This is a genomic window from Streptomyces corynorhini (genome assembly GCF_003346515.1).
Taxonomy (GTDB): Bacteria; Actinomycetota; Actinomycetes; order Streptomycetales; family Streptomycetaceae; genus Streptomyces; species Streptomyces corynorhini.
On sequence record NZ_QQNA01000246.1, the window covers coordinates 1 to 56,553 of the forward strand.

Below are 56,553 nucleotides of genomic sequence, written 5' to 3' on the forward strand. Positions count from 1 at the left end.
GGCGGCGTGGGCCGCGGCGGCGGGCTCGGTGGCGGCGGTGGAGGCGGCGGTGTCGGTGGTGGCGGGGGAGGGGGTGGCGGAGGCGGCGGTGTGGGCGGCGGCTTCGGGGGCTCGGGCGGCGGGGGAGGCGTCGGGGGCGGCGAGCAGCGCCCGACGCCCGCCGACGCCCACGCGGAACCGCCCGCTCCGCCGGAGGCGTGGGCACAGCTGTCCGCGGTGGCGGGGGTGGCCGACAGAGATATGAGTGCGGCGACTGCGAGGAGCCGTCCGACGAGCGATCCGTACACGGGCGGGAGCTTGTTCCTCTTTCGGCCTCGGCACGCCGGAAGTCGTTCGGATTCCCCCGAATAGGTGCTATTTGGCGAGGGCTTCACGAGGTTCCACAAGTTTTTTTCGGCCGCGTTGAACGCGGGCCCGCCCCCGCCGCGTACTCAAGGCCAGGAAGCGGCGCAGATCGGCGCGGCAACTGGCTTACTGACAACAGGAGTTGACATGAACACCTGGCGGAACGCCTCGCTCGCGGTCACCGCGGCGGCCGTACTGGCCCTGACGACGGCGTGCGGTCAGGACCAGGGCACCAACACCAACGGGCAGTCCGTCGGGGCGGCCAAGCCTGCCGACGCCGGATACGGGGCCGACGGCGACTACGGATCGGACGCGGGTACGGCGAACACCGCCGCCACCAAGCCGGCCGGACAGCTCGCCGTCGCCACCAACGCGAAGCTCGGCAAGGTCCTCACCGACGGTGAGGGATTCACCCTCTACCGCTTCGACAAGGACACCGCCAGTCCGCCGAAGTCCAACTGCGAGGGAGACTGCGAGAAGGCGTGGCCGGTGGTCACCGCCGACAACGCCAAGGCCGCGGCCGGTACGGACGCCCAACTCCTCGGCGAGGTCACCCGCGCCGACGGGACCAAGCAGCTCACCGTCGACGGCTGGCCGATGTACCGCTACGCCAAGGACGCGGCAGCCGGTGACGCCAACGGCGAGGGAGTGGGCGGCACCTGGTTCGCCTCCGCACCCGACGGCAAGAAGGCCGCGGCCGCCGGCGGCGGCGCCGCGGGCGGCGACACGGCGGGCGGCACCGCCCCGGCCGACCTCAAGGGCCTGTCGGTGCGCAAGGACGCCAAGCTCGGCGACATCGTGGTGGACGCGAAGGGCATGACCGTCTACCGGTTCACCAAGGACTCCGCCTGGCCGATGAAGACCGCCTGCACCGGCGAGTGCCTCGACAAGTGGCCGGTTGTCGCCCCCGTCGACAAGAACGACGCCGACGCGGCGATCATCAAGAAGGGCTTCGTGACCTTCGACCGGCCCGACGGAATCAAGCAGCAGACCATCGACTGCTGGCCGATCTACACCTTCGCCGACGACAAGAAGCCGGGCGACACCAATGGCCAGGGCGTTGGCGGCACCTGGTACGCGGTTTCGCCGGACTCCAAGCTGGTCGGGGCGTCCAAGTAGTCCCCACGCCGACCGCCCCGGCCTGCCGGGCCGTCGACACGCCTCGTGCGCGTCGGCGGCCCGGTCGCCGTTCCGCCACCGTGTGACCAAGAACGGATCGCTAATTTCCGTTTGGGCTCGCTCTCTTGGCGGTCGATCAGTAGCCTCGGCTCGAACAACCGGCCATGTACATGGCCGTGTCCCGTGGCGACTTGTTGGAGATCTCGATGGAGCGTCCCGCCTGGGCCCCGCAGAGCATCGATATATCGATGCCGAGCGTTTCCCGCATTTATGACTACTATCTGGGCGGTTCGCACAACTTCGAAGTGGACAGGGAAGCGGCGCGCAAGGCCATGGGATTCATGCCCGGCCTTCCGACGATCATGAAGTCGAACCGCGCGTTCATGCGCCGCGCGGTGCGCTTCGCCCTGGACGAAGGCGTCACGCAGTTCCTCGACATCGGTTCCGGCATTCCCACCTTCGGCAATGTCCACGAAGTCGCGCAGCGCGCGAATCCCGACGCCAAGGTGGTCTACGTCGACCACGACCCGGTCGCCGTCGCCCACAGCAGGGCCGTCCTCGAAGACAATCCCCGCGCCACCGTCGTCAACGCCGACCTGCGCCGCCCCGCCCAGCTCCTCAAGAGCCCCGAGATGGACCTGCTCGACCTGGACCGGCCCGTGGCGCTGCTGCTCAACTTCGTCCTGCACTTCCTGCAGGACAGGGACGATCCGTACGGCGCGGTGGCCGAGCTGCGGGACGCGCTCGCCCCGGGCAGCCTCCTCGTCCTCACCCACGCCTCGCACCACGGCGTCCCGCTCCCCGAGGAGACGGCGGACCGCGCGGTCGCCGTGTACGAGGAGATCCGCAACCCGCTGGTGATGCGCACCCGCGAGCAGACGAACCGATTCTTCGACGGCTTCGAGACGGTCCGCCCCGGCCTGGTGTCCATGCCCCACTGGCGCCCCGACTCCCCCGCCGAGGAGGAGGACCCCTACGCGTTCTCCGGCTTCGCCGGCGTGGGACGCAAGGCGTGATGGTGCCGGAGGCGACGGGCCCGGAGGCGGACCCCGACGGCCTGGAGGACAGAGTCAGGCGTTTCGCGACGATCTGGAGCCGGGCGATCTTCCCGGCCACCGCCACGTCCTTGACGCGCCCCGAATTCGAAACGCTGCTCCTGCCGCTGGCCCGCACGTTGCGGGAGGCGCTGCACGCGCACCCCTTCGACACCGCACCGGCCGCCCGTGTCGGCACCGCCCTGATCGCAGGACACTGCACCGACCCCGAGGCCCTCGGCCGGACCCTCGGCGTGATCGAGTCGTATCTGGTCCTCTACTGCGGTACGGACGAACTCCCCACCGAGGACAACCGGGCCCGCTGCGCCCGCCTCCAGCACGCCCTGGCCGCCGGTTACGCCCAGGCGCTGCGCGAGCGCACCCGCGCCGAGCAGGAGGCGATCGCCCGCTCCGCGCTCACCGCCCGCAGCGAGGCCGAGGACGCCCTGCACGCCACCCAGGCCCGCTTCCACGCCGTCTTCGAGGGCGCGGCCATCGGCATCGGCATCGCCGACCTGGACGGCAAGGTCCTGGAGGTCAACGACACCCTCACCCAGATGTTCGGCGGCCTCGAACACCATGTCCGCAGCCGCAACGTGAGCGAGTGGGTCCATCCCGAGGACTCCCCCCACGTCTGGCGCATGTACGGCGAACTGGTGCGCGGCGAGCGCGAGCACTTCCAGGTCGAGAAGGCGTTCTACCGCAACGACGGCACCGTGCTGTGGACCAACCTCACGCTCTCGCTCCTGCGCGACGCCGAGGGCGACCCGCAGTACCAGCTGGCGCTGATGGAGGACACCACCGAGCGGCGGCTGCTCCATCTGCGGCTGCGCTACGAGGCCACCCACGACGCCCTGACAGGACTGCCCAACCGGACGCTGTTCTTCGAACGCCTGGAGAAGACGCTCGCCGCGGGCGGCGACGCGCGCTTCGGCCTGTGCTACCTCGACCTGGACGGCTTCAAGGCCATCAACGACAGCCTCGGCCACTCCTCGGGCGACCGGCTGCTGGTCGAGGTCGCCGACCGGCTGCAGAGCTGCGCCACCGCCTCGGGCGAGATGGTCGCCAGGATCGGCGGCGACGAGTTCGTGGCCCTGACCACCGGGCCCGACACCCGCGGCGGAGTCTCCGAACTGGCCTCCCGGATCCTGGCCGTGCTCGCCTCGCCGATCCGGATCGAAGGCCGCGAGTTCACCGTCCGGGGCAGCATCGGCATCGTGGAGGGCCCGGCCGCCGGACGCAGCCCCGCCGAGGTGCTGCGCAGCGCGGACATCACCATGTACCGGGCCAAGGCGGCGGGCGGCAACCGCTTCGAGCTGGCCGACCCGGAGGCCGACGCCCGCGCCATCACCCGCCACGGGCTGACCACGGCGCTCCCGGCGGCCCTGGAGCGCGGCGAGTTCTTCATCGAGTACCAGCCGCTGGTGCGGCTCGACGACGGTACGGTGCACGGCGCCGAGGCGCTGGTGCGCTGGTCCCATCCGCAGCACGGCGTGCTCGGCCCCGACCGGTTCATCCCGCTCGCGGAGCACACCGGACTGATCGTCCCGCTCGGCCGCTGGGTGCTCGAACAGTCCGTACGGCAGGCCAGGTTCTGGCAGCAGCAGCTGCCCGAGGGCGCGCTCGGGATGCCGCTGCGCGTCAATGTGAACCTGTCGCCCGCCCAGCTCCACCACCCCGGTCTGGTCGCCGACACCGTCGAGGTGCTGGAGCGGATCGGCCTGCCGCCCGGCGGCCTGTGCCTGGAGGTCACCGAGTCGGCGCTGATCGGCGCGGACGAGGACCTGCTCAAGCCGCTGCGCCAACTCGCCGAGATGGGCGTGGACATCGCGCTGGACGACTTCGGCACGGGCTACTCCAACCTCGCCAATCTGCGCCGGCTGCCGGTGAGCGTGCTCAAGCTGGACCGTTCCTTCACCCAGGGCATGCAGCAGCACCCGGCCGACCCGGTCGATCTGAAGATCGTCGAGGGGATCGTCTCGCTCGCGCACAGCCTGGAACTGGCCGTGACGGTCGAGGGCGTGGAGACCGGGGCGCAGGCCGACCATCTGCGCCGGCTCGGCTGCGACACCGCACAGGGCTGGTACTACGCCCGGCCGGGGCCGCCCGAGCGGCTGCACACGCTGCTGCTGGCCGACGCCGTCTGAGCGCGGGCCGTCCGACCGGCTCTCAGCGTCCCTCCGGTCCCTGCGGAGCCCGGACCGCCGCCGCGGTGGTCCGGGCGGTCCTGGTGGCTCGCTCCGAGTCCAGCAGGACCTTCTGCAGCTCGCGGGCGGCGCGCGGCGGTGCGACGTCGCTGCGGTGGGCGAGCGCGATGGTACGGCGCAGCCCCGGCCGGGCCAGGGCGGTGACGCGCAGTTCGGGGGTGCGCGCCGCGACCATGCTCGGTACGACGGCGAGGCCGAGACCGGCCCGTACGAAGCCGAGGACGGCGTCCATCTCGCCGCCCTCCACGGTGAAGGACGGCTCGAAGCCCGCGGCGCGGCAGGCGGCCACCGTCAGGTCCCGCAGGTCGTAGCCGTGCCGGAACATCACCAGCGGCTGGCCCTCCAGACCGGCCACGGCGACCGGGTCCTGGGGCGCGGGCGCGGTGACCGAGGAGACCACCACCAGATCCTCGTGGAGCAGCTCGACCGTGGTCAGCGCGGGGGACCCGGCGGGCAGCGGCATCACCACCAGCGCCAGATCGAGCGCCCCGCGCGCCAGCTCCCTGACGAGATCGTGCGAGCCGCTCTCTTCGATCAGCAGCTCGATGCCCGGGTGCAGATCGTGGAAGGTGCGCAGCACGTCGGGCAGCAGCCCGGTGCACAGGCTGGGCGGCGCCCCCAGCCTGACCCGGCCGCGCCGCAGCTGCACCAGCTCCTGCACCTCGACCCGGGCCGTCTCGGTGTCGGCCAGGATGCGCCGGGCGAGCGGGAGCAGCGCCTCGCCCGCGTCGGTGAGCGAGACATTGCCCCGGGCGCGGCTCAGCAGCTCGGCGCCCAGCTCCTTCTCCAGCGCCCGGATCTGCTGGGAGAGCGAGGGCTGCGAGACATGGACCCGTTCGGCGGCGCGGGTGAAGTGCCGGGTCTCGGCGACGGCCACGAAGTACAGGAGCTGCTGGAGCTGCATACCTCCGAGGATACGCGCACGATAGGCGCTGCCTATGGAGATGAGCCGGAGCATGTCTTGGACCTCTTGGCCGAGGCGGCCTAACGTGCTGCTCATGGCTCTGGCGACGCGGACGGACCGAAAACAGCGGACGGACCGAAAACGGGCGGACGGACGACCGTCCGCGGTCCGCACCCTGTGGGGATCGACGATCGGCAAGAAGGCGGTCATGGCCGTCAGCGGCCTGATCATGCTCGGCTATCTGGTCGCGCACATGTTCGGCAATCTGAAGATCTTCTTCGGTGCGGCGGAGTTCAACGGCTACGCGCACTGGCTGCGGACCATGGGCGAACCGATCCTGCACTACGAGTGGGCGCTGTGGATCGTCCGGCTGGTCCTGGTCGCCGCCGTCGTCCTGCACGCGGTCTGCGCCTACCAGTTGAGCCGCCGCGACCTCGCCGCCCGCCCGACCGGATACGCGCACAGGCGCCGCCGCGCGAGCTACGCGACCCGCACCATGCGCTGGGGCGGCATCATCCTCGCCCTGTTCATCGTCTGGCACATCCTCGACCTGACGACCGGCACCGTGCACTCCGGCGGCTTCCAGCCGGGCCATCCGTACCAGAACGTGATCGACACCTTCTCCACCTGGTACGGCAACACCGTCTACCTCGTCGCGATGCTCGCCCTCGGCCTCCACGTCCAGCACGGCTTCTGGAGCGCCGCCCAGACCCTCGGCGTGGGCAGCGCCACCCGCGAGCGCATGCTGAAGGCCACGGCCAACGCGCTGGCGCTGGTGCTGACAGCGGGCTTCGTCGCCGTACCCGTCGCCGTCATGACCGGAGTGGTGAGCTGACATGACCGAACCCACCCGCTACGCCGAATACACCACCGGCGAGCCGATCACCGACAGCAAGGCGCCGGACGGCCCCGTCGCCGAACGCTGGAACCGGCGCCGCTTCGAGGCGAAGCTCGTCAACCCCGCCAACCGCCGCAAACACACCGTCATCGTCGTCGGTACGGGGCTGGCCGGGGGCGCCGCCGGAGCCACCCTGGCCGAACAGGGCTACCACGTCGTCCAGTTCTGCTACCAGGACTCCCCGCGCCGCGCCCACTCCATCGCCGCCCAGGGCGGCATCAACGCGGCGAAGAACTACCGCAACGACGGCGACTCCGTACAGCGCCTCTTCTACGACACGGTCAAGGGCGGCGACTTCCGCGCCCGCGAGTCCAACGTGCACCGCCTCGCCGAGGTCTCCGTCGAGATCATCGACCAGTGCGTCGCCCAGGGTGTGCCCTTCGCCCGCGAGTACGGCGGCCTGCTCGACACCCGTTCCTTCGGCGGCGTACAGGTCTCCCGCACCTTCTACGCGCGCGGCCAGACGGGGCAGCAACTCCTCCTCGGCGCCTACCAGGCGCTGTCCCGGCAGATCGCCGCGGGCGCTGTCGAGATGCACCCGCGCACCGAGATGCTCGACCTGCTCGTCGTCGACGGCCGGGCGCGCGGCATCGTCGCCCGCGACCTGATCACCGGCGAGATCACCCCGTACTTCGCCGACGCGGTCGTCCTCGCCTCCGGCGGCTACGGCAATGTCTTCTACCTCTCCACCAACGCGAAGAACAGCAACGCCACCGCCGTCTGGCGGGCCCACCGGCGCGGCGCCCACTTCGCCAACCCCTGCTTCACCCAGATCCACCCCACCTGCATCCCGCGCTCCGGCGAGCACCAGTCCAAGCTGACGCTGATGAGCGAGTCCCTGCGCAACGACGGCCGGATCTGGGTGCCGACCGCGCCCGGCGACCAGCGGCCGCCCGGCGAGATCCCCGAGGACGAACGCGACTACTACCTGGAGCGGATCTACCCGGCCTTCGGCAACCTCGTCCCGCGCGACATCGCCTCCCGGGCCGCGAAGAACGTCTGCGACCAGGGACGCGGCGTCGGCCCCGGCGGGCAGGGCGTCTACCTGGACTTCGCCGATGCCATCGCCCGGCTCGGCCGCACGGCGGTCGAGGAGAAGTACGGCAACCTCTTCGAGATGTACGAGCGGATCACCGCCGAGAACCCGTACGAGGTCCCGATGCGGATCTATCCGGCGATCCACTACACGATGGGCGGGCTGTGGGTCGACTACGACCTCCAGACCACCGTCCCCGGGCTCTTCGCCATCGGCGAGGCCAACTTCTCCGACCACGGGGCCAACCGGCTCGGCGCCTCCGCCCTCATGCAGGGCCTGGCCGACGGCTACTTCGTCCTGCCGTCCACCATCAACGACTACCTCGCCCGCCACCCGCGCCACGACGCCCTCGACGCCTCCCATCCCGCCGTCGCGGAGACCCTCGCGGACACCGAGGACCGGCTGCGGCTGCTGCTCGCCGTGGACGGCGACCGCACGCCCGACTCCTTCCACAAGGAGATCGGCGAACTCCTCTGGGAACACTGCGGCATGGCCCGCACCGAGGCCGGTCTGCGCAAGGCCCTCGACCGGATCCCGCAGATCCGCGAGGAGTTCTGGCGCCGGATCAAGGTGCCGGGCAGCGGCGAGCAGCTCAACCAGTCGCTGGAGAAGGCCAACCGCCTGGTCGACTACCTCGAACTGGCGGAGCTGATGTGCCTCGACGCGCTGCACCGCGCCGAGTCCTGCGGCGGCCACTTCCGCGAGGAGTCGCAGACCGAGGGCGGTGAGGCCGAGCGGCGCGACGAGGAGTTCTCCTACGCGGCCGCCTGGGAGTTCGCCGGCACCGGCCGTGCGCCCGTCCTGCACAAGGAAGACCTCGTCTTCGAGTACGTCCACCCCACCCAGCGGAGCTACGCATGAGGCTCACCCTGCGCGTCTGGCGCCAGCCCGGCGCCGACGCACCCGGCGCCATGGTCACCTACCCCCTCGACGGCATCTCCGAGGACATGTCCTTCCTGGAGATGCTCGACACCCTCAACGAGGAGCTGATCCTCAAGGGCGACGAGCCCGTCGCCTTCGACCACGACTGCCGCGAGGGCATCTGCGGCGCCTGCGGCGTCGTCATCAACGGCGACGCCCACGGCCCCGAGCGCACCACCACCTGCCAGCTCCACATGCGGCACTTCGCCGACGGCGACACCATCGACGTGGAGCCCTGGCGCGCCGGGGCCTTCCCGGTGGTCAGGGACCTCGTCGTGGACCGCTCCGCCTTCGACCGGATCATCGGCTCCGGCGGCTACATCACCGCGCCCACCGGCGCCGCCCCCGAGGCGCACGCCACCCCGGTGCCCAAACCCGACGCCGACTTCGCCTTCGAACACGCCGAGTGCATCGGCTGCGGCGCCTGCGTCGCGGCCTGCCCCAACGGCTCGGCGATGCTCTTCACCTCGGCCAAGGTCAACCACCTCAACGTGCTGCCGCAGGGCGCGCCGGAGCGCGAGACCCGGGTGCTGGACATGGTCGCGACCATGGACGAGGAGGGCTTCGGCGGCTGCACACTCGCGGGGGAGTGCGCCACGGCCTGCCCGAAGGGGATCCCGCTGCCGTCGATCGCCGCGATGAACAAGGAGTGGCTGCGGGCCGCGCGCCGGGGCGCGCGGTAGGCCGTCACACGGCTCCCGGCCCACGCCGCCCCAGCAGGGCCGCCAGCCGACGGTAGGAGTCGAGCAGCGCGGCGCGGTCGTACGTGCTCGTCGTGACCAGGAACTCGTCCGCCCCGGTGCGCCCGAGCAGCTTCTCCAGGCCCGCCGCGACCTCGTCCGCCGTGCCGTGCGTCCGCCCGCGCGCCGCCTCCTCGAACAGGGCGCGCTCGCGCTCCGTCATGACGGTCTCCCGCACCGTCCGGGCGGAGACGAGGGGCGGGAACTCGCCGCGCGTACGGGAGTACGCGGTGGCCCACGCCTCCGGCAACAGCAGGTCGCGCGCCTCCTCGGTACCGGCCGCGACCGCGACCGTACCGGAGACGACGACATGGGGCCGCTCGCCCCACGCGGAGGGCCGGAACCCCGCGCGGTACTCCTCGATCGCCCGCAGCATCGCCTCCTCGCCCCGCACCGGGGCGATCACCAGCGGCAGCCCCGCCCCGGCCGCGACCCGCGCGCCCTTCCCGGTGGCGAGCACGAACGCGGGCACCCGCAGCCCCTCGGCGGGGCGGGCCCGCACTCGGGGACCCGGCTCCTGGCCGCCGGTGAAGTAGCCCAGCAGCTCGGCGAGTTGACCGGCGAAGTCGTCGGCGTCCCGCTTCTCCCGGCCCAGCGCCGCCCGTACTCCGTCGGTGAAGCCGACCGAACGCCCGAGACCCATGTCGATCCGGCCGGGAAAGAGCGACTCCAGCACCCCGAACTGCTCGGCCACCACGAAGGGCCGGTGGTTGGGCAGCATCACCCCGCCGGTGCCGACCCGGATCGTCGAGGTCGCGGCGGCGACCGCCGCGGCCAGCACCGTGGGCGCGGAACCGGCGATGCCCGGCACGCCGTGGTGTTCCGCGACCCAGAAGCGGTGGTAACCGAGCGCCTCGATCCGCCGGGCCAGCTCCACGGTGCCGCGCAGCGCCGCCGGGCCCGCCTCGCCCCGGCGGACGTGGGAGCGGTCGAGTACGGAGAACGGGACGGTCGACAGGAGGCTCACGCACTGTTCAACAACGCGGCGCCGCGAGGATTCCCCGGCCCGCCCGCCGCGTTCACACCTCGTCGTCCAGCCGGAAGCCGACCTTCAGCCCCACCTGGTAGTGCTCGATGTCGCCGTCCACGATCTGACCGCGTACCTCGGTCACCTGGAACCAGTCCAGACCGCGCAGCGTCCTGGCCGCGCGGCCCACGCCGTTGCGGATGGCGTCGTCGACGCCCTCGTGGGAGGTGCCGACGATCTCGGTGACCCGGTAGGTGTGCTGGGACATGGGGCCTCTCCTCTGTGTCTGCCACCGACACGTCCGTCTCCGCCCTCGGCGGCTCCGTCGCGTGGCCGCGGGGCGCGCTGTCACTCCACCGTGCCCCACGGGACGGCGCTCCGCGAGATGTACGCCGCCGACGTGGCCGACGCCGGTACGCCGTGGTCAGCGCCGTGCCGCGCCCGCCGGGGCCGCCGCCGGGCGTGTCGCGGCCCGCGGCAGCCCGCCTGTGGGGGTTGACCCGACCTTTGGTCCGTACCAAAATTCCCCAACACCCGTGCGAATTCTTTTCGTATCCCCCACGTCGGGCTCTCTCCTCGTGCCATCACGCTCTCGTGCCACCACGCAAGAAGGTTGACCTACGTGAAGAATCGCCGTCGCGTCTGCTCCGTGGCTCTGCTCTCCCTCGCGCTCGCAGGCTGCGGCATGCTGCCGGGCAGCGGGGCCGATTCCGCCACGGTCACCGTCTGGCTGATGAAGGACAGCGTCTCCGACGACTTCCTCCAGCGCTTCGTGAGCGAGTACGAGAAGGAGAACCCCTCCGTCACCCTGGATGTGAAGATCCAGGAGTGGACCGGCATCGGCGAGAAGGTGCTGACCGCGCTGGACGGCGACAATCCACCCGATGTCATCGAGGTCGGCAACACCCAGGTCGCGCAGTACGCGCAGAGCCGCAATCTGCGCGATCTCACCCTGGAGTCCGTACGCGACCTGGGCGGCGAGGACTGGCTGCCCGGACTCGCCCAGCCGGGCAGCATCAGCGGCGCCCAGTTCGGCATTCCCTGGTACGCCGCCAACCGGGTCGTCATCTACAACAAGGACCTCTTCGCGCAGGCGGGGATCGAGGAGCCGCCCAAGACCCGGGCGCGCTGGCTCGCCGACACCGCCGACCTCAACACCGGCGGCAACCAGGGCATCTACCTCGCGGGTCAGGACTGGTACACCCTGGCCGGGTTCATCTGGGACGAGGGCGGCGAACTGGCCGTCGAGTCCGGCGGCCAGTTCCAGGGGACCGTCGACTCGCCCGCCGCGCTCAAGGGCATGGCCTTCTACAAGGACCTCCAGGCGCTGGGCAAGGGCCCGAAGGACTCCGACGAGGCGACGCCGCCGCAGCCGGAGGTCTTCGCCAAGGGCGATGTCGCGCAGATCATCGCCACCCCCAGCGCCGCCCGGATCATCGAGGAGAAGAACCCCGCGCTCAAGGGCGTCCTCGGCTTCTTCCCCATCCCGGGCAAGACCGCCGGCAAACCGGGCGCCGTGTTCACCGGCGGATCCGATCTGATCGTGCCGCAGAACGCCGGCCACCGGTCCGCCGCCGTCGACGTGGTCAAGGCCCTGGCGGGCGAGAAGTGGCAGAGCGAGCTGGCCAGGGCCATGAGCTACGTGCCGAACAAGACGACGCTGGCCGGAGTGATCGAGGGCGACGAGAGCACCGCCGCGATGGCCGTGGGCGCGGCGCGTGGGCGGGCCACCCCGAACTCACCGCAGTGGGCGAACGTCGAGTCCGACAACCCCATCAAGCCGTACATGACGGCCGTTCTCCAGGGCCGGAACCCGAAGGAGGCCGCGAAGACGGCCTCCGAGGCCATCACCGCGGCGCTCCTGGACTGACCGCGGCGCTCCTGGACTGACCCCGGCGGGACAGGGCACTTCCGGGATTCAGTTTTCCCACATCCGTACTCCGCCGTCCGGTCATATCGAATCCAGCCGGTCACGGAAGAAACGAGGTGCCGGGCCGTCGCGTCAGCGGCGGGCCCCGGCGACCGCTTCTCCCCACCGGCACAGGAGTCCGCCATGACCGCCGTCGCCCCCGCCCCGCTTCCCCTGCCCGCCCCGCGCCCGACCGGTCCCGCCGGGGCCGAGCCGCGCTACGTCGTCTCACTCGCCCGCACCGAGCAGGACGTACGGGACGCGCAGCGCCTGCGCCACCTGGTCTTCGCCGGGGAGATGGGCGCCCGCCTCGACGGGCCGGAGCCCGGCCTGGACAGCGACGCGTTCGACGCCTACTGCGACCACCTGCTGGTCCGCGAGGAGTCGAGCGGCGAGGTCGTGGGCACCTACCGGCTGCTGCCGCCCGAGGGCGCGCGGGCCGCCGGGCGGATCTACTCCGACGGCGAGTTCGACCTCGCCCGGCTCGCCCCCATCCGGCACGACCTGGTCGAGGTCGGCCGCTCCTGTGTCCACCCGCTGCACCGCACCGGCGCGGTCATCGCCCTGATCTGGGCCGGACTCGCCCGCTACATGACCACCAGCGGCCACAACTGGCTGGCCGGCTGCTGCTCGGTACCGCTCGCCGACGGCGGCGCGCTCGCCGCCGCCACCTGGAACACCGTGAAGGACAGACACCTCGCGCCCGAGGAGTACGGGGTCACCCCGCACCGGCTGTGGACCCCCGGCGCCGCCGCGACCACCGCCGCGACCGGCGCCGCGACCGCCACCGCGACCGCCACCGCGACCGGCGCCGCGCGCGCCGAACTGCCCGCGCTGCTGCGCGGCTATCTGCGGCTCGGCGCCTGGGTGTGCGGGGCGCCCGCCCACGACCCCGAGTTCGGCGTCGCCGACCTGTACGTCCTGCTCTCGATGCGCCGGACCAACCCCCACTATCTGCGCCACTTCCTCTCGCTGGCGCCCGCGGCATGAGCGTCTGGCTGCCCACCGCCCCCTGCACCCCCGGCGACTGCGCCGTCCACCGGGGCCCCGCGACCGGCCCGGTGACCGCCGTCGGCCGGCTGCTGGCCGGGTGCCTGCTGGTGCTCGCCGGGGCCCTGCTCACCCCGCTGCTCGCCCCGCTGCCCGGCGGGACGCGCGACCGGCTGACCCGGCGCTGGTGCCGTACGGTGCTGCGGCTCTTCGGCCTGCGCGTCCACGTGCGGGGTGCCGGGGCCGCGCCCGCGCGCGGCACGGGCGTCCTGGTCGTCGCCAACCACATCTCCTGGCTGGACATACCGCTGCTGGCCGCCGTGTTTCCCGCCCGGATGCTGGCCAAGAGCGAGATAGGGCGCTGGCCCGTCCTCGGCGCGCTGGCCGCCAGGGGCGGCACCCTCTTCGTGGAACGGGAACGGCTGCGGGCGCTGCCCGCCACCGTCGGGGCCCTGGCCGCCGCGCTCACCGCGGGCTCACGGGTGGCCGTCTTCCCCGAGGGGTGCACCTGGTGCGGCCAGGACCAGGGCCCGTTCACCCGGGCGGTCTTCCAGGCCGCGCTGGACGCGGGCGCCGCCGTCAGACCCGTACGGATCACCTACCGCACGGAGCGCGGAACCCCGTCCGGCGCACCGGCCTACATCGGCGACGACAGCCTGCCGGCCTCGCTGTGGCGGGTGGTGACGGCCGGCGGGCTCACGGCGGAGATCACGGTCCTGCCGCTCATCCCCGCCGGGCGCCACACCGACCGCCGCTCCCTCGCGGAAGCGGCGCGCTCAGCCGTGACCGGCAGCGCCGCGGGGCGGCCGGGCCCCGCTCACACCGCCGTGGCCAGCGACAGCGCGAACCGCTCCGCCCCGTCCGTCCACCAATACCTCAACTCCATCCCCGCACCGCGCAGTTCGTCCCGCACCCGGTCCTGACGGAACTTCGCCGACACCTCCGTACGCACCTCCTCGCCCGCCGCGAAGTGCACCACCAGATCCAGTTCCGGGATCTTCACGCTCAGAGCGCGCCGCGCCCGCAGCCGCATCTCGATCCACTCCCGCTCCGGGTCCCAGCGCGCCAGATGGGAGAAGTCGGCGGGGGAGAAGTCCGCGCCCAACTCCCGGTTGATGACGGTCAGCACGTTCTTGTTGAACGCCGCCGTCACCCCGGCCGCGTCGTCGTACGCCCTGACCAGTACGGATTCGTCCTTGACGAGATCCGTGCCGAGCAGCAGCGCGTCCCCGGGCTCCAGCAGCGTCCGTACGAGTGCCAGGAACTCCGCGCGCTCCGCCGGCAGCAGATTGCCGATCGTGCCGCCGAGGAACGCGACCAGCCGGGGGCCCGGGGTGGCGGGCAGCGTCAGCGCGTGCGTGAAGTCGGCGATCAGCGCGTGCACCCGCAGCCCCGGCCGCTCGGCGAGCAGCGCCGCCGCCGCGCCGTTCAGCGCGCTCTCGCTCACGTCGACCGGCACATAGCTCACCAGACCGGTCAGCTCGTCCAGCAGGTGCCGGGTCTTGTCGGACGAGCCCGAACCCAGCTCGATCAGGGTGCGCGCCCCGGTCGCCGCCGCGATCTCCGGGGCCCGGTCGAGGAGGATCTCCCGCTCGGCGCGGGTCGGATAGTACTCGGGCAGCGTGGTGATCTCGTCGAACAGCTCGCTGCCCCGGGCGTCGTAGAACCACTTCGGAGGCAGTGTCTTGGGGGTGCGGGTCAGCCCCTGGAGCACGTCGGCGCGCAGCGCGGCGTCCGTGGCGTCCTCGGGGAGCGTGCGGGTCAGCTGGAACGGGCTCACGCGGAGGGCTCCTTGAGAGGGGTCAGCAGGACGTCGTCGCGGGTCGCCGTCACCAGGGTGCGGTCGGGGACCTCGCGCCAGCGCGGATCGTCGTCGTACGGCTCGGAGGCCACCGCCACCGAACGCGGGCCCGGATCGGCGCGATACCACAGGGAGTCGCCCCACGCGGTCGCCGCGATCCGCGCGCCGTCGGTGACCAGCAGATTCAGCCGGGAGGCCGGGGCCTCGCGCGCCACCTCCGCCACCGTGTCGGCCAGCGCCTGCCCCAGCTCGTCCCCGGCCCGCAGCCGGTGCAGCAGCAGCGCCCACACCAGCGCGGAGTCGCTGCGGGCCGCCAGCGACAGCAGCTCCTCGGCGGGCAGGGTCCCGGCCGGGGCCGCGAGCGAGCCCGGCCAGCCGCTCACCGAGCCGTTGTGGCTGAACAGCCACGGCCCGGCGGCGAACGGCGCGGCGGCGGCCTCCCCGTCGGCGCTCGGCAGCGTCGCGTCCCGTACCGCCGCGAGCAGCGCCCCGCTGCGGACCACCCGCGCCAGATCGGTCAGCCCGGGATCGGCCCAGATCGGCCCGGCGCGCCGGTAGCGGGCCGGCACCGGATCGTCCTCGGCGTACCAGCCCACCCCGAACCCGTCGGCGTTGACCGTCCCGTGCCGCTGCCTGCGCGGCGCCCACGACTGCCGGTACAGCCCGTGCGCGGGCTCGACGACCAGCTCCCCGAGCGCCACCGCCGGGCCCGTATAGGCGAGATGACGGCACATCAGGCGCCCTCGCCGGGCGCGGCGGTACGCGCGGTGCGGAACCCGGAGAAGATCTGCCGGCGCACCGGCAGGTCCCAGTTGCGGAACGTGCCCCGGCAGGCCACCTCACCGACCGCGAACGAGCCGCCCCTCAGCACCTTGTGCGCGCTGCCGAAGAAGACGTCCGAGTACTCGCGGTAGGGGAACGCCACGAACCCCGGATACGGCAGGAAGTCGCTCGACGTCCACTCCCAGACGTCCCCGATCAGCTGCCGCACCCCGAGCGGCGACGCCCCGCGCGGATAGCTGCCCGCCGGGGCCGGCCGCAGATGGCGCTGGCCGAGGTTGGCGTGGTCGGGGCCCGGGTCCTCGTCGCCCCACGGATGGCGCAGCGAGCGGCCGGAGACGGGATCGTGCCGGGCGGCCTTCTCCCACTCCTCCTCGGTCGGCAGCCGCCGCCCCGCCCAGCGGGCGTACGCGTCGGCCTCGTACCAGCTCACGTGCAGCACCGGCTCGTCGGCCGGGACCGGCTCCACCGTGCCGAAGCGGCGGCGCAGCCACCGACCGCCCTCGCGCCGCCAGAACAGCGGCGCGCCGATGGAGTGCTCCCGGATCTGCGCCCAGCCCTCGGGGGCCCACCAGCGCTCGTCCGTGTAGCCGCCGTCCTCGACGAAGCGCTGGTAGGCGCCGTTGGTCACCGGGACGGTGTCGAGGTGGAACGCGGGCACCAGCCGCTGGTGCGCCGGGCGTTCGTTGTCCAGCGCCCACGGCTCCGTGGACGTGCCCATGGTGAAGGGACCGGCCGGTACGAGCACCTCGTCCGGCAGCCCCGCCGTGTCCCCGGCGGGCGGCGGCGGAGCGCTCAGCGCGGCGGGCCCCCGGCGCAGCTGGTGGGTGATGAGCATCGTCTCGTCGTGCTGCTGCTCGTGCTGGGCGATCATCCCGAACGCGAACCCCGCGTCCAGCAGCGGCCCGCCGCGCAGCGGGGAGCGCTCGATGACGTCGAGCACCCGCCCCCGTACGTCGGCGGCGTAGGCGCGCGCCTCGGCGGGCGGCAGCAGCGGCAGCGTGGGCCGCGCCGCACGCGGATGCTCGAACGCGTCGTAGACGGAGTCGATCTCGGGGCGTATCGCGTCACGTCCCGCGACGGCCCGCAGCAGCCACTGCTCCTCCTGGTTGCCGATGTGCGCCAGGTCCCAGACCAGCGGCGACATCAGCGGCGAGTGCTGCGCCGTCAGGTCGTGGTCGTCCACGCAGGAGGTCAGCAGGGCCGTCCGGTCCCTGGCGGCCGTCAGCGTGGTGACGGCCCGCCCGCGCAGCAGCTCGGTGGAGACGTCGACCGCCTCGGCGGACGGGGCGTGGCCGGTGGTGTCGGTCATGTGCGGAGGTCCTTCCCGGTCACGGAGGCGGGCTGATCGTCGGCCGGACAGCGGCCCGGTACCACATAGCGCTCGGTGAACGCGGCGACCGCCTCCTGAACGGCCGGGGACGCCCCGACGCGCGGCAGCGCCTCCCGGGCGGTGGCGAAACAGACCAGCGCCGCGGCGTGCAGCTCCGGGTCCGCCAGCCCGTAGCGCGCCGCGTTGACCCACAGGGGGTTGTGCGGCGCGGGCAGCCCGCCCGCCGTCTCGGCGAGCGGCTTGACGGTGCGGTAGACGGTCTCGGACGCCTCCGGATCGTCGAAGAGCGCCGTGGTCACGGCGAGCGGCACCATCCAGCCGTCCTCGCCCGGCTGGGCGTCGATCATCCGCAGCTCCAGATGGCCGCGCGGACGCACCGGAGGGAAGAGCGTCGTCAGGTGGTAGTCGAGATCGGCGCGGACCGGCGGACGCGGCGCGCCCGACCGTATCCACTGCCGGAACGTCAGCCCCTCCGGCACCGTCCAGGGCCCCTGCTGCGCCCGGATGCACATCACCGGCGCGTCCAGGGCGTGCGCGGTCCAGCTCGCGCGCGGGTCGTGGCGCGCGGCGGGCGCCCTCGTACGGGCCGGGTCCAGCGCGGACCAGAGCGCCTGACGGGTGGAGCGCCAGCCGGTCGGGCCGCCGCCGCGCATGGAGGAGTGCGCGAACGCGGCGACCAGCACCGCGCCCAGCAGATGGGCGAGTTGCCAGCGTCTCGCGTAACCGAGCGGCCCCGGCTCCTCGTGGCCCGCGTCCAGACACACCTGGATGGAGGCGGTGGTGCGCATCATGGCGCGCCCGGCCGGACCGATCCGGTCGAGGTAGGTCTCCATGGCGTCGTAGCGCGGCTCGCGCAGCATGCGGTGCGGGGAGAGCCAGGGGTCCTGCCCGATGCCCGCGAGCGCGAGTCCCGCCGCGCGGAGCACGGGGCGTACCGCGTCGAGGTCCGCGGCGGTGGTGGTGAGGCACTCCGTCAGCGATCCGGCGGGGGCCGAGCTGAGTTCCAGCTGGCCGCCGGGTTCGAAGGTGAGTGCGGAGTTCAGGCGCAGGGTACGCAGCGTGTCGAACGCCTCGGTGAGGCGGTGGGCCGGTACCGCTCTTTCAGGGGCGCGCAGATCGTGTACGAGCCATTCCAGTTCCACCCCCACGGTGCGGGGCGGGCCCGTCTTGAAACAGATGCCGTGGAGCAGATCCTCGGCGTCGCTCTCGCCGAGGGGCGGTCCCTCGTCGGTGAAACAATCGGATGACATGGGCCGGATCCTTCTGTCGAAGACCATGACCGGACTCCGTCCCGGATGGCGGGAGCGGAGCGCTTCGTCCAACCTAAAGCCACTCTCGCCGCTTCGCACAAGAGTGCCCCATGGTCACTGTTCTGTCAGAAATCCGGTTGCCCCGAGGGAGATCGTTCACTCAGGATCCGTCTTATGAGCGCACGGCTGCGGGGGATCGCGAAGGAAACCGAGGAGATCGTCCGAACGGGGGGATACCGGACGGCCGACGGCCGCGACATCGACCTGCGCCGGGCCGTGGACGCGGCCGTGGCGGGCACGAGGATGTACGGCCCGGGACCGGTCGCCCCGCCCCCTCGGGAACGGGGTACGCACCCGCGGGCGGCGCGGGCCGAGGCCACCGTCGAGGTCACCGGCGAGTCCAGCCTCGACGCCGCCCGGCGGCTGACGGAAACGGGCCCCGGCGCGGTCGCCGTCCTCAACTTCGCCTCGGCGCGCAACCCGGGCGGCGGCTACCTCAACGGCGCGCAGGCGCAGGAGGAGGCCCTGTGCCGGGGCTCCGCCCTGTACGCCACCTTGCGGCGGGCGCCCGAGTTCTACGCGCACCACCGCGCCGAACCCAGCCCGTTCTACAGCGACCGGGTCATCCACTCGCCCGGCGTCCCGGTCTTCCGCGACGACCGGGGCCGACTGCTCGACACGCCGTACGAGGCCGGGTTCCTGACCGCCGCCGCGCCCAACGCGGGCGTGATCGCGCGGAACCTCCCCGGCGAGGTGCCGCTGATCGCCTCCGCGCTCGCCGCCCGCGCGGAGCGGGTGCTGGAGACGGCGGCCGGGCGCGGCTACCGGCGGCTGGTGCTCGGCGCCTGGGGGTGCGGGGTCTTCCGCAACGACCCGGCGACGGTCGCCGGGTCGTTCGCGGCGCTCCTGACCGGCGGCGGCCGGTTCGCGGACCGCTTCGACGAGGCGGTCTTCGCGGTCCTGGACCGCACACCGGAGCAGGCCACTCTCATGGCGTTCCGGCGGGTGCTGGAGAGCTGACGCCCGGCGGGGGCGGTCAGCTCCAGCCGTAGCGCTCCCGCAGCCGGTTCACCACCAGGCCGAACCGTCCCCGGTCCAGGGCACACGCCTCGCGCCGCATGCCCGCGTCGTGCAGCCGCAGCACCCGGTCGATGTCCACCCAGGACTCGCGGCCCTCCCGGTCCCACGGCCCGACGCCGATCGGCACCCACTCGTGGTCCGCGTCGTGGCGCTTGCTGGAGAGCTGTACGGCGAGCACCGTACCGGCCGCCTCACGGGCCACCACCAGCACCGGACGGTCCTTGCCGCGTCCGTCGTTCTCCTCGAACGGCACCCAGGTCCACACGATCTCGCCGGGGTCGGGGTCGCCGTCGTGCTCCGGGGCGTACGAGGTGCGGACGTGGCCCACGTCGCGGGGGTCGGCCTCGGTGGTCGCGCTCGGGCCCCGGCGGCCGGGAAGGTCGGGCTCATGGTCACTGTCGCGGCTGCCGCTGCCGGCAGAGGAAAGGAAGGTCATCCGCAAGAGGGTAGATCCCGCACCGCGCGGCCGGGATGGCGGGGCGTGTCCCGCGGCCGGAGCCTCCCGGCGCCGCTCGGGCCACGGCTCGCGGCCGGGGCTTCCGCCGGGCTTCCGCCGGGCTTCCGCCGGGCTTCCGCCTGGCCTCCGCCTCGCTTTCGGCACCGCGACATGCGGGGCCACCGGCCGGTGGCTAGCGTCGGGGCATGACTACCGTTCCGCGACGCTTCGAGATCCTGCTGGTGGCCGGATTCACCGAGTCCGACGAGACCCCGCCCACCTCGGCGCACGCGCTGCGCTCCGCCGTGGTCGAGGCCACGGGCGAGACGGGGGAGTCCGGCTACCCGCGCTACGCGGGCAACGGCATGGAGGCGGACATCGACCCCGCGACCCGCACGGTCGAAGCGCTGCTGGTCGACGGCGCGGAGATCGACTACGGCCTGTCGGTCCGCGTCGTCGCCGCGCCCGCCACCTGATCCGCGGCGGCGCTCAGGCCGGACTCCCGGCGTCCCCGGCCGCCTGGTTCTTCGCGTCGGCCTCCGCCACCGACGTGCGCACCTCGTCCATGTCGAGCGCGCGGGCCTGCCCGATCACGTCCTCCAGAGCGCTCTCCGGCAACGCGCCGGGCTGGGCGAACACCGCGACGTTGTCCCGCACGATCATCAGCGTCGGGATCGAGCGGATGTCGAAGGCGGCGGCCAGCTCCTGCTGCGCCTCCGTGTCCACCTTCGCGAAGACCAGATCGCCGTGCCGCTCCGACGCCTTCTCGTAGACCGGGGCGAACTGGCGGCAGGGGCCGCACCAGGAAGCCCAGAAGTCGATCAGGATGAAGTCGTTCTCCGACACCGTCCGGTCGAAGTTCTCCTTGGTGAGTTCCACCGTTGCCATGGTCCGCTACCTCTTCCTGCTCTTCGGGCTCTGCTCGGGCTCTTCGGGGGTGAACCGCCTGCGACAACGGCCGTCGCCGCCGACGTATTCCACCCGCACGTCCGGAGGCGTGTCCTGAGCCCCTGCCCGAAGATCGTGTGGCCATGCGGGGTGCCGCCCAGCAGACTGACCCCATGACAGATGTGACGGGACCCCTTGAGTACGACGTCGTGGTGCTGGGCGCGGGACCGGTCGGCGAGAACGTCGCCGACCGGGTCAGGGCGGCCGGTCTGAGCGCGGCCGTCGTGGAGAGCGAACTGATCGGCGGCGAATGCTCGTACTGGGCCTGCATGCCCAGCAAGGCCCTGCTGCGCCCGGCCATCGCCCGCGCCGAGGCGCGCAGGGTGCCGGGGCTGAGCGGCGCCGTACAGGGACCGCTCGACACGAAGGCCGTACTCGGCAACCGCGACGCGTTCACCTCGCACTGGAAGGACGACGGCCAGGTCGCCTGGCTGGACGGCATCGGCGCCGCGATCCACCGGGGGCACGGGCGGCTGGAGGGGCCCCGGCGTGTCAGCGTCACGGGGCCCGACGGCGAACAGCTGCTGCTGACCGCCCGGCACGCGGTCGCCGTGTGCACCGGCAGCCGGGCCGTGCTGCCGGGACTCCCGGGGCTCGCCGACGCCGCGCCGTGGACCAGCCGCGAGGCGACCAGCGCCCAGCGGGTGCCCGGCCGGCTCGTCGTGGTCGGCGGGGGAGTGGTCGGCGTGGAGATGGCCACGGCGTGGCGCGCTCTGGGAGCCGAGGTCACCCTGCTGGTGCGCGGCGAGGGCCTGCTCCCCCGGATGGAGCCCTTCGCGGGTGAGCTGGTCGCCCGGTCGCTGACCGAGGCGGGCGCCACCGTCCGTACGGGCGTCTCCGTCACCGCCGTCGAGCGGGACGGCTCCACCGGGCCGGTGACCGTGGTGCTCGGCGACGGCGAGCGCGTCGAGGCCGACGAGGTCCTCTTCGCCACCGGCCGCGCCCCGCGCACGGACGACCTCGGCCTTGAGACCGTCGGTCTCGAGCCGGGCTCCTGGCTCACCGTCGACGACAGCTGCCGGGTCGAGGGCAGCGACTGGCTCTACGCGGTCGGGGACGTCAACCACCGCGCCCTCCTCACCCATCAGGGCAAGTACCAGGCCCGGGTGGCGGGCGCCTCCATCGCCGCCCGCGCCCGGGGCGTCAAGGCGCTCGGCACGGCCCCGTGGACCGCCCACGCGGCCACCGCCGACCACCGGGCCGTCACCCAGGTCGTCTTCACCGAACCCGAGATCGCCGCGGTCGGCCTCACCCTCGCCGAGGCCGAGGCGGCGGGCCACCGGGTGCGCGCCGTCGACTACGACCTCTCGGGAGTCGCGGGCGCCGCCCTCTACGCCGACGGCTACCGGGGCCACGCCCGCATGATCGTCGACCTGGACGCCGAAACCCTCCTCGGCGTCACCTTCGCGGGCCCGGCCGTCGGCGAGATGCTCCACTCCGCCACCGTCGCGGTGGTCGGCGAGGTGCCGATCGACCGCCTCTGGCACGCGGTGCCCGCCTACCCGACGATCAGCGAGGTGTGGCTGCGGCTGCTGGAGACGTACCGGGGCTGACGCGCGGGCGCGCTCGGGCGGGCCGCCCGGGGCAGGGGCGGGCGGCCCGCGGTGCCCGAGGCCCCGGGCGCGCTGCCGGGACCGGCGCGGGCGCTCGCGCTCGCCCCGCAGGACACCCCGGAGAGCCCCATGCGGCCGGTGGCCCTCACCGGCCGGGGGCTCGGGTCGGTGAGGGCCACCGGCCGCATGGTCCTGCCCGACGCCCGTACCGTCGCACCCCCGCCGGTCCGGACGATCGGTGCTCCACCACCGTACGGACGCGGGCGGGAGCCCGGCGCGGGCCCGGCGCGACGGCTGAGGCCCCCCGGGGAGTGTCCGTGCGGCTCAGCGGGCCCTGTCGGCCACCCGTACCCGCCCGCTCTCGCCGTCGGAGAGGAACGACGCGAGCGCCCGCCCCTGCTCGGCCACGGCGTCGTCCTCGGCCCGCGAGAACCGGCGCAGCGGTGTGACCCGCACGGTGCCGTCCTCGACGGTCCAGGTCGCGGCCACCCGGCCGTCGACCAGGGCGACGCGCGCGCCCGCGACCGACAGGCCCCGGTGCTCGTCGTCGATGATCCGGCGCCGGTCCTGGTAGCCGAGGATCGCGTTGTCGAACGCGGGCAGGAACCGTACCGGGGCGGGCGTGTCCGGATCGGGGCGGGGCGCGTCCGGGAGGTCCAGCAGCTCCCGGCCCCGCTCGTCCCGGAAGGCCACCAGCTCAGGACGGAGCGCGGCCACGGCGGCCGGCAGCCCGGCCAGCCCGCACCAGGCGCGCAGATCGGCCGAGGCCGCCGGGCCGAACGCGGCCAGATAGCGCCGTACCAGCGCCCGGCCCACCGGATCGGAGCCGTCCGGGGACGGCGGGGCGACCTCGCGCCCCAGCCAGGACGCGAGCGGGACGTTGCGCACCCCGGCCTTCCGCCGCCACAGCCCGCGCGGCGGCAGCTGCGCCATCGGGACGAGCGCGGCGACCAGCATCTCGCCCAGCGCCCGCCGCCCCGGCGCGGGCCAGCGTCCCTCGACCGTCCGGGCCAGCTCGGACATCGAGCGCGGTTCGCCGTCGGCCATCACCGCCCGGCCCGCCGCGGCGAGTTCGTCGAGGTCCACCCCGGCCAGTTCGGCGCGGTAGGTGCCGAGCACCCGTTGGCGCAGCATGGCGTCATGGCGGGAGCGCCAGGCCAGCGCGTCGTCGGCGGTGACGAGATGGACCGTGCGGCGCATCAGATGGGTCCGCACCACGCGCCGCCCGGACAGCAGCTCCGAGAGCGCCGCCGGATCGAACGCGGTCAGCCGCGACCAGAGCCCGACGAACGGTTCCTGCGGCTCCTGAGCCTGGAGACCGCCGAGGTGCGCGACGGCGTCCAGGACCGGCAGGACGGAGCGGTCGAGCAGCAGCTGCCGGGCGAGCGCGGCGCGGCCCAGCGCCCGGTTGCCGAGAACGGTCATCGCGGCAGCACCGCCCCGCGCTCGCCGGCCCGCCGTGGCTCGGGCCTCCCCCTCCCGCCGGTCCGCCCCGGCTCGCGTGTCTTCACGGCGCTGTCGCTCCCCATCTCTTCATCTCTTCGCGGACCCCTCTGCTCGCGGACCCCTCTGCTCGCGGACCCCTCTGCTCGCGGACCGCTCTGTTCGCGGATCACCGGCCCCGGCCGGGGCCGGTGATCAGGACGCCTGGTGACCGTCCAGCGTCTCGCGCAGGATGTCCGCGTGCCCGGCGTGCTGGGCGGTCTCCGCGATGACGTGCGTGAGCACACGGCGCACGCTGCGCACCTCTCCCGGCCGCAACCAGGGCGCCTCCGGCAGCGGGTGCGTCACCGACAGGTCGGGTACGGAGACGATGATCTCCGTGCTCCTGGCGGCGACCTCCTCGTAGCGCGCGACGATCCCGGCCAGCGTCTCGCCGGGCAGCATCCGCAGGTTGTTCTGGTGGTCGATGGCCCACTGGGGGAACTCCCGAGCGGTACCGCCGCCGAGGTCGGCCCAGGTGACGCCCTCGGGCAGGTCGAAGCGCATCGCCGAGGGGCCGTCGACCACGAAGCGCAGCCAGCCCTCCTCGACGGCGGCGACATGCTTGATCACTCCGCCCAGGCTCAGCGCGCTGACCGTCGGGTGCTCGCCGCCCTGCTCGTCGCTGAGCCCCTTGACGGTGTCGGTGAGGGCGGTCCTGGCCGCCGCGAGCGCGTCGATCAGATCGGCCCGCTCGGGGTCGAGGGCGGGCCCGGCGGTGGTGGGGGCGGGTGTGGTGGTCACAGGGATCGGTCCTTCCAATGGTGTGCGCCAGGTCCGGTGCGAGGCGCCGTACGGAAGAACAGTCGCAGCAGAAGCGGTCAGGTTGTGGCCTCTTCCCGGGGCAGTATGGAGGCATGCCGAAAACCTCCGCGCGACTGCTCTCGCTGCTCTCGCTGCTCCAGGCCCGCCGGGACTGGCCCGGAGCGCTGCTGGCCGAGCGGCTGGACGTCAGCCCGCGTACGGTGCGCCGCGACGTCGACCGGCTGCGCGAGCTTGGCTACCCCGTGGTGGCCGTCAAGGGCCCGGACGGCGGGTACCGCCTCGACGCAGGAGCTGAGCTGCCCCCGCTGCTCTTCGACGACGAGCAGGCCGTCGCGCTCGCCGTGGCCCTGCGGATCGCCACCACCACCGGCGGTATCGGGGAGGCGGCGGCCCGCGCGCTGAACACCGTCCGGCAGGTCATGCCCGCCCGGCTGCGCCATCGCATCGACACCGTCCAGGTCACCGCCGTCGAGCAGCGGGACACCCGGCTGGACAACGGGGTGCTCATGGCGCTCAGCGCCGCCGTCCACGCCCGCGAGGTGCTGCGGTTCGACTACCCGCCTGCCTCCCCGCTGACGGCGTCCGGTGACGGCGCGGCGCGACTGCCCTGGCGCCGGGCGCAACCGCACCATCTCGTCACCTGGAGCGGGCGGTGGTACCTGGTCGCCTGGGACCTCGACCGGGAGGACTGGCGCATCTTCCGCGCGGACCGCATCACCCCGCGCACCCCCACCGGGCCGCGCTTCTCCCCGCGCGAGGTGCCGGGCGGCGACGTGGCCGCCTTCGTCGCGGGGAGGTTCCGGGGGGCGACGGGTCCGGGCGGCTGGCCCTGCCGGGGCGAGGTGATCCTCGCTCTGCCCGCCGCCGTCGTCTCCCGTTACACCCACGGCGAGGTCATCGAGGAACTCGGCCCTGACCGCTGCCGGCTCGTGATGGGCTCGTGGTCCTGGCATGGCCTGGCCGTCGCCGTCGGTGGCCTGCACGCCGACGTCGAGGTGGTCGGCCCGGCCGAACTCAAGGACGCCTTCGCCGACTTGGCCCGTCGCTACACTCGCGCGGCGAGCGGTGAGCGACTCCCGCCGAACGAGCATTGAGGGCGCGGGCGCGGGCGCGGCCGTCGGCGGGACGGCCCCGGCTGCCGAAGGTCACTGCCGGAGCGACCAAGTCCCCTGCGCCGCAAGGGGATTGACTACTCGTCAGTAAGTACTTCAGTGTGGTGTACATGGCGAAAGTGGCGGCGGTGCGCGGTGCGCGACGGCGGTTACGGATACGGCGACCGGCCGGGCCGCGGGCCCGGGGCCGACGGGGCGTACGGTGCGCCGCCGCCCTCGCGCTGCTGGCGGCGGGCGCCGTCGGCGGCCCGCCCGCCGAGGCGGCCGACGGCGCGCCGCTGTGGTTCGACGGCGCGACGGCCACCGGGGTCACCGCCGACGGCAGCCGCTTCACCGACGGCCACGGGCGCGAGGTCGTCCTGCGCGGCTTCAACGTCTCCGGCGAGACCAAGCTGGCGGAGAACGGCGGTCTGCCCTTCGCCGACACGGCGGACGCCCGCGCCTCGGCCGCCGCACTGCGCTCCCTGACCGGCGGGAACGCGGTGCGCTTCCTGCTGTCCTGGGCCCACGCCGAACCCGAACCGGGGAAGGTCGACACCGGCTATCTGGACCGTGCCACCGACCAGATCGAGGCGCTCCTCGACGCCGGACTGCGGGTGTTCCCCGACTTCCACCAGGACCTCTTCTCCCGGCACCTGTTCCACCGGGACAGCTGGTACACGGGGGACGGCGCGCCCCGGTGGGCCGTCGAGGCGGGCGGGTACCCCGTCGAATCCTGTGGCGTCTGCGTCCTGTGGGGCCAGAACATCACCCAGAACCAGGCCGTCAAGAACGCCACCCGGGACTTCTGGCACAACCGCGTCCTCACCGTCACCACGGACACCGGCGTCCGCTCCGTGGCCGTCCAGGACGCCTTTCTCGACACCGCGCAGCGGACCATGGCCCATCTCGCGGGGCGCCTCACCGCCGACCGGTTCGCCGGGATCGTCGGCTTCGACCCGTACAACGAACCGTACGCGGGCGAGTACACCGCGGGACAGAACAGCCGCGGCTGGGAACGGGACGTGCTGCTGCCGTTCTACGCCCGGTTCCGGGCCCGGATGGACCTGGCGGGCTGGCGCGACAAGCCGCTGTTCGCCGAACCCAACATGTTCTGGAACGCCAATCTCGACCTCGCGCGGCAGGAGGGCGGCCTCCTCGACGCGGGCACCCTCGGCGGGCGCCACGTCTTCAACACCCACTTCTACGACCAGAAGGCCATCTCCGGGATCTTCATGTGGGGCAAGGCCGAGGACGGCCGGTACAGCGCGGACTTCGGTACGGTCCGCGACCGCGCCACGGCGCTCGGCACCCCGGCGATCGTCAGCGAGTTCGGCCACCCGCTGAGCGGATACACCTCGGACAAGGCGCCCACCGTCGACAAGGCGATGTACCAGGCGCTCGACAGCCGGCTGCCGGGAGCGGCCTGGTGGGGCGCACCGGCCCGCTCGGGGCCCGTGCTCTCGGCCACGCAGTGGCAGTGGGACCTCTACAGCGGTCGCCACCGCGAGGCGATGAACGGCAACACCGGCAAGATCCGCACGGCGGGCGACGCCTGGAACGACGAGGACCTGTCCGCCGTCGCGCTCGACTCCTCGGGCCGGGCCGTGCTGCGCCAGGACGCCCGGCTGCTCGACCGGCTCTACCCGGGCGCCGTGGCGGGCCGTACCCTCGCCTTCTCCTACGAGGACCGCTCCCGGGACGGTGGCACCACCCTGAGCTGGAACCGGATCCCCGGCACCATGCCCAGCACCGCCCGCCTGGTGGGCGGTGGGCGGTACGGCGTGCTGGTGTGGCGCTCCGAGGGCGCCACCCGCGCGCCGACGCAGCTGCATCTGCCGAGCGGGTTCACCGCGTCATCGGTCACGGTCGTCTCCGACCTCGGCGCCGTCACCGGGCCGCCCGAGTACACCGCGCGCGGTGAGACGGCGGACCATCCCGTCGCCACCGCCGTCGAGCCCGGCACCACCGACGCGCGGCGCCTGCTGCTCTCCGCCCCGGCGGCCTCGGACGCGGCGGGCACCCGGCACTACGCGCTGGTCGCGGACGGCACGGCCGCTCCCTCGGCGGAGCTGCGCGAGGCCGCGCGGCGCGAACTCGCCGCGTGGGTGGCGGGGGCGGGCTTTCCCGCCTCCCCGTGACGTGATCCCGTACCTCGGCGCGGTCGTCGGCTGTCGGTCGTCGGGCGGGCGCGGCTCCGCCGACGGGGCGCTGTCCTCAAGCGGCACCGACGTGCCCGTCGGTGGTGGCCCCCGCCGGACATGAAAGGTTTCAACAGGCCACACGTCCAGGGACGTTAAGCCCGCGCCGACGGCCGCGTCAATGCCGCGTACTCGGAAAAAATCCGGCGCCGTCCCGTGCGTCCCGGACCCTTGACACACCTCAGGCGCCTCCCTACTTTCACCGAAGTGAAACGATTCACTGTCGAGTCGTATCGGAGCCGCATTGTGATCAGCAGAAGACGACTGCTCGGTACCACCGCCACGGCTGTGGGCGCGGCCGTGGTCGCAGGACCCGGCCCGGCCGCCGCGCTGGCCCGGGAGCCGGGAGGCGGAGCCCACGACGGCGGCCGGGCGGCCGGGTCCGCCGTACGGGTCACCTCGCCGACGGTCGAGTACGTCAGCCGGCCACTCGGCCTCGACACACCGCGCCCCAGGATGAGTTGGCCCGTCGTGTCCGCCCACCCCGGCCAGACGCAGAGCGCCTACCGGATCAGGGTCGCCACCGACCCGGGGCGGCTCGGCAAGCCGGACGTCTGGGACAGCGGCAAGGTGGTGTCGCCCGACTCGACCCTGGTCCCGTACGGCGGACCCGCGCTCACGTCCCGTACCCGCTACCACTGGTCCGTGCGCGTCTGGGGCGCCGACGGCGAGGTCTCCGACTGGAGCGCGCCGTCCTGGTGGGAGACCGGGCTCACCGGCGCCGCGGACTGGACCGCGCGCTGGATCGCCGCACCCGCCTCCCTCGTCGGAACGCCCGCGCTCGACAGCGCCGCCTGGATCTGGTTCCCCGAGGGGGACCCCGCGGTCGAGGCGCCCGCGGCCACCCGCTGGTTCCGCGGCCGGGTCGACGTGGAGCCGGATGTCAGCCGGGCCCGGCTGGTGATGACCGCCGACGACGGCTACACCGCCTACGTCAACGGGGTCCGCGTCGCGCACGCCGACGCCGACGGCCCCGCCGAGAACTGGCGCCACCCCGCCCTCGTGGACGTGACCGCGCTGCTGCGCCCCGGCGCCAACGTGATCGCCGTCGCGGCCACCAACGCCACCGTCAGCCCGGCCGGACTGCTGGGCCTGCTGGAGCTGACGACTCCCGGCGGGATCCGCACCTCCGCCACCGGCGACGGCTGGGTGACGGCCGATCAGGAACCGTCCGGCGACTGGAAGTCCACCGGATTCGACGACGCCGCGTGGTCCGCCGCCAAGACGCTCGCGCGGTGGGGCGCCGGTCCCTGGGGCAAGGTGGCGGTCTCGTCCGCGCCCGCCGCGCAGCTGCGCCGGGAGTTCCGGCTGCCGCGCAAGACCGTGGCACGGGCCCGGCTCTACGCCACGGCCCTCGGTGTGTACGACGCGCACCTCAACGGGCAGCGCGTCGGCGAGGACCGGCTGGCCCCCGGCTGGACCGACTACCGCAAGCGGGCGCAGCACCAGACGTACGACGTCACCGGCCTGCTCGCCCCCGGCGCCAACGCCCTCGGTGTCACCCTCGCCGCCGGCTGGTACGCCGGCAGCGTCGGCATGTTCGGTCCGCACCAGTACGGAGAACGGCCCGCGCTGCTGGCCCAGTTGGAGGTCACCTACACCGACGGCACGACGCAGCGGATCGTCTCGGACGGCGACTGGCGCGCCGGGGCGTCCCCGGTCACCGACGCCGACCTGCTGATGGGGGAGGCGTACGACGCCCGGCTGGAGACCGCCGGATGGACGCGCGCCGGATACGACGCGACCGGCTGGAGCGCGGCCGAGCCGCGGCCCCCGGTGGACATCGCCCTGGTCGCGGCGGTCGACGGGCCCTCGCGCGTGGAGAGCGAACTCACCGTCGAGAAGATCACCGAGCCGAAGCCCGGGGTCTTCGTCCTCGACCTCGGCCAGAACATGGTCGGCACGGTCCGGCTCAAGGTCACCGGCGCCGCCGGTACCACCGTACGGCTGCGCCACGCCGAGGTGCTCAACCCCGACGGCACCCTCTACACCGCCAACCTGCGCTCCGCCCGCGCCACCGACACCTACACCCTCAAGGGCGGCGGCCAGGAGACGTACGAGCCCCGCTTCACCTTCCACGGCTTCCGCTACGTCGAGGTGACGGGCTATCCGGGGCGTCCTTCGCGCGACGCGGTCGTGGGGCGGGTCATCCACACCTCGGCGCCGTTCACCATGGACTTCAAAACGAACGTCCCGATGCTCAACCAGCTGCACGGCAACATCACATGGGGCCAGCGGGGCAACTTCCTCTCGGTGCCCACCGACACCCCCGCCCGCGACGAACGGCTGGGCTGGACCGGGGACATCAACGTCTTCGCCCCGACCGCCGCCTACACCATGGAGTCGGCGCGCTTCCTCACCAAGTGGCTGTGGGACCTGCGCGACGGCCAGTCGTCCGACGGCGCCTTCCCCCACGTGGCGCCGGAGGTCGGCGCGATGGGCGGCGGCGCGGCGGGCTGGGGCGACGCCGGGGTCACCGTCCCCTGGGCGCTGTACCGGGCGTACGGGGACACCCGGGTGCTGGAGGACGCCTGGGAGTCGATGGTGAAGTGGCTCGGCTACCTGGAACGCCACAGCGACGGCCTGCTCCGCCCGGACGAGGGCTTCGGCGACTGGCTCAACATCCAGGACGAGACGCCCAAGGACCTGATCGGCACCGCCTACTTCGCGCACAGCGCCGATCTCGTCGCCCGGACCGCCGAGGTGCTGGGCAAGGACCCGGCGCCGTACCGGACCCTGTTCGGGCGGGTCCGCGACGCCTTCCGCGCCGCGTACGTCTCACCGGGCGCCCGGATCAAGGGGGACACCCAGACCGGCTACGTACTGGCCCTGTCGATGGATCTGCTGGCCGACGCCGACCGCGCGCCCGCCGCCGGCCGTCTGGTGGAGCTGATCAAGGCCAAGGACTGGCATCTGTCGACGGGTTTCCTCGGCACGCCCCGGCTGCTGCCCGTCCTCACCGACACCGGCCACACCGATGTCGCCTACCGGCTGCTGCTCCAGCGCACCTTCCCCAGCTGGGGCTACCAGATCGACCGGGGCGCCACGACGATGTGGGAGCGCTGGGACTCCATCACCCCCGACGGCGGCTTCCAGGACGCCGGGATGAACTCGTTCAACCACTACGCGTACGGCTCGGTCGGGGAGTGGATGTACGCGAACATCGCCGGCATCGCGCCGCGCGGGCCGGGCTTCCGCGAGATCACCGTACGGCCCCGGCCCGGCGGCGGGGTGACCCGGGCCGAGGGCCGCTTCGACTCGGTCCACGGGCCGGTCACCACCCGGTGGCAGACCGGGGCGAAGGGATTCGATCTCACGGTGTCCCTCCCCGCCAACACCACGGCCGAGGTGTGGATAGCGGCGACGGACGTCAGGAAGGTCGGCCACGGCCGTACGAAATTCCTGCGGATGGAGGACGGTTGCGCGGTTTTCGCCGCGGGCGCGGGAAGGCATCATTTCACCGCGTGATTCCGCCGACGTGTGATTCCGCCACGGGGTGTGGCGCGCCCGCTCCGTAAGCGGGGAAATACCGGGTGGCCCGGCCGGACGTACCAGTCCTGCCGGGCCACCCGATCGTTTTCAGGGACGTATCGTGCACAGGGCCAGCAGACAGAAATTGATCCCCTGGGTATTGCTGGGACCCGTGCCGGGACCGGAGTCGCCGACCGTGCAGCGGGCCAGCAGACAGAAATTCGCCCCCTGAATGCCCCGGTAGGAACCGGCGAGCGGGGAAGCGGTCGTGGTCCGTGTCTGCTGGGTCGCCGAGGCCGTGGTCCGGCCGTCGGCGGCCGACGCGCTCGCGGCGCCCGATATCAGCACGATCCCCGCGGTGACGGTCGCGGCGCCCCAGCGCTTGAGGGAAACAGGCATGTTCAAGGGCTCTCCAAGTGTCGTGGACACGGCGGAATGGTGTCTGCCCCTGCCTTCGGAGCGGACTGACGGATCGTTTGGTCCTGAGCACGATGTGTGACGCACGTCTCTTTTCGCATATTCGCTCCCGTGTGAATTGAGGGAATGTCAGCTCCATTTCTGTGTCCTGGGTCACATGGCCAATCCGCTGGGGCCGTGCCTCCGAACTGTTTCCCGTGAGCGCAATTGAGGCGATGTCGATTGCGCCCCGAGCCGCATTGAGGTGGATACGCGTGACCGACGACGTAGAGCACGACAGGACCCCGACGAAGGAACTCCCGCTGACCGCGGCCCAAAGGGGCCTGTGGTTCGCCAGGAAACTCGACCCGGAGAATCCCGCGTACAACGTTGCCGAGTACGCCGACGTCCGGGGCCCGCTGGATCCCGCTCTGCTGGAGAAGGCGTTCCTCCTGGTCGCCGGTGAGACCGAGGCCATGCGGCTCACGTTCGGCGAACGCGACGGCGTTCCTTTCCAGACGGTCCACGCCGACGGCGCCGTCGCGCTGCCGCTGGTCGACCTCTCCGGCCACGCGGACCCGCACGGCGAGGCGCTGACCCGGATGGAGGCGGTCCTCGCCGAACCCGCCGACACGTCCACCGGTCCTCTCGTCCTGACCACGCTGTACCGGCTGGCCGACGACCGGCACCTCTTCCACCAGCAGGTGCACCATCTCGCGCTGGACGGCTACGGAGCGGCCCTCGCGCTGACCCGCATCGCCGAGGTCTACACCCGGCTGGCCGAGGCGCCGCACGAGCCGATCGCCGCCGCCCCGGCGCCCCTCGGGCCCCTCGTCGCCGAGGACCTGGCCTACCAGGACTCCGAACAGCGGCTGGCGGACCGCCGGTTCTGGAGCGGGACGAGCGCGGGCGCCCCCGCCCCGGCCGGACTGGCCGACGGCACGGCCGCGCCCGGCCACGCCTGCCACCTCGCGCGGGGCGCGATGGACGCCGACGGCGCCGACCGGCTGCGCGCCGCCGCCAAGACGGCCGGTGTCGCCTGGCCCACCCTCTTCATGGCGGCCATGGCCGTCTACCTGCACCGCGACCGGGGCCTCGGCCGGGTCGTCCTCGGACTCCCCGTGACCGGCCGCCGTACCCCCCTCGCCCGCGCCACCCCGAGCATGCTCTCCACCATCCTCCCGCTGGACCTGGAGATATCGCCGTCCGACCGGGTGCGCGACGTCGCCAAGCGCGCCTCGGCGCGCGCCCGGCAGGTGCTGCGCCACCAGCGCTACCCGGCCGAGAGCCTCCGCCGCGACCAGGGGCTCGCCGGAGTACGCGACCGGCTGACCGGACCGGCCGTCAACGTCCTGGCCTTCGACGACACGCTGCGCTTCGGCGCCGCCTCCGCCACCGTGCGCAACCTGTCCGTCGGCCCCGTGGACGACCTGGTGCTCGCCGTCCACGCCTCGTACTCCGACGGCGCGCTGCGCGTCGACCTCCTCGGCAACCCCGCCCTGTACACGCCCGAACAGCTGGCCCGCCACCACACCCGGCTGCGCCGGCTGATCGACGCGTTCGTCGACGACCCCGAGAGCCCCGTCGGTTCGCTGCGGATCATCGGCGACGACGAGCGGCACCACGTCATCGGCCTCGGCGCGGGCGGCGCACCCCGCGACACGCCCGGCGCCGAACCGGCCGAACCCTCCGCGCCCCTGCCCACCCAGCTCGCCCGGCAGGCCGCCCTGACCCCCGACGCGACCGCCGTGGTCTCCGGCGACTCCCGGCTGACCTTCGCGCGGATGGACGAGCGGGTGACCGCGCTCGCCGCCGTACTCGCCGCGCGCGGCGCCCGCCCCGGCACCCGCGTCGCCGTCGGACTCCCGCGCTCCACGGACCTGATCGTCGCGATGCTCGCCGTCATGCGGACCGGAGCCGCCTACCTCCCGGTCGACCCCGCGTACCCCGCCGACCGGATCGCGTACATGATCGAGGACTCCCGGCCGGTCGCCCTGGTCGCCACCGACGCCACCGCGCCGCTGCTGGACCCGGCCGGGCGCCTGCCGCTGATCGACCCGGCGGACACACCGTCGGCGCCCGCCGCCGCGACCGGCTCCCCGGCCCTGCCGGGCGCCCACGACGCCGCGTACGTCATCTACACCTCCGGCTCCACCGGCCGCCCCAAGGGCGTGGTCGTGGAGCACCGTTCGCTCAGCAACCTCCTCGACCACCACCGCCAGGAGGCCCACGCGCAGGCCCAGCACGCGCTCGGACGCAGGCTGCGGGTCGCCCTGACCGCCCCCACCTCCTTCGACGCCTCCTGGGACCCGGTCCTGTGGATGGCCGAGGGCCACGAACTGCACATCGTCGACGACACCACGAGAAGAGACCCCGAGGCGCTCGTGGCCTTCCTCGCCGAACAGCGCGTCGACGCCGTCGAGACCACCCCCACCCATCTGCGCCAACTCCTCACGGCGGGGCTGCTCACCGGCACCGGGCACCGCCCCCGGGTGATCGCCCTCGGCGGCGAGGCCGTCGACGACGCGCTCTGGCACGAGCTGGCCGACCGCCCCGAACTGCTCGTCTACAACTTCTACGGCCCCACCGAGACCACGGTCGACGCGGTCACCACCCGCGTCACCGGCCCCTTCCCCGCCATCGGACGGCCCGTCAGCGGCGCCGGGGCCTATGTGCTCGACCCCGCGCTGCACCCGCTGCCCCAGGGCACCGCCGGCGAGCTGTACCTGTCAGGCGAGGGCGTGGCGCGCGGCTACTCGGGACGGCCGGGACTGACCGCCGAACGCTTCCTGCCCGACCCGTTCGGCCCGCCCGGCGCCCGGATGTACCGCACCGGCGACCTGGCGCGCTGGAGCGGGAGCGGCACGCTGGAGTTCCTCGGCCGCGTCGACCGGCAGATCAAGGTCAGGGGCCACCGGGTGGAGACCGGCGAGATCGAGGCCGCGCTGCGCACCCTGCCCGGCGTCAGCGAGGCCGCCGTGGCGCTGACCACCCCGGCGGAGGGCGTCGAACGGCTCGCCGCCTACCTCGTGACGCGGGAGCCGCACGAGCCCGCCGACCCGGCACGGATACGGGACGCGCTCGCCGCGCTGCTCCCCGAACACATGGTGCCCACCGCCTACGCCACCGTCGAGCGCCTCCCGCTCACCGCGCACGGCAAACTCGACACCGACCGGCTCCCCGAGGCGCTGCCCTTCGCCGCCTCCGGCGCCGAGGCGCGCACCCCGCGCGAGGAGCGCATGTGCGCGCTGTTCGCCGAATGCCTGGGCCTGGAGCGGGTCGGCCGGGACGACAGCTTCTTCGCGCTCGGCGGCCACTCCCTGCTGGCGACGCGGCTGGTCAGCCTGATCCGCGCCGCCTTCGGCGCCGAGGTGCCGATCCGGGCGCTGTTCGAGACCCCCACCCCGGCGGCCCTGACCGCCCTCCTGGACACCGCGTCACCCGCCAGGGCGCCGGTCGCCGCGGTCGAGCCGCGCCCCGCCCGCGTACCGCTCTCCTTCGGCCAGCAGCGGCTGTGGCTGCTGGAACGGATGGGCGAGGCGGGCCCCGCCTACCACCTGCCCATCGCGCTGCGCCTGACGGGACGGCTCGACCGCACCGCCCTGGCCGCCGCCCTGGAGGACCTGGTACGGCGGCACGAGAGCCTGCGTACCGTCTTCGCCGAGGACGAGGACGGCCCCCACCAGCGCGTCCTGCCACCGGAGGACGCCCGGCTCACGCTGCGGATGGCGGTCGCCACGGCAGGCACCCCGGTGCGCCCCGACGACCGGCCCTTCGCCCTCGACCGCGACATACCCGTGCGCGCCCAGCTGTTCTCCGTGGACCACGGTGAGTGGATCCTGATCCTGACGATCCATCACATAGCCGCCGACGGCTGGTCGATGGGCCCGCTGATGCGCGACCTGTCCGACGCGTACGCCGCCCGCCGCCGGGGCGCCGCCCCGGACCGCGAGCCGCTCACCGTCCAGTACGCCGACTTCGCGATCTGGCAGCGCGCCCTGCTGGGCGACCCGGACGCCCCGGACAGCCTCGCCCGGCGCCGGCTCACCCACTGGGCCGCCGTACTCGACGGCCTCCCGCCCGAGATCACCTTCCCCGCCGACCGGCCCCGCCCCGCCCGGCCCTCGGGACAGGGCGGCACCGTCCCCGTACGCCTCGACGCGGCCACCCACCGGGCGCTCGCCGCCCTGGCGGGCGACAGCGGCGCCAGCTCCTTCATGGTGCTGCACGCCGCCCTCGCCGCCCTCATGACCAGGCTCGGCGCCGGGGACGACCTCGCGATCGGCACCCCGGTCGCCGGCCGCACCGACGAGAGCCTCACCGAAATGGTCGGCTTCTTCGTCAACACCCTCGTCCTGCGCGCCGACACCTCAGGCGCCCCCGACTTCGCCGAATTGGTACGGCGGATCCGCGACGCCGACCTGGCGGCCTACGCCCACCAGGAACTGCCCTTCGAGCGGCTCGTGGAGGAGCTTCAGCCCACCAGGTCCCTCGCCCGCCACCCGCTCTTCCAGGTGATGCTGACCCTCAACAACAACCGGGCGCCCCGGCTCGACCTGCCGGGCCTGCACGCCGAACTCGGCGGGGTGGAGACCGGGGGAGCCAAGTTCGACCTCTCCTTCAGCTTCACCGAGCGGCCCGACGGCGCGGACGGCTCCACCGTCCTCGACGCCACCCTGGAGTTCGGCGCCGACCTCTTCGACGAGGCCACGGCCCGGCGGATCGCCGACTGGTTCACCCGGCTGGTGCGTCTCGCCGTCACCGGGCCCGACACCCCGCTCTCGGCGCTGACCCTGGTCGGCCCCGCCGAGGAGAGCCGCCTTCTCGCCCTCGGCGACGGCGGACCGGGCGCGGGCGATCCGGGTACGGTCCTCGACCGGTTCGCCAGGACCGTGCGGGAGGCCCGCAGCCGCGACATCGCGGTCACCGCGCCCGACGGCCGGCTCTCCTTCCCGGAGCTGGACGTACGCTCCGACCGGCTCGCCGCGCTCCTCGCGGCGACCGGCGTGCGCCGCGGCGAACGGGTGGCCGTCCTGCTGCCCCGCTCCACCGACTCCGTCGTCGCTCTCCTCGGCGTGCTGAAGGCGGGCGCCGTCTACGCCCCCCTCGACGCGTCCCTGCCCGACGGCCGGATCGAAGCGGTCCTGGACGACGCGCGTCCCCGGCTGGTCGTCACCGCGCGCGCCACCGGCGACCGGATCCCCGGCCCGGTACCCCAACTGGTCCTGGACGGCGACGCGACCGCCAGGACGCTGGAGTGCGGCGCCCCGGACGGCCTCCCGGCCCGGCCCGTCCCGGGCGACGCCGCGTACCTGCTGCACACCTCCGGCTCGACCGGCCGTCCCAAGGGCGTCCTGGTCGGCCACCGCTCGCTGGCCCGGCTGCTCGACCACCACCGCCAGCACGTCTTCGCCCCCGCCGTCAGGGACGCCGCCGACGGCGGCAAGCGCCTCGATGTCGCCCTGACGGCCGCGCTGTCCTTCGACGCGTCCTGGGATCCGGTGCTCTGGATGATCGACGGTCACCACCTGCACGTCCTGGACGACCTCACCCGGCGCGACCCGGAAGCCCTCGTGGCGTGCGTCCGCGACCGCGGCCTCGACGTCCTGGAGACCACCCCGACCCACGTACGCCAGCTCCTGGACCTCGGCCTGCTGCGCGAGGACGCACCACACCGCCCGGCCGTACTCGTCCTCGGCGGCGAGGCCGTGCCCGCCGCGCTCTGGACCGAACTGCGGGCCGCCACCGGGGTGCGCTGCTGGAACTTCTACGGCCCCACCGAGGCCACCGTCGACACCCTGGAGGCGCCCATCGGCGCGCCCCACGGCGCGGCGCACCGCCCCGTCCTGGGCGCCCCGGTCACCGGCACCCGCGCCTACCTCCTCGACGCGGCACTGCGCCCGGTGCCCACGGGTGTCGAGGGCGACCTCTACCTCGCAGGCGACAGCCTCGCCCTGGGTTACCACGGCAGACCGGCCGAGACCGCCGCCGCCTTCGCGCCCGATCCGTACGGCCCCGCCGGCGCCCGGATGTACCGCACGGGCGACCGCGCGCGGCGCGCCGCCGACGGCGCCCTGGAGTTCACCGGACGCTCCGACGGCCAGCTCAAGATCAGGGGCTTCCGTGTCGAACCCGACGAGACGGCCGCCGTCCTCGCCGAGCACCCCGGTGTCGCCCAGGCGGTGGTCGTCGCCCAGGGTGCCGAAGGGGCCGAGGCCCGGCTGACCGCGTATCTCGTCCTGGCCGACGGCCACGCCCGGGACGGCGACGGCGACGGCGGTGACCACCGGGACGGCAGTGACGGTCCGCACGACAGGGACGACAGGGGCGACAGGGGCGACAGGGGCGACAGGGGCGACAGGGACGCCCTGGACGCCGTACGCGGCCACGCGGCCCGGCTGCTGCCCGCCTACATGGTCCCGGCCGGCTGGCGGATCCTCGACCGGATCCCGCTCACCCCCAGCGGCAAACTGGACCGCCGGGCCCTGCCCGACCCCGGCCCCGCCCGGACCGGCGCGTCGGGCCGCGCGCCCCGGGGCCCGCGCGAGGACGTCCTGTGCACCCTGTTCGCCGAGGTGCTCGACGTCGAACAGGTCATGATCGACGAGGACTTCTTCGCGCTCGGCGGCCACTCGATGCTCGCCACCCGGCTCATCGGCCGCATCCGTACGGCACTGGGCGTCGACGTGTCCATCCGCACGCTCTTCGAGGCACCCACCGTCGCCGCGCTCGCGGACCGGCTGCTGGACGGCGCCGCCGACAACGCGCTCGCCACCCTGCTGCCGCTGCGCACCTCCGGCGACCGGCCGCCGCTGTTCTGCGTCCACCCGGCCGGCGGACTGGCCTGGCCCTACGGCGGGCTGCTGCCGCACCTGGACAGTGACCAGCCCGTGTACGGACTCCAGACCCCGAACCTCGACGGCACCTCGCCCTTCCCCACCTCCATCGAGGCCATGGCCGCCGTCTACGTCGAGGAGCTGCGCACGGTCCAGCCGCACGGCCCCTACCACCTGCTCGGCTGGTCCTTCGGCGGCAACGTCGTCCAGGAGGTCGCCGTCCAGCTCCAGGAGGCCGGTGAGCGGGTCGCCCTGCTCGCCATCCTCGACGCCTTCCCGCTGCCCCCGCTGGACGACCTGGACAGCGCGGGACGCGACACCGTCTTCCGCGCCCTGCTCACCAACCTCGGCGTGGACGCCGAGGCGCTGGAGAGCACCGGCGCGGTCGACGCGGCGTCCGTGCGCGACGAGTTCCGCCGGATCGGCAGCCCGCTGGGCTCGCTGGAAACCGTCACCATCGACGCGATGGTCGACAACTTCGCCGGCCAGTCCCGGCTGATGCGGGCGTACACCCCTCGTACGTTCCACGGCCCCGTGCTCTTCTTCACCGCCACCGAGGACCGTCCCGACGACACCTTCGGGACCGGCCTGTGGGCGCCGTACATCGACGGCCACATCGAGAACCACGACGTGGCGTGCGCCCACGCCCAGATGATGCAGCCGGCCGCCAGGGAGCGGATCGGTACCACCGTGGCCGCCGCCCTGCGCGCCATCCACCCCACCGCACCAGGAGACCCCTCATGACGAACCCCTTCGACGACCCCAGGACCCAGCACCGCGTCGTGGTCAACGCCGAGGACCAGCACGCCCTGTGGCCCTCCTTCGCGGACGTCCCGGCCGGCTGGGACGAGGTCTTCGGCCCGGCCGACCAGGCGGCGTGCCTGGAGTACGTGGACCGCAACTGGACCGACCTGACGCCCAGGAGCGCCCGCGTGACCGTGGGCTGACCCCCACGCGCACGGCCTTGCCCGCACGTCCGACCGGCCCGCGTGGCCGACGAGAGGCAACGATGACGGCTCAGCACCCTGTGGCGATACGCGCCGAAGGGCTCACCAAGAGATTCGGCGACAAACAGGCCCTGGCGGGCGTCGACCTGGAGGCACCGGCCGGCACCGTGCTGGGCGTTCTCGGCCCCAACGGCGCGGGCAAGACCACGACCGTACGCGTGCTGTCCACCCTGCTGCGGCCGGACGCAGGGCGGGCCTGGGTGGCCGGGCACGACGTCCTCGACGACCCGGAGAGCGTACGGGCCAACCTCGGGCTCTCCGGCCAGTACGCGGCCGTCGACGAGAAGCTCACCGGCCGGGAGAACCTGTATCTGGTCGGCAGGCTGTACGGCATGAGCCGCCGGGCCGCCCGGCGGCGCGCCGGTGAACTCCTCGGCCGCTTCCGGCTGGAGGAGGCCGCCGACCGGCTCAGCGGTACCTTCTCCGGCGGCATGCGCCGTCGGCTGGACCTGGCGGGCGCGCTGGTCGCCAGGCCCTCCGTCGTCGTCCTGGACGAACCGACCACCGGTCTCGACCCCCGGGGCAGGTCCGACACCTGGGCGTCCATCAGGGAGCTGGTGGACACGGGCACCACCGTCCTGCTGACCACGCAGTACCTGGAGGAGGCCGACCAACTCGCCGACTCCATTCTCGTGATCGACAGCGGCCGGGTGATCGCCCGGGGCTCCGCCGCCGAACTGAAGGCGCGCGTCGGCGGCGAGCGGCTCGCGCTGACCGTCCCCGACCCGTCGGCCCGCTCCCGAGCGTACGAGGTGCTCGGCTCCCTGGGCGCCCACGTACCGGACCTCGACCGGCGCACCGGACGCTTCACCGTCACGACCGACCACGGCGCCGAGACCCTCGAATACGCGCTCGGCAGGCTGCGGAGGGAACAGATCGCCGTACGGGAGGTGGAGCTGGCCCCGCCCACCCTGGACGACGCCTTCCTCGCCCTCACCGGCCAGGAGACCGCCCCGGCGGCGCCCGCCCCCGCCGGAGCGGACACCGACCCGCACACACTGACCCTCGCCGCGGTCCCCGCCGCCGGCACCCGTTCGGACGAGGAGACGGCATGGCGTCCGTGAACCGGGTGGCGCGCGACGCGTCCATCATCGCCTGGCGCAATCTGCTCAATCTGCGGCGCACCCCGGGATCGGTGATCGCCGCCCTGGTCCAGCCCGTGATGTTCGTCCTGCTGCTCGCCTATGTCTTCGGCGGCAGCCTGGGGGGAGGCGACTACCGCACCTTCCTGATGGGAGGGATCTTCGCCCAGGCCGTCACCTTCAACGCGGCGTTCACCGCGCTGGGACTGGCCCACGACATGGACAAGGGCATCGTGGACCGCTTCCGCTCCCTGCCCATGCCGCGTATGGCGGTGATCCTCGGCCGGACCCTCTCCGACCTGATCATGAGTACCGTCACCCTGGTGGTCACCTCCCTGTGCGGGCTGCTGGTGGGGTGGCGCATCGCCGGGACTCTCGGCGAGGCCCTGGCCGCCTATCTGCTCATCCTCCTCTTCGCGTTCGCCATGTCCTGGGTGGGCGCCACCATCGGGCTGATGGCGCGCAGCGTCGAGGTCGCGCAGAGCGCGGGCCTCATCTGGCTCTTCCCGGTCACCTTCGTCTCGTCGTCCTTCGTCTCCACGGCGACGATGCCCGGTCCGCTCCGTACCGTCGCGGAGTGGAACCCGATCTCGGCCGTCGCCACCGCCGTACGCCGCCTCTTCGGCAACCCGCCCCCGGGCGGCATCCCGGTCGGCGACGCCTGGCCCGTCGTCCACGCGCTGCCCTACGCGCTGCTCTCCGCCGCCGCCATCACGGCCGCGTTCATGCTGCTCGCCCTGCGCCGCTTCCGGGCCGTCACGGTCGGGTGAGCACGGCCCGTGCCGCCGCCGCGCGCGGAGGTCAGCCGGTCCCGCGCGCGCGTCCTCGTCTCCGTCCTGCCGCGTGCGCGCCGCGTCTTCGGGCCCGGCGCACCGGGGTGAGCAGCAGGAAGATGGTGGCGAGAACGGCGATCGCCTGCGCGACGACGGCCAGCCGCTTGTCCCGGTACCAGTGGGGCTCGTACATGTCGGGGAAGGGGCCCAGGGTCCCCACATCGACACATCGGTAGATCAGCAGCAGCGCCAGGCCGCCCGTGGCGACGAGCCAGGCGAACAGGTCGCCCGGCACCCGGCGCCAGGCCAGCACCAGCAGCGCCGCGAGCGCGGCCAGGCCCGCTTCGATCCGGAAGAGGTCGCCCTGGCCGATGCTCCCGGAGACCGCGTCGTACCGGTCGGCGAGATGCGCGTGCAGATACGCGTCCCAGGCGAGCGCGGCCGCTGCCACCAGCCGCGCCAGGGCGCGCAGCACGCGCAGGGTCCGGCTGGAACCGGAGGGCGCGCCGGGCCCAGGACCGGTCGGCGGACCCGGCTCCGCGCCGGAGTTGACTGCTGACATCACGGCTCCCGGGGGTGAGGGCCTCTGAGCGGCCGCCGGCTCGCTGCCGCGCGGTGACGGTCTCGCGACGACCGCGCACCGGCCACGGCCGTACGCCCCACTAGACTCCACCGGCCGCCGCCCGGCCAGTGGGCGGACCCGTCCGGTGTATCCACGGCGGCTCCGCGCGCGTCCCTTTCCCGGCCCACGCGCGTGCGGGACGCCCCTCGACCAGGTGCCCGTGCCTGAGGCGCCCGTGCGCGAGGTGCCCGTGCCGGAGGTGGTTGTGCGCGAGGTGCCCGCGGCTGAGTCGCCCGTCGTCCACACGCCCTGCTGATCTCGTTTCATGATCTCAACGATGGCCCCCGCGACGGGTCGTGCACATCCGGTATGTCCCTGAATCCGGATCAGGGGAACCCCTGGATCAGCTCGGGGTCGACAGCACGCGCAGCACGGAATAGGCGCTCTGGACAAAGCCTCCGTCGGCGGTCGGAGCCGTGTTCGCCAGGGCGACCACGGCGGTCCGTCGCGACGGGCAGAACCCGGTGAACGTGGTGAACCCCCGGGTACCGCCCGAGTGGTGGTAGAGATCCCCCTCCGCCCTCACCCGGATGTTCCAGACCAGCGCCAGCCGCCGGGCGCCGCCCCCCAGGGAGAGTCGGGGGCGCGTGACATCGGCCAGCGCCGTCCGCAGCCCACCGCCGCCCGGCGCCGCCGCCGGGTCCATCAGCGCGTCGAGCAGCGTCAGCAGATCGCGCGCGCTGGAGCGCGCCGCGCCCGCACCGGCCAGTCCGGGAATCAGCCAGGGCGGCCGGGCCCGGCCGTGCCAGTAACCGACCGCCGTCGTCCCGCCGCTGCCCGCTGTCCCCCCGCAGTCCACTGTGCGTCCGCAGTCCACGGTGCGTCCGCCGTCCGCCGTCCCCTCACCGTCCGCCTGCCACCCGCCCTCCACCGGGCCGCGCGGCGCGCGCCCACAGCTGCCCGAGCCCGCCGGAGCGCAGGACGTGGACGCGGACGCGGACGTGTGACGCAACCCGAGCGGCGCGAGCACCCGGGCCGCGAGGAGTTCGCCGTAGGGAGGCCGTCGGCCCGGGTGGCCGCTCGCGGCCCGGACCAGCAGTTCACCGAGCAGCCCGACTCCGAAGTTCGAGTAGCGCACCCGCTCGCCCGGCCGTACGCGCGTACGCGTCCTGGCCAGGGAGCGCAGCAGGTCGTCCGCGGTGAACCCGGCGTACGGATTGCTGAACCAGCGGGGCGCGGCGGCGGCGAGGAAGCCGGGGGGCAGCCGGGGCAGCCCCGAGGTGTGGGTGGCCAGATGGAGCGGGGTGATGGATCCGCCGGGCGTGCGGGGGAGCACGCCGGACGGCAGGAACCGGGCGAGCGGGTCGCCGTACGCCATCTCGCCGCGCGCGACCTGTTCGGCGAGGAGCACCGCAGTGAGGCACTTGGTGACCGAGCCGATCTCGAACGGTGTGTCGGCCGTGACCGGAGTTCCGCCACCGTGCGCCGCACCGTCGTGCCTGGTACGTCCGTACGCCGCCTCGTCATGCCCGGTACGTCCGTGCGCCGCACCGTCGTGCCCGGTACGTCCGTACGCCGCATCGTCGTGCCCGGTACGGCCGTGCCCGGTACGCCCGTGCGCCGCACCGTCATGCCCGGTACGCCCGTGCGTCACGACCGCCCACCGCTCGCCCTGGCGCAGCGCGATGGCCACCGCTCCGGCACCGCGTGCCGCCCCGGTGATCGCGGCGGCCGGTCCGCGGGCCCAGTCGGGCGGCGGCGGCCGGTCCGCGCTCTTCATCTCGTACACCGTGCCCGTGAGCCCCGCCGTCATCAGCGGGTTCCGAGCGTGCGCGAGACCGCGAGGGTCCCGGCCACGGCGGCGACCACGGTGGAGTGGTGGTGCGCGGCGAACCGCTCCTGGTCGTCCCCGGTGACCGGATGGCCGTCCCGGGGCATCAGCCCGTCCTCGTGCTGGATCCCGGCGAGCCGCTCCCAGACCGCCGCGTCGCCGAGCGGCTCGGGCAGGCAGTTGTCGACGATCAGCAACTCGGCCACCAGGTCCCATTCGCCGATCTCCGCCCAGATGTCGATCCACACGGGCAGCCACCGGCCGACGTGGCGGACGATGTCGTCGGGCAGCCGCTCGGGCAGCCGTCCCCAGTCGGTGATGTGGAAGACGGTGTGCGTCATGCTGTACGCGGTCAGCCAGTCGATCAGCCACGGTTCGGGGAGCGCGCCCAGCCAGGTCGCCGCCGTCAGCCCGGCCCAGTCGGTGCCGCCGGTGCTGCCGGTGCGAGGCCCCTCGTCACCGTCCTCGCCCCGGTCGAAACCGCTGATCCGGGCGGCGTTGGCGACCGCGAGGCGCCGGTTGGGCAGGACCTCGGCCGCGCGCGTCGAGTGCAGCGAGGTCGTGTGCCGCAGCAGCAGCTCCAGCGGCTCGTGGCGGTAGCCGCAGCGCGCGTAGTGGGCGTACGTCTCCAGCGGGTCGCTCATCATCGGGTAGCGCAGCAGCCGTTCGTGCAGCATGGATCCGCCGCCGAGCTGTTTCCAGCCGAAGTCCAGCAGTTCGCGGGCCAGTCGCAGTTCCGTACTGCCCGCCACCGCCTCGCGCAGCACCAGAGAGGCGGCCAGGCCGGTTTCGCCGAGCGGCTTGTAGACGGTGTCGGGCTCGGCCAGTTCGGCGGTGCAGCCCGGCGGCAGGGCGCCCCGCTCCCGGTGCGTGTGGAGCCAGCCGAGTGCTCGCGAGGCCAGGAGGTGGGCGTGCTGTGTGACGGAGATGGCCATCAAGTCCCGGTCCGATCGGATGGTTCGTACGCGGACGGGCCGGCGAGCAGCCGGCGGGCGATCGCGGTGTCCAGCGCCGTCCGGTCACCGGCCGCCATCTGGGCGATGTGCTCCACCAGGGGCGCCGGATCGAGCGGCAGCGCCACCCCCTCGGCGCGCAGCCAGGCCAGCCAGCGCACGATACGGGCCGCGGTGGGGTAGTCCCGGCGCAGCGTGGCACGGGTCGCCCCGCGCGCCAGCCCCAGGGGCGCGCCCCTGGCCGCCTCGTGCACCGGACCGTCGAGCCCCGGCAGCGCCAGGGTGCACAACTGCCCCATCCGTACCGACCACGAGGCCCAGTCGGCGCCGTCGCCCCCGGCGGTGGGAGCGGTCGGCCGGGCCGCCGTGACCCCGTCGGTGTCCCGGCCGGTGAGTACGGTCAGCAGGGTGACGGTGCCCCAGTCGCGCCACGCCATCAGCCAGGCGGCCTCGGGTCCCGCGGGCGGTGCGGGCGGCGTGTGGTCCGACGCGGGCAGCGCGGTGAGAGCCACCCGCACGGCCTCGGCGTCCCGCGCGTGCAGCGCGGCGCCGGCCAGCAGGGCCGGTGCGAAGGCGTCGGCACCGATGATCCGGACGGCGGCCAGGGCCGCGCCGGGATCCGCTGCCCGCTCGACGTGTTCGGCGACCATGGCCGTACTCCCGGCGCCGAGGAGGGCGCCGAGAGTACGTCGTGCCAGGCCGGCCGCCGACGCCTGATAGGAGGTCCGCGACCGGTCGCCGGTCACCGGTCCCTGGGCTCCTTCGGCGAGAGAAGGGCCAGCAGCAGCAGAACGCCGCCCGCTTCCGGCGCGTAGACCGGAGCGTCACTGACCGGCGCCTCGGGCTCGGTCATCGCCGCGCCCAACGCCGTTGTGTCCAGGCTGATTTCTCCCGGCCTGATGGTCTGAGAAAGCATCATTGGCTCCTCGTGCAGATGCCATCGCCCCCTATGGGCAATGCCACGGCCCACCCTAAGGTTTATCCGACAAACCGGCCAATTAAGTATCAATGGGGCGTGAAGGTGCGGCGCATGACGGGGACACCTGGTCCGGACGGGCGCATCGGACGGAGGGTCACAGGTTCGGCCGCCGTCCGTCCTGGACATGGAACGGAACGCTCGTCACCACGATCTTGGGCAGGTGTCGCAGCGCCCGCCGCAGCCGTCCCGCCAGCGGGGACTGCAAGGCGCGGTGCCACCAGTGGCGTACGACGATCTCGGGAATGATGACCGTGATGGTCAGGTCCGGACGCTGATGGTGCAGTGACTCGATGTAACTGATCAGCGGTGCCACGATCGCGCGGTACGGCGAGACGACGATCCGCAGCGGCAGATGGTCGCCCCACAGCAGCCACGCCTCACGGAAACGCTCCGCGTCCTCGTCGCTCGGGCTGACATGCAGGGCCAGGACGGGCTGCTGCAGCGAGGCGGCGTACGCCAGCGCCCGCATGCTCGCCTGGTGCAGCGCGTCGACCGGCACCACGGACAGATGCCGGATCTCCTCCGGGGTGTCCTCGGCCTCCGAGTCCGCCCCGTCCCCCGGCGCGGCCCCCTCGCCCGCGGCACGGCGAGGCGGAGCGGCCCGCGCCGGGGCGCAGGTCTCGGGCGGCGGCGGGAGCGTGCCGCTGGGGATCTCGATGGTCTGCGGACGCAGCCGCAGCGCCGCCCCCACCCGGTCGTAATAACGCCTGATCCGCGTCGTGACCAGCAGGAACCCGGCCACGGCCAGGATCGCGACCCAGGCGCCCTCGGTGAACTTGGTGATCCCCGCCGTGACGAAGACCAGCGCCGAGAGCAGCGCGCCGGTGGCGTTGAAGCACAGGCTCTTGCGCCAGTGCCGGTCACGCCGCCGCCACCAGTGCACCACCATCCCGCTCTGCGACAGGGTGAAGGCCAGGAACACCCCGACGGCGTACAGCGGGATCAGCGCGTCGGTCCTGCCCTCGAACGCGACGTAGACCACGGCCGCCGCCACCGACAGCAGGATGATGCCGTTGCTGAACGCCAGCCGGTCTCCCAGCCGGGTGAAGATCCGCGGCGCGTGGTTGTCGCGCGCCAGCAGGAACAGCACCCGGGGGAAGTCGTTGTACGCGGTGTTCGCCGCGAGCAGCAGCACCAGAGCCGTCGCCGCCTGGGTGAACACGTACAGCCCGCCGTCGCCGAAGCTGCGGTGCGCCAGCTGGGAGAGCACGGTCTCCCGCGACCGCGGCACCACCCCCTCCAGATGGACCATGGCCATCGTCCCCGCGAACATGGCCACCAGCAGCCCGATCATCCACGACAGCGTCGTCCTGGCGTTGCGCCAGGACTCCGGCTTGAACGCGGGCACGGCGTTGGAGATCGCCTCGATACCGGTCATCGCGGTGGATCCGGAGGCGAACGCCCGCATCACCAGCAGCAGTCCCACCCCCTCGGCCGCGTGCGGCGGCGGCGTCGGTACGGGTTCGAATCCGCGGCCCGCCGCGTGGTACAGCCCGAAGGCCACCAGCACGGCGATCGCGAGGATGAAGGCGTACGTGGGCGCGGCGAACAGCGCGCCCGCCTGCCGGACCCCGCGCAGATTCCCCGCCAGCAGCACGGCGATGACCAGCACACCGATCAGGACGACGTCGTCGCTCAGTCCGGGCAGCGCCGAGGTCACCGCGGCCATCCCCGAGGAGACCGAGACCGCGACGGTCAGGATGTAGTCCGTCATCAGCCCGGCGGCCGCCACCAGCCCCGGCACCCGCCCCAGATTGTCCGTGGCCACGATGTACGAGCCACCGCCGTGCGGATACGCCCGGATCGTCTGACGGTACGACACCCCGACCGCCAGCATCAGGAAGACGATCGCCAGCGCCACCGGAGCCGAATACGCCAGCCCCGCCGTACCGGCGAGGACCAGCACCGTGATCAGCGCCTCCGGACCGTACGCCACCGACGACAGCGCGTCCGCCGACAGGACCGGCAGCGCCACCAGCTTGCGCATCCGCTCCCGCGCGATCGCCGTGCTCCGCAGCGGCGCCCCCAGCACCGCCCGCCGCACCCGCGTACTGAACCCGCCGGGCAGCGCCGTGTCCCGCGCCTGCGCCGCGCGCCCGGCCGCTTCCCTCTCCCGGCCGCGCGCGCCACCCCTGCCCGGCACCCCGACCAGCGGGGCGATCTTGACGAACCGGCCGAAGCGGGCCGGTACGATCTGCGCCGGCTCCGGGTAGCTGCCGACATCCGGATCCACCGGCAGCGCGCTCCGCCAGGCGTCGGGCTCGGCCGACACCCGCCCCCATTCCCGCCCCACCTGCCGCAGCAGCATGGACTGTTCCGCGTCCGGCCTCGGCGTCGAGACGGGCGGCGCCGCCGGGTCGGCCGGCCCGTGACCGCTGCCGCCGTCCTCGTTCCGCTCTCCCGGGTTTCCTTGGGTCTCCGTCACATCCGCGAGTCTCTGCGGCGGACCGCGCCCCCGGTTTCACATCGGCTCGACGACACACGGACCGATCTTCCGACAACCCGTTCGGCCCCGTGGGGCCGCGCCCGGGAGGGAGCCGCGGGCCGGGTGCGACGGCCGCCTCAGCGCGCCCCGGCGCCGTACATCGGGAAGAATCCGGAGGGTGTCCGGGCGGGCCCGACGAGGTGCTCGACAGCCGACGACAGCCGAGAGGAGAGATCCACGTGAACGGTACGGATCGGACCGGCGAGGAACACCGGCCCGCGGACGAGGTCGTGGTGGCCCTCAGCGGCGGTGCGAAGGAGGACGCCCGCGAGGTGTTCGGCGTCCTGCGCACCGCGTACGGCTGCGACCGCGCGGCCGACGACGTGCCCCAGGAGGTGGCGGGGGACCGGCCGACGGTCTGGATCGCCACGTTCGACGTGTCGGACGTACGGGCGAAGCCGCGCCCCGCGCGGCTGACGGCCCCGGTGGCGGCCACACTCCAGGGCGGTTACGCGGCGGTGGAGAGCCTGCGCGCAAGCCTGGCCTCGGCGTTCGCCGTACGCGTCGTGGGCACGGCCTCCGGCGACCAGGAGGAGGAACTGCAACTGCGACTGGAGAGCCGGCCGTGACCTCGCGCGCCACCCCTGGTCCGTCCGTGTTGCGGCGCCGCGCGGACGGGCGCACCCTGGGGTGACCCGGAAGTGATGGCCGCTCACGCTTCGTGCTCGGGAGCCGTTGACGCACAACGCGGTGAAGCCCGTGGGCCTGCCCTGTGAGGAGACTTGCCCATGACCGCTCCACTCGTGCGTCACTACGTGGTGGAATCACCCGCCTCCCCGGAACGCGTGCCACGCCTGCGTCGTATCGTCGTCGCTCACCTTCGGTACTGGAGACTGGAGTTGGAGGCGGTTCCGGTGGGCGCGGCACTCGGCGCGCTGCTGGCCAACGTGCACCGGCACGTCGGCGAGGGCACTCGGTGCGCGGTCGAGCTGCGCTGGACCGGACGCCATTTGACGGTCGCCGTCGAGGACGAGGGGCCTCGGCTGCCCCGACTGCTCAGCGCGGGCGGTGGCGGGCTGGCCCGCGTCGCCGCGCTCAGCGACAGCTGGGGCACCTGCGCCACCGAGCGGGGCAAGGTCGTCTGGTTCACCCGCAGTGTGGCCACCCCGCAGGACATACCGCGCCGGCCGGCGCCCCCGCTCACCCCGGTCGGCACCGTGTGCGGGCCGCCCGCCCGTGAGGGCCGCCACGAGGCCCTCGCCACCGGCGGGGTCCGCGTACGGCCCTGACCTCACCCGGGCTCCGGCCCGGCCTCCGGATCGTCCGCCACCAGATGCACCGCGGCCTCCTCGGCCGAGGCCGCGGCGCCGTCGATACCGACATCGTCCGCGATCATGTCCTTCTCGGCGTCCTCGTGGGCACCCTCGTCCGGCGCCACCAGCCGGCCCGCGCGCGCGTCGCCGACCTCGTGGTCCAGCCGCTCACCCTCCCCGTACGGCAGATCCCCGACGCCGTCCCCGCCGGCGACGGCGTCGTCGGGCACCTCCTGGGCGAGGCGCTGCTCCAGGGACTCGCCCGCCAGCCGCTCGGCCGCCGTCGTACCGGTGTGCTCCACGCCCAGTGGGCGTTCGGGCGGCGACCAGCCCTCGTCGAAGGGGTCGGAACCGCGGTCCACGAGCGTGTCCTCGGAGTCGAGGATGCCCTGGTCCTCGCCGATCTCGGCGTGGTCGGGCTGGTAGACCTCGTCCCCCATCGTCCCGCTCGTGTCGCCGCTCACGTCATCCACCTCGATCGCCACGTCCCGGTGTGCCCGTACCGCGCCGCGCGCAGCCGCGGCCCGCGCGGACCATCCGTCGCAACCACCCTCCCACCTCTCGCCGAAGTGTCAAACGGCAGCCGAAACAGCACGTCAACAGCGTGTCACCAGCACGTCGACCGCGCAGAGGGAACGTCCGGGAACGCCGCTGCGCCGGTGCGTCCAACAGTTCGATGTGCCCCGATCCGTTTCGTCACGGACCACGGGGTACCCGATAGCCCACACACACCGAGCGGAGGAGAAGACCCCGAATGACTGTGCGGCCGACCATGGCACAACCCGACACCGGCCAGGACACCGACTCGTGGCAGTGGCTGCGCCACGCGGCCTGCGTCGGAGCCGACCCCGAACTCTTCTTCCCCGTCGGGGAGTCCGGGCCGGCCGTCCAGCAGGCCGAGCGCGCCAAGCAGGTCTGTCACGGCTGCCCGGTGGAGAGCGCGTGTCTCGAATCAGCGCTGAACACCGGCCGTACCACCGGCGTGTGGGGCGGTACGGACGAGGAGGAACGCAGGCGGCTGCGGCGCCGCGCCGACCGCCGCCGCGGCGCGCACGGCGGCCAGAGCCGCGGCTCCCGCCCGTCGGCCTCAGGCGGCTCGCGCCGGCCCTGAGGCGGCGCGCGCGGCTGTGCCGCACGACGGTCGGGACGCTGTGGCGCGGTCCCCGCCCGCCGGGCCGCCCGCCGGGCCGCCCACGGGAATAGAGTGGTGCGCCATGAGCAACCTTGATCGTCAGGCCGCCGTCACCGTCTGCGGCGGTCGCGGTTTCGTGGTCGCCGAACCCGTACGGGAACTGCTGAGCCCTCGCCGGGTCCGGCTGGGCGAGTCCACCGAGGTCCGCAGACTGCTGCCCAACCTCGGCCGCCGCATGGTCGGAGCCTGGGCCTTCGTCGACCACTACGGGCCCGACGACATCGCGGACGAGCCCGGAATGCAGGTACCGCCCCACCCCCACATGGGCCTCCAGACCGTCAGCTGGCTGCACGAAGGAGAGGTGCTGCACCGGGACAGCCTGGGCAGCCTCCGGACCGTACGCCCGCGCGAGCTGGGCCTGATGACCTCGGGCCGGGCCATCTCCCACTCCGAGGAGAGCCCCCGCGACCACGCCCGGCTCCTGCACGGGGCCCAGCTCTGGGTCGCCCTGCCGGACGCCCACCGCCAGGTCGCGCCACACTTCCAGCACCACACCGACCTGCCCGTCGTCACCGCCCCCGGCCTGGCCGCCACCGTCATCCTGGGCACCCTCGACGGAGCCGTCTCGCCCGGCACCGTGTACACCCCGATCACCGGCGCGGATCTGTCCCTGACCGGCGGCGGCGAAGCCCGCCTGCCGCTCGAACCCGACTTCGAGTACGCCGTACTGTCCATGTCGGGCGAGGCCGAGGTCGACGGCGTCCCCGTACTGCCCGGCTCGATGCTCTACCTGGGCTGCGGCCGCACCGAACTCCCGCTCCGCGCCGTCTCCGACGCCGGCCTGATGCTTCTGGGAGGTGAGCCCTTCGAGGAGGAGATCGTCATGTTCTGGAACTGGATCGGACGGTCCCAGGAGGAGATCGAGCAGGCGCGCGAGGACTGGACGAACGGCACCCGCTTCGGCGAGGTGAAGGGCTACGACGGCCCTCCGCTTCCCGCCCCCGAACTGCCCGCCACCCGGCTCAAGCCCAGGGGAAGGATGCGATGACCTGGGCCGATGTCGAGAACCAGGGGAGGCTGTGGCGACTGCGTAGACATTCCGTTTTTGAACGGGAGGTCGTGTCCGATACGGCCTCTGAAGGACTGTCGCGAGCGTGCCGGCGAGTCTCACGCGGCACAGGGTGCAGTCGGCTCTGGTCGAACGAACGCTGACCTTTTGCCGACTTTCGTGACTGGTCGTCAGATTGCTCGGGTCGGCTTCGCGCGCTGCCGAGCGGTATCAGGTGCTTCGGCGCGGGTGCCTCCAGCGGGTGCAGTCCGCTGTCGCGCATGCTTCGGCGGTTCCCGGTCTTCTCCTTCGACCGCGAGGCATACAAGCGGCGCCGCACCGTCGAGCGCCGCATCGATCCGAACAAGGTGATCACGCACGGGCCGGACATGTTCCGGGTGGTCAGCTCACTGGCAACCGGGCAGGCGCGAGCGTACGACGTGTTGCGGATGTTCGGCGGCGAAGGACGTCCCACACCGCCGGGCACCGCGTTCGCCGAGTACGGGCGGATCGCAAAGACGCCGCACCTGCTACGAGTGGGCGACTCGACGGGAGCGGTCAGGAGTGACGGGCAGGACCTGGCCGACGGCGCACGGTGCGCGGCCCCCGACTCAGGGTGACTGCGGGGCGCCGTGTCGCAGGCCGTCGAAGAGGAGGGCGGTGATCTGCCGAGCCTCGACCAACCAGCCCTGCCTGGGGCGCATTCCGCAGATGCCGCCCAGGGCGCGCAACAGGGTGGAGCCTGTGATGTCGTCGCGGACGGTGCCGGCCGCGCTGCCGGCTTCGAGCAGCATGGAGAGGGCGTCGGCCATACGGGTGCGTGCGTCGTCGAAGACCGGTGAGTCCGTCGCCATGATGCTTTCCAGTACACCGGACATCCCCTTGCCCACCGCCGCGTGGTCCACGAGCAGCAGCAGGAAGCGCCGCAGCGCCTCCTCCGGGGCGTGTTGGCCCAGCAGGGCACCGGGCGCGGCACACAGGTCGTCGACCTCTTTGCGGTAGACCTCTTCGATCAGCGCTTCGCGGGTTTCGAAGTGGCGGTAGAGCGTGCCGACGGCGACACCGGCACTGCGGGCGATGTCCTCGACGTGCGCGTCGGTGTCGCCGCCGAGGAACGCCTGACGGGCCGCGGACAGCAGCGCCTCGCGATTGCGTCGCGCGTCGGCGCGCAGCGGGCGTGATACCGGCAAGAGAACCTCCATAAGGTGAGTCCGGTTCCGTTTACGTGTACCGTTTCCGGAGTCAGGTTCATCTTACGGAGGAGAGACCCATGCCCGTCACCGACAACAGCCTGGATGGCCTGCGGGTACTGGTCACCGGCGGCAGCCGGGGCCTGGGCGCGGCGACCGCGCGCCGCTTCGCCGCCGCGGGCGCGACCGTGCTGACGGCCTCCCGCGGCAGGCCAGAGGAGAACAGCGGTGCCACCTTCCTCGCGGCGGACCTCTCCACGCAGCGGGGTGTGGCCGAACTCGGCCGCCGCGTCGTCGAGCAGGTGGGCGGCGTGGACGTGCTCGTGAACAACGCGGGCGCGGCGAGCGCCCCGGCGCCGACCCTGAGCCGGTCGGACGCGTCCTGGCAGGCGGACCTGGAGATGAACCTCCTCAGTGCCGTGCGCCTGGACCGGGCCCTGGTGCCGGGAATGGTCGAGCGGGGCTCCGGCGTCGTCGTGCACGTCTCCTCGATCGCCAGCCAACTGCCGCAGCGCACCGAGGCGTCCTACGCCGCCGCCAAGGCCGCGCTCAACACCTACAGCCGCGAACTGGCCACCGAGGTCGGCGAGCACGGGGTGCGCGTGGTCTGCGTCCTTCCCGGCTTCGTCGTCACCGACGGCGCCACCGCCCACCTGAAGCACATGGCCGAGAGGCGGGGCATCACCACCGAGGAGGCCACGCGGCAGATCGTGGACCACCTGAAGGTCCCCATGGGCCGCCCCGGAGATCCCGAGGATGTCGCCGAGATGATCGCCTTCCTCGCCTCCGACCGCGCGAGATGGCTCACCGGCGCCCAGTTCCGTGTCGACGGCGGCATCATCCCGACCGTCTGAGCACCCACCGACCGCACGAACAGGACACCCCCATGCCCATCACCCTGACCTCCGTGATCATCGACGCCGCCGACATCGAGAAGGAAAGCTCCTTCTGGCACCGGCTGCTCGGCGGCTCCCTCACCCTCACGCCGACCCACCACTTCGTTCAGGCTCCCGGCCTCCCGGTGATCGTCGTCCAGTCCGCCCCCGGACACACCGCCCCGAACTGGCCGGACGGCACCTCCCAGCAGCTGCACCTCGACTTCGGCGTCGACGACCTCGCGACCGCCGACCGCACGGCCACCGATGCCGGCGCCACCCGACTGCGGCCCACCGACGGGATCACCCCGGAAACCCGCACCGGTAGCCGTGTCTACGCCAGCCCGGCCGGACACCCTCTCTGCCTGCGCTCGACCTGAGCCGAACCCGTAGAGTCCGGGGGTTCGTGGCGGCTCGAATCCCATCAGATCCGACGGGCACCTCCAGCCGCCTCCACCCACTCCAACGGCCGAAGTTCAGCGAGCTGCTCACGTACGCGCGGCCGGGCGACACCCTGGCGGCGCCCAGGTCGGCTGCGCGCCAGGCCGGGGTGTTGGCAGCGTCGGCGCTGAGGGAGGGGCCGGTGAACCTGCATCAACCTGGAGACTCCGTGAAACGCACCGACACCTCAGCTTGGCCGTGCACGATCGCCCGCGCCGGTGTGATCTTCGGCGACCAGTGGAACGTCCTGCTGCTCCGTGAGGCGATCTACGGCACCAGGCGATTCGACGAGTTCCAGCAGGCATTGGGCATCGCACGGAACATCCTCACCGATCGGCTGAGCAGGCTTGTCAGCGAGGGCCTTTTCGCTCGAACCGCCCAACCGGAGCGACCGGATCGGTACGAGTACGTTCTCACCGACAAAGGCCGGGACACGTACCCCGTTCTGCTTGCTATGGCGACCTGGGCGCGGTCCTACATGCTCGGCCCGGACGAAGATCCTTTGGTCTTCGAGTACCTGACCTGCGCCCACGACTTCGATGCGGTGTCGGCATGCTCGCACTGTGGTGAGCTGCTGAGCCTGGATCAAATAGGCGTGCGATGGGGACCTGGCCATCCCGCCTACCATCAGCCGTCAATCCTGGACCGGATAGGTTACGACACGGACGGCTAGGTGTATTGATCACGAGCGTTGTTGACACGCGCAGGGCTTGATCATGGCGAAGACCTCCGGTGTGGTGGGAGCTGTCTGCGAACTCACCGCACGGAGGTCTTCATGCCCCACCGTAATGCCCGGCTGACCGTCTTCGGGAGGCGGCCGCTGGTCGAACGTGTCTGTTCGGGCCGTCCTGTCGCGCACGTCGCGGCGGAGATGGGCGTCTCCAGGGCGACGGCACACAAGTGGGTGCGCTGCTGGCGGACCGAGGGCGAGCAGGATCCGACCAGCACCGGCTTCACCGAAGCGGCCGGACCGAGGGGGAGGATGTGGCCTCGTGAGCAGCGCCAACAGCGGTCCTGAGCAGTGGTATTGCCCAACCGACGGCGACGTGGCGGTGCCAGCTCACCGGTAGCGGGGTCGGTTCAGGCGGCCGGTCGGGATTCGGCCATCTTGAGCACGGAGCGTGTCGGGAGCAGGGGAACGAGGCGGCTGACGAGCCGGTTCATGCGGCCGGAGACGATACTGGCCGGCGGGTTTCGACGGTCGAGAGCCGCCAGCACGGTGGTGACCACCTGCTCCGGCGTCTGGAACCGGGCGCCTTGGGTGCTGGTGCCGCTGCGCGCATAGAACTCGGTGCGCGTCGATCCCGGGGACGCCGCCATCACTGTCAGGCCCGATGCGTGCTGCTCGTGCGCGAGGGCCTCGGCGAAGCGGATCACGAATGCCTTGGCCGCGCTGTAGACGGCCATGCCCGGCATCGGCAGGTAGCCCGTCAGGCTACCGATGTTGAGCAGGGCCCCCCGCCCGGAGGCGAGCAGATCCGGGAGGAACGCGTGCGATGTCTCGACCACGGCGTTGATGTCGAGCTGCAACTGTGCCCGCACTTCGTCAGCGGTGGAGTCCGCGAACGGCTTGGTCAGCCCCATGCCCGCGCAGTTGACCACGGTATCCACGCGGATCTCCAGTTCGTCCAGCCGCTGCTTGAGGAGCTGTCCGCCGCGCTCGACACTCAGGTCGAAGGCCACGGGATGTGCCGCACGCCCCGGCTGCGCGGTGATCTCGGCTGCCAGCTTCCGCAGTGCGTCCTCCCGGCGCCCGACGAGCACGACGTCCGCACCACGACGGGCCAGCCGGCGTGCGAACTCCGCACCGATCCCGGAACTCGCACCGGTCACCAGAGCGGTCGTTTCCGCGTACTGCATGACTCTCTCCTCGCCCGTGGCGCTGTCAGCCACGCATTATGTGAGAACCTCTCACTTCGAGGGTAGGCGAGAATGTGAGAGTCTTCAACATCGGGAGGTTTCATGGCCGGGCGGGACACGTACCATCACGGCGACCTGCGCAACGCACTGCTACAGGCGACCAGGGAGCTGGTCCAGGAGCGCGGAGCACGGGGGTTCAGTGTCTCCGAGGCCGCTCGCCGGGCAGGGGTGTCCATCTCGGCTCCCTACCGGCACTTCACCGACCGTGACGCGATGCTCGCGGCCACCGCCCAGCGCGCTTTCACCGAACTGGAAACACAATTCGCCACGCTCGCGCTGAAGGCGCCGCTCCCGGAATGCGCCGCGCAGATCGCCGTCGCCTACGTTGCTTTCGCCTGCCAGGACCCGGCCCGGTTCGAGGTCATGTTCGCCTCCGGAATCGACAAGGCGTCCCACCCCGAACTGCTGGAACAGACACGTCGCGTCCAGGAACAGCTGGAGGAAGCACTCCAGCCCCACGTTCCTCAGGGAGAGGTGGTGGGCCGCGCCGCCGAGCTGTGGGCGATCGCGCACGGAGTGGCCTCCCTGA

General features: G+C 73.1%; 47 protein-coding genes and 4 pseudogenes (1 of these 51 only partly in view). 30 read left to right on the forward strand and 21 right to left on the reverse strand.

What is annotated here, in order from left to right:
* Positions 1-492: 492 nt before the first annotated feature.
* From DVH02_RS26710 to DVH02_RS26720, 3 genes are all read left to right on the forward strand, one after another.
* The gene (locus DVH02_RS26710; RefSeq protein WP_114626416.1) at positions 493-1,464 is read left to right on the forward strand and encodes an SCO0930 family lipoprotein; all 972 of its coding nucleotides are present in this window, start codon (positions 493-495) and stop codon (positions 1,462-1,464) included.
* A gap of 206 nt (positions 1,465-1,670) precedes the next feature.
* Positions 1,671-2,480, forward strand: coding sequence for an SAM-dependent methyltransferase (locus DVH02_RS26715; RefSeq protein WP_114626458.1), 810 nt, complete (start codon positions 1,671-1,673; stop codon positions 2,478-2,480).
* Positions 2,480-4,645, forward strand: a complete 2,166-nt coding sequence (locus DVH02_RS26720) for a putative bifunctional diguanylate cyclase/phosphodiesterase (RefSeq protein WP_114626417.1) — start codon at positions 2,480-2,482, stop codon at positions 4,643-4,645. The genes DVH02_RS26715 and DVH02_RS26720 overlap by 1 nt, the downstream gene beginning before the upstream one ends.
* 22 nt (positions 4,646-4,667) lie before the next feature.
* On the opposite strand, the gene DVH02_RS26725 is transcribed toward DVH02_RS26720, so the two are convergent.
* Positions 4,668-5,609, reverse strand: coding sequence for a LysR family transcriptional regulator (locus tag DVH02_RS26725; protein WP_114626418.1), 942 nt, complete (start codon positions 5,607-5,609; stop codon positions 4,668-4,670).
* A 94-nt stretch (positions 5,610-5,703) separates the two neighbouring features.
* Here DVH02_RS26725 and DVH02_RS26730 point away from each other — a divergent pair, with 94 nt between their 5' ends.
* Genes DVH02_RS26730 through DVH02_RS26740 form a run of 3 tightly spaced genes read left to right on the forward strand, consistent with a single transcriptional unit; the run spans position 5,704 to position 9,147 of the window.
* Complete coding sequence (locus tag DVH02_RS26730) at positions 5,704-6,444, forward strand: succinate dehydrogenase (protein ID WP_114626459.1); 741 nt, start codon at positions 5,704-5,706, stop codon at positions 6,442-6,444.
* A 1-nt stretch (position 6,445) separates the two neighbouring features.
* The gene (locus DVH02_RS26735) at positions 6,446-8,404 is read left to right on the forward strand and encodes a fumarate reductase/succinate dehydrogenase flavoprotein subunit (protein ID WP_114626419.1); all 1,959 of its coding nucleotides are present in this window, start codon (positions 6,446-6,448) and stop codon (positions 8,402-8,404) included.
* Positions 8,401-9,147 carry a succinate dehydrogenase/fumarate reductase iron-sulfur subunit gene (locus DVH02_RS26740; protein ID WP_114626420.1) on the forward strand — a complete coding sequence of 249 codons (747 nt, stop codon included), beginning with the start codon at positions 8,401-8,403 and terminating at the stop codon, positions 9,145-9,147. Before DVH02_RS26735 ends, DVH02_RS26740 begins: the two co-directional genes overlap by 4 nt.
* Positions 9,148-9,151: 4 nt before the next feature.
* On the opposite strand, the gene DVH02_RS26745 is transcribed toward DVH02_RS26740, so the two are convergent.
* The gene (locus DVH02_RS26745; protein ID WP_114626421.1) at positions 9,152-10,171 is read right to left on the reverse strand and encodes an LLM class flavin-dependent oxidoreductase; all 1,020 of its coding nucleotides are present in this window, start codon (positions 10,169-10,171) and stop codon (positions 9,152-9,154) included.
* 52 nt (positions 10,172-10,223) lie between these two features.
* Positions 10,224-10,439, reverse strand: coding sequence for a dodecin (locus tag DVH02_RS26750; RefSeq protein ID WP_114626422.1), 216 nt, complete (start codon positions 10,437-10,439; stop codon positions 10,224-10,226).
* A 354-nt stretch (positions 10,440-10,793) separates the two neighbouring features.
* Between DVH02_RS26750 and DVH02_RS26755 the strand changes: the two genes are divergently transcribed.
* From DVH02_RS26755 to DVH02_RS26765, 3 genes are all read left to right on the forward strand, one after another.
* A complete protein-coding gene (locus DVH02_RS26755) occupies positions 10,794-12,041 on the forward strand; it encodes an extracellular solute-binding protein (RefSeq protein WP_114626423.1) in 1,248 nt (415 codons plus the stop codon).
* A 183-nt stretch (positions 12,042-12,224) separates the two neighbouring features.
* Entirely contained in the window at positions 12,225-13,070 is an 846-nt protein-coding gene (locus DVH02_RS26760; protein WP_114626424.1) for a GNAT family N-acetyltransferase, read from the forward strand.
* The gene (locus DVH02_RS26765) at positions 13,067-13,993 is read left to right on the forward strand and encodes a lysophospholipid acyltransferase family protein (protein WP_114626425.1); all 927 of its coding nucleotides are present in this window, start codon (positions 13,067-13,069) and stop codon (positions 13,991-13,993) included. The genes DVH02_RS26760 and DVH02_RS26765 overlap by 4 nt, the downstream gene beginning before the upstream one ends.
* Here the strand turns inward: DVH02_RS26765 and egtD are convergent.
* The 4 genes from egtD to egtA are packed head-to-tail and all read right to left on the reverse strand — an operon-like array spanning position 13,888 to position 18,234.
* Positions 13,888-14,850 (reverse strand): L-histidine N(alpha)-methyltransferase, encoded by a 963-nt coding sequence (egtD, locus tag DVH02_RS26770; RefSeq protein WP_114626426.1) that lies wholly within the window; start codon positions 14,848-14,850, stop codon positions 13,888-13,890. The two genes, DVH02_RS26765 and egtD, sit on opposite strands and share 106 nt — an antisense overlap.
* Entirely contained in the window at positions 14,847-15,605 is a 759-nt protein-coding gene (gene egtC, locus DVH02_RS26775; RefSeq protein ID WP_114626427.1) for an ergothioneine biosynthesis protein EgtC, read from the reverse strand. Before egtC ends, egtD begins: the two co-directional genes overlap by 4 nt.
* Complete coding sequence (egtB, locus tag DVH02_RS26780; RefSeq protein ID WP_114626428.1) at positions 15,605-16,963, reverse strand: ergothioneine biosynthesis protein EgtB; 1,359 nt, start codon at positions 16,961-16,963, stop codon at positions 15,605-15,607. Before egtB ends, egtC begins: the two co-directional genes overlap by 1 nt.
* Positions 16,960-18,234 (reverse strand): ergothioneine biosynthesis glutamate--cysteine ligase EgtA, encoded by a 1,275-nt coding sequence (gene egtA / locus DVH02_RS26785; protein ID WP_114626460.1) that lies wholly within the window; start codon positions 18,232-18,234, stop codon positions 16,960-16,962. The genes egtB and egtA overlap by 4 nt, the downstream gene beginning before the upstream one ends.
* Positions 18,235-18,408: 174 nt before the next feature.
* Between egtA and DVH02_RS26790 the strand changes: the two genes are divergently transcribed.
* Positions 18,409-19,254, forward strand: a complete 846-nt coding sequence (locus tag DVH02_RS26790) for a TIGR02452 family protein (protein WP_114626429.1) — start codon at positions 18,409-18,411, stop codon at positions 19,252-19,254.
* Between the two features lie 16 nt (positions 19,255-19,270).
* On the opposite strand, the gene DVH02_RS26795 is transcribed toward DVH02_RS26790, so the two are convergent.
* Positions 19,271-19,750 (reverse strand): type II toxin-antitoxin system PemK/MazF family toxin, encoded by a 480-nt coding sequence (locus tag DVH02_RS26795; protein ID WP_114626430.1) that lies wholly within the window; start codon positions 19,748-19,750, stop codon positions 19,271-19,273.
* 206 nt (positions 19,751-19,956) lie between these two features.
* Between DVH02_RS26795 and DVH02_RS26800 the strand changes: the two genes are divergently transcribed.
* Entirely contained in the window at positions 19,957-20,226 is a 270-nt protein-coding gene (locus tag DVH02_RS26800; protein WP_114626431.1) for a hypothetical protein, read from the forward strand.
* A gap of 13 nt (positions 20,227-20,239) precedes the next feature.
* Here the strand turns inward: DVH02_RS26800 and trxA are convergent, their stop codons facing one another.
* On the reverse strand, positions 20,240-20,638 hold the full coding sequence (gene trxA / locus DVH02_RS26805; RefSeq protein ID WP_114626432.1) for a thioredoxin: 399 nt from the start codon (positions 20,636-20,638) through the stop codon (positions 20,240-20,242).
* A 173-nt stretch (positions 20,639-20,811) separates the two neighbouring features.
* Here trxA and DVH02_RS26810 point away from each other — a divergent pair, with 173 nt between their 5' ends.
* Positions 20,812-22,251 (forward strand): dihydrolipoyl dehydrogenase family protein, encoded by a 1,440-nt coding sequence (locus DVH02_RS26810; protein ID WP_199566425.1) that lies wholly within the window; start codon positions 20,812-20,814, stop codon positions 22,249-22,251.
* A gap of 324 nt (positions 22,252-22,575) precedes the next feature.
* On the opposite strand, the gene DVH02_RS26815 is transcribed toward DVH02_RS26810, so the two are convergent.
* Positions 22,576-23,676 carry a winged helix DNA-binding domain-containing protein gene (locus tag DVH02_RS26815; RefSeq protein ID WP_114626433.1) on the reverse strand — a complete coding sequence of 367 codons (1,101 nt, stop codon included), beginning with the start codon at positions 23,674-23,676 and terminating at the stop codon, positions 22,576-22,578.
* 213 nt (positions 23,677-23,889) lie between these two features.
* Positions 23,890-24,483 (reverse strand): DinB family protein, encoded by a 594-nt coding sequence (locus tag DVH02_RS26820; protein ID WP_114626462.1) that lies wholly within the window; start codon positions 24,481-24,483, stop codon positions 23,890-23,892.
* Between the two features lie 107 nt (positions 24,484-24,590).
* On the opposite strand from DVH02_RS26820, the gene DVH02_RS26825 reads away from it, so the two are divergent.
* The 3 genes from DVH02_RS26825 to DVH02_RS26835 all read left to right on the forward strand — a co-directional run bounded on the left by DVH02_RS26825 (position 24,591) and on the right by DVH02_RS26835 (position 31,258).
* The gene (locus tag DVH02_RS26825; protein WP_114626434.1) at positions 24,591-25,592 is read left to right on the forward strand and encodes a helix-turn-helix transcriptional regulator; all 1,002 of its coding nucleotides are present in this window, start codon (positions 24,591-24,593) and stop codon (positions 25,590-25,592) included.
* Positions 25,593-25,720: 128 nt separating this feature from the next.
* A complete protein-coding gene (locus DVH02_RS26830; RefSeq protein WP_114626463.1) occupies positions 25,721-27,730 on the forward strand; it encodes a cellulase family glycosylhydrolase in 2,010 nt (669 codons plus the stop codon).
* 306 nt (positions 27,731-28,036) lie between these two features.
* Positions 28,037-31,258 (forward strand): alpha-L-rhamnosidase, encoded by a 3,222-nt coding sequence (locus tag DVH02_RS26835; protein ID WP_114626435.1) that lies wholly within the window; start codon positions 28,037-28,039, stop codon positions 31,256-31,258.
* A gap of 111 nt (positions 31,259-31,369) precedes the next feature.
* Here the strand turns inward: DVH02_RS26835 and DVH02_RS26840 are convergent, their stop codons facing one another.
* Entirely contained in the window at positions 31,370-31,660 is a 291-nt protein-coding gene (locus DVH02_RS26840; RefSeq protein ID WP_233518483.1) for a hypothetical protein, read from the reverse strand.
* 233 nt (positions 31,661-31,893) lie between these two features.
* Here DVH02_RS26840 and DVH02_RS37260 point away from each other — a divergent pair.
* The 5 genes and pseudogenes from DVH02_RS37260 to DVH02_RS26860 form a co-directional block, all read left to right on the forward strand.
* Positions 31,894-33,267, forward strand: a pseudogene (locus DVH02_RS37260) (condensation domain-containing protein); the annotation flags it as partial.
* 102 nt (positions 33,268-33,369) lie between these two features.
* A pseudogene (locus DVH02_RS26845) lies at positions 33,370-39,237 on the forward strand (amino acid adenylation domain-containing protein); the annotation flags it as partial.
* The gene (locus DVH02_RS26850; protein WP_114626438.1) at positions 39,234-39,440 is read left to right on the forward strand and encodes an MbtH family protein; all 207 of its coding nucleotides are present in this window, start codon (positions 39,234-39,236) and stop codon (positions 39,438-39,440) included. The pseudogene DVH02_RS26845 and the gene DVH02_RS26850, both read left to right, overlap by 4 nt.
* A gap of 62 nt (positions 39,441-39,502) precedes the next feature.
* Positions 39,503-40,564 (forward strand): ATP-binding cassette domain-containing protein, encoded by a 1,062-nt coding sequence (locus DVH02_RS26855; RefSeq protein WP_114626439.1) that lies wholly within the window; start codon positions 39,503-39,505, stop codon positions 40,562-40,564.
* Positions 40,552-41,352 carry an ABC transporter permease gene (locus DVH02_RS26860; RefSeq protein ID WP_114626440.1) on the forward strand — a complete coding sequence of 267 codons (801 nt, stop codon included), beginning with the start codon at positions 40,552-40,554 and terminating at the stop codon, positions 41,350-41,352. Before DVH02_RS26855 ends, DVH02_RS26860 begins: the two co-directional genes overlap by 13 nt.
* 31 nt (positions 41,353-41,383) lie before the next feature.
* On the opposite strand, the gene DVH02_RS26865 is transcribed toward DVH02_RS26860, so the two are convergent.
* From DVH02_RS26865 to DVH02_RS26885, 6 genes are all read right to left on the reverse strand, one after another.
* Entirely contained in the window at positions 41,384-41,917 is a 534-nt protein-coding gene (locus tag DVH02_RS26865) for a hypothetical protein (protein WP_233518485.1), read from the reverse strand.
* A gap of 403 nt (positions 41,918-42,320) precedes the next feature.
* Positions 42,321-43,730, reverse strand: coding sequence for a serine hydrolase domain-containing protein (locus DVH02_RS26870; protein ID WP_114626441.1), 1,410 nt, complete (start codon positions 43,728-43,730; stop codon positions 42,321-42,323).
* On the reverse strand, positions 43,730-44,683 hold the full coding sequence (locus DVH02_RS26875; RefSeq protein ID WP_199566426.1) for a DUF6895 family protein: 954 nt from the start codon (positions 44,681-44,683) through the stop codon (positions 43,730-43,732). The genes DVH02_RS26870 and DVH02_RS26875 overlap by 1 nt, the downstream gene beginning before the upstream one ends.
* Positions 44,683-45,447, reverse strand: a complete 765-nt coding sequence (locus DVH02_RS26880) for a hypothetical protein (RefSeq protein ID WP_114626443.1) — start codon at positions 45,445-45,447, stop codon at positions 44,683-44,685. Before DVH02_RS26880 ends, DVH02_RS26875 begins: the two co-directional genes overlap by 1 nt.
* Complete coding sequence (locus DVH02_RS35700; RefSeq protein ID WP_199566427.1) at positions 45,444-45,617, reverse strand: hypothetical protein; 174 nt, start codon at positions 45,615-45,617, stop codon at positions 45,444-45,446. The genes DVH02_RS26880 and DVH02_RS35700 overlap by 4 nt, the downstream gene beginning before the upstream one ends.
* A gap of 157 nt (positions 45,618-45,774) precedes the next feature.
* Entirely contained in the window at positions 45,775-47,667 is a 1,893-nt protein-coding gene (locus DVH02_RS26885; RefSeq protein ID WP_407697684.1) for an APC family permease, read from the reverse strand.
* A gap of 677 nt (positions 47,668-48,344) precedes the next feature.
* Here DVH02_RS26885 and DVH02_RS26890 point away from each other — a divergent pair.
* Both DVH02_RS26890 and DVH02_RS26895 read left to right on the forward strand, forming a co-directional pair.
* The gene (locus DVH02_RS26890; RefSeq protein WP_114626445.1) at positions 48,345-48,734 is read left to right on the forward strand and encodes a hypothetical protein; all 390 of its coding nucleotides are present in this window, start codon (positions 48,345-48,347) and stop codon (positions 48,732-48,734) included.
* 159 nt (positions 48,735-48,893) lie between these two features.
* Positions 48,894-49,394, forward strand: a complete 501-nt coding sequence (locus tag DVH02_RS26895; protein ID WP_147286134.1) for an ATP-binding protein — start codon at positions 48,894-48,896, stop codon at positions 49,392-49,394.
* Positions 49,395-49,396: 2 nt separating this feature from the next.
* Here the strand turns inward: DVH02_RS26895 and DVH02_RS26900 are convergent, their stop codons facing one another.
* Positions 49,397-49,858 (reverse strand): DUF5709 domain-containing protein, encoded by a 462-nt coding sequence (locus DVH02_RS26900; protein ID WP_114626465.1) that lies wholly within the window; start codon positions 49,856-49,858, stop codon positions 49,397-49,399.
* Positions 49,859-50,190: 332 nt separating this feature from the next.
* Between DVH02_RS26900 and DVH02_RS26905 the strand changes: the two genes are divergently transcribed.
* The 3 genes and pseudogenes from DVH02_RS26905 to DVH02_RS26915 all read left to right on the forward strand — a co-directional run.
* Positions 50,191-50,529 (forward strand): WhiB family transcriptional regulator, encoded by a 339-nt coding sequence (locus DVH02_RS26905; protein WP_114626466.1) that lies wholly within the window; start codon positions 50,191-50,193, stop codon positions 50,527-50,529.
* A gap of 103 nt (positions 50,530-50,632) precedes the next feature.
* Positions 50,633-51,598 (forward strand): pirin family protein, encoded by a 966-nt coding sequence (locus tag DVH02_RS26910; protein WP_114626447.1) that lies wholly within the window; start codon positions 50,633-50,635, stop codon positions 51,596-51,598.
* A gap of 281 nt (positions 51,599-51,879) precedes the next feature.
* Positions 51,880-52,143, forward strand: a pseudogene (locus DVH02_RS26915) (Tn3 family transposase); the annotation flags it as partial.
* 66 nt (positions 52,144-52,209) lie between these two features.
* Here DVH02_RS26915 and DVH02_RS26920 read toward each other — a convergent pair.
* Positions 52,210-52,788: a TetR/AcrR family transcriptional regulator gene (locus DVH02_RS26920; RefSeq protein WP_114626467.1), complete on the reverse strand. Its 579-nt coding sequence runs from the start codon at positions 52,786-52,788 to the stop codon at positions 52,210-52,212.
* An 80-nt stretch (positions 52,789-52,868) separates the two neighbouring features.
* On the opposite strand from DVH02_RS26920, the gene DVH02_RS26925 reads away from it, so the two are divergent.
* The 4 genes and pseudogenes from DVH02_RS26925 to DVH02_RS26940 all read left to right on the forward strand — a co-directional run.
* The gene (locus DVH02_RS26925) at positions 52,869-53,642 is read left to right on the forward strand and encodes an oxidoreductase (RefSeq protein ID WP_114626449.1); all 774 of its coding nucleotides are present in this window, start codon (positions 52,869-52,871) and stop codon (positions 53,640-53,642) included.
* A 32-nt stretch (positions 53,643-53,674) separates the two neighbouring features.
* Positions 53,675-54,043 (forward strand): VOC family protein, encoded by a 369-nt coding sequence (locus DVH02_RS26930; RefSeq protein ID WP_114626450.1) that lies wholly within the window; start codon positions 53,675-53,677, stop codon positions 54,041-54,043.
* Positions 54,044-54,273: 230 nt separating this feature from the next.
* A complete protein-coding gene (locus tag DVH02_RS26935) occupies positions 54,274-54,777 on the forward strand; it encodes a winged helix-turn-helix transcriptional regulator (protein ID WP_114626451.1) in 504 nt (167 codons plus the stop codon).
* 102 nt (positions 54,778-54,879) lie between these two features.
* Positions 54,880-55,035: pseudogene (locus DVH02_RS26940) on the forward strand (helix-turn-helix domain-containing protein); the annotation flags it as partial.
* 149 nt (positions 55,036-55,184) lie between these two features.
* Here DVH02_RS26940 and DVH02_RS26945 read toward each other — a convergent pair.
* A complete protein-coding gene (locus tag DVH02_RS26945) occupies positions 55,185-55,964 on the reverse strand; it encodes an SDR family NAD(P)-dependent oxidoreductase (RefSeq protein ID WP_114626452.1) in 780 nt (259 codons plus the stop codon).
* 102 nt (positions 55,965-56,066) lie between these two features.
* Between DVH02_RS26945 and DVH02_RS26950 the strand changes: the two genes are divergently transcribed.
* A protein-coding gene (locus DVH02_RS26950; RefSeq protein ID WP_114626453.1) for a TetR/AcrR family transcriptional regulator crosses the window boundary here: on the forward strand, positions 56,067-56,553 show its 5' portion. Its footprint extends 107 nt past the window's final position; the window shows 487 of its 594 coding nt (coding positions 1-487); its start codon is at positions 56,067-56,069; the stop codon falls past the right edge of the window.

Coding starts and splice junctions, on each gene's coding strand:
- DVH02_RS26760 (WP_114626424.1), top strand. CDS start 12,225: ATGACCGCCGTCGCCCCCGCCCCGCTTCCCCTGCCCGCCCCGCGCCCG.
- DVH02_RS26875 (WP_199566426.1), bottom strand. CDS start 44,683: ATGGCCATCTCCGTCACACAGCACGCCCACCTCCTGGCCTCGCGAGCA.
- DVH02_RS26740 (WP_114626420.1), top strand. CDS start 8,401: ATGAGGCTCACCCTGCGCGTCTGGCGCCAGCCCGGCGCCGACGCACCC.
- DVH02_RS26905 (WP_114626466.1), top strand. CDS start 50,191: ATGGCACAACCCGACACCGGCCAGGACACCGACTCGTGGCAGTGGCTG.
- DVH02_RS26910 (WP_114626447.1), top strand. CDS start 50,633: ATGAGCAACCTTGATCGTCAGGCCGCCGTCACCGTCTGCGGCGGTCGC.
- DVH02_RS26900 (WP_114626465.1), bottom strand. CDS start 49,858: ATGGGGGACGAGGTCTACCAGCCCGACCACGCCGAGATCGGCGAGGAC.
- DVH02_RS26715 (WP_114626458.1), top strand. CDS start 1,671: ATGGAGCGTCCCGCCTGGGCCCCGCAGAGCATCGATATATCGATGCCG.
- trxA (WP_114626432.1), bottom strand. CDS start 20,638: ATGGCAACGGTGGAACTCACCAAGGAGAACTTCGACCGGACGGTGTCG.
- DVH02_RS26825 (WP_114626434.1), top strand. CDS start 24,591: ATGCCGAAAACCTCCGCGCGACTGCTCTCGCTGCTCTCGCTGCTCCAG.
- DVH02_RS35700 (WP_199566427.1), bottom strand. CDS start 45,617: ATGCTTTCTCAGACCATCAGGCCGGGAGAAATCAGCCTGGACACAACG.
- DVH02_RS26930 (WP_114626450.1), top strand. CDS start 53,675: ATGCCCATCACCCTGACCTCCGTGATCATCGACGCCGCCGACATCGAG.
- DVH02_RS26945 (WP_114626452.1), bottom strand. CDS start 55,964: ATGCAGTACGCGGAAACGACCGCTCTGGTGACCGGTGCGAGTTCCGGG.
- DVH02_RS26870 (WP_114626441.1), bottom strand. CDS start 43,730: ATGACGGCGGGGCTCACGGGCACGGTGTACGAGATGAAGAGCGCGGAC.
- DVH02_RS26800 (WP_114626431.1), top strand. CDS start 19,957: ATGACTACCGTTCCGCGACGCTTCGAGATCCTGCTGGTGGCCGGATTC.
- DVH02_RS26830 (WP_114626463.1), top strand. CDS start 25,721: ATGGCGAAAGTGGCGGCGGTGCGCGGTGCGCGACGGCGGTTACGGATA.
- DVH02_RS26720 (WP_114626417.1), top strand. CDS start 2,480: ATGGTGCCGGAGGCGACGGGCCCGGAGGCGGACCCCGACGGCCTGGAG.
- DVH02_RS26850 (WP_114626438.1), top strand. CDS start 39,234: ATGACGAACCCCTTCGACGACCCCAGGACCCAGCACCGCGTCGTGGTC.
- DVH02_RS26855 (WP_114626439.1), top strand. CDS start 39,503: ATGACGGCTCAGCACCCTGTGGCGATACGCGCCGAAGGGCTCACCAAG.
- DVH02_RS26795 (WP_114626430.1), bottom strand. CDS start 19,750: ATGACCTTCCTTTCCTCTGCCGGCAGCGGCAGCCGCGACAGTGACCAT.
- DVH02_RS26815 (WP_114626433.1), bottom strand. CDS start 23,676: ATGACCGTTCTCGGCAACCGGGCGCTGGGCCGCGCCGCGCTCGCCCGG.
- DVH02_RS26710 (WP_114626416.1), top strand. CDS start 493: ATGAACACCTGGCGGAACGCCTCGCTCGCGGTCACCGCGGCGGCCGTA.
- DVH02_RS26840 (WP_233518483.1), bottom strand. CDS start 31,660: ATGCCTGTTTCCCTCAAGCGCTGGGGCGCCGCGACCGTCACCGCGGGG.
- DVH02_RS26895 (WP_147286134.1), top strand. CDS start 48,894: ATGACCGCTCCACTCGTGCGTCACTACGTGGTGGAATCACCCGCCTCC.
- DVH02_RS26810 (WP_199566425.1), top strand. CDS start 20,812: ATGACAGATGTGACGGGACCCCTTGAGTACGACGTCGTGGTGCTGGGC.
- egtB (WP_114626428.1), bottom strand. CDS start 16,963: ATGACCGACACCACCGGCCACGCCCCGTCCGCCGAGGCGGTCGACGTC.
- egtC (WP_114626427.1), bottom strand. CDS start 15,605: ATGTGCCGTCATCTCGCCTATACGGGCCCGGCGGTGGCGCTCGGGGAG.
- DVH02_RS26790 (WP_114626429.1), top strand. CDS start 18,409: ATGAGCGCACGGCTGCGGGGGATCGCGAAGGAAACCGAGGAGATCGTC.
- DVH02_RS26765 (WP_114626425.1), top strand. CDS start 13,067: ATGAGCGTCTGGCTGCCCACCGCCCCCTGCACCCCCGGCGACTGCGCC.
- DVH02_RS26860 (WP_114626440.1), top strand. CDS start 40,552: ATGGCGTCCGTGAACCGGGTGGCGCGCGACGCGTCCATCATCGCCTGG.
- DVH02_RS26735 (WP_114626419.1), top strand. CDS start 6,446: ATGACCGAACCCACCCGCTACGCCGAATACACCACCGGCGAGCCGATC.
- egtA (WP_114626460.1), bottom strand. CDS start 18,234: ATGTCATCCGATTGTTTCACCGACGAGGGACCGCCCCTCGGCGAGAGC.
- DVH02_RS26865 (WP_233518485.1), bottom strand. CDS start 41,917: ATGTCAGCAGTCAACTCCGGCGCGGAGCCGGGTCCGCCGACCGGTCCT.
- DVH02_RS26730 (WP_114626459.1), top strand. CDS start 5,704: ATGGCTCTGGCGACGCGGACGGACCGAAAACAGCGGACGGACCGAAAA.
- DVH02_RS26925 (WP_114626449.1), top strand. CDS start 52,869: ATGCCCGTCACCGACAACAGCCTGGATGGCCTGCGGGTACTGGTCACC.
- DVH02_RS26750 (WP_114626422.1), bottom strand. CDS start 10,439: ATGTCCCAGCACACCTACCGGGTCACCGAGATCGTCGGCACCTCCCAC.
- DVH02_RS26885 (WP_407697684.1), bottom strand. CDS start 47,667: ATGCGCAAGCTGGTGGCGCTGCCGGTCCTGTCGGCGGACGCGCTGTCG.
- DVH02_RS26725 (WP_114626418.1), bottom strand. CDS start 5,609: ATGCAGCTCCAGCAGCTCCTGTACTTCGTGGCCGTCGCCGAGACCCGG.